Origin of the sequence: Thiosulfatihalobacter marinus (genome assembly GCF_016019955.1) — a bacterium.
Taxonomy (GTDB): domain Bacteria; phylum Pseudomonadota; class Alphaproteobacteria; order Rhodobacterales; family Rhodobacteraceae; genus Shimia; species Shimia marinus_A.
This window is the reverse complement of sequence record NZ_JAECRZ010000015.1, coordinates 1-55762: the sequence shown is the minus strand read 5'-3', so window position 1 is coordinate 55762 and position 55762 is coordinate 1. Positions and strand designations below refer to the sequence as shown.

Here is a 55762-nt window from a genome sequence, read left to right as displayed (position 1 = left end):
AACCCGTCATCGCGGAACATGCCATGCAAATAGCTCCCGGCCACCCGCCCATCCGCGCGGACAGCCCCCTCATCGCGCCCGTCAACCCGCGCAAAGGGCCGCGCCCGGTCCGCCCCGTCCGTGCGTCCAATGTGGATTTCATAACCATGAAACCCGCAGCCCGTGGCCACATGCACCGCACGCGCTTCCGTCAGCCGCTTGTCCGCTGTCATCCTCGTTTCCACGTCCAGCAAGCCCAGCCCCTCAGTGTCGCCAGCCGGCCCCTCGCTCCCGTCCGGGTCACAGACCTTGCGACCAAGCATCTGATATCCCCCACAAATCCCAAGAACATGTCCGCCCCTGCGCAAATGCGCCGCGATGTCCACGTCCCACCCCTGAGCCTTCAGGAATGCCAGATCGCCACGGGTCGATTTGCTGCCCGGAATGATCACCACGTCGGTATCGCCAGGCAAGGCCTGCCCCGCCCGCAACATGGTCAGACTGACCCCCGGCTCCTGCGCCAGAGGGTCCATATCGTCGAAATTGGCGATCCGCGACAGGCCCAGACAGACCACCTTCAATCCGCCCTCACGCTTGGCATTCGCCATGTCAAGCGCGTCCTCGGCGGGCAGCTTCCAGGCATCAGCGAAATAAGGCAGCACGCCAAAACCGCGCCAGCCGGTCCGCGCCTCGATCAGCGCATACCCGTCGTCAAACAGGCCGGGATCTCCGCGAAACTTGTTGATCAGGAACCCCTTGACCAGCGCGCCATCCGCCGCATCCATCACCGCCTGCGTCCCGATGATCTGCGCGATCACCCCGCCCCGATCGATATCTCCGGCCAGAACAACCGGCACATTCGCCGCGCGCGCAAACCCCATATTTGCGATGTCGCCTGCGCGCAGATTCACCTCGGCCGGGCTGCCCGCCCCTTCGACAATCACCAGATCGTTGCATGATTTCAAACGGTTGAAGCTCTCCTGCACGGCGCCCATCAACTGCGGTTTAAGCCTGGCATACTCCCGCGCCTTCGCCGTGGTCAGCCGTTTTCCCTGCACCACCACCTGCGCGCCCACATCGGTTTCCGGTTTGAGCAGCACCGGGTTCATGTCCACGCTCAACGCCTTGCCGCAGGCCAGTGCCTGCAAGGCCTGCGCCCGCCCGATTTCGCCGCCATCGCTGGTGACGGCCGCATTGTTGGACATGTTCTGCGGCTTGAACGGCGCCACCGAAAGCCCCCGGCGCAGGGCCGCACGGCACAGGCCCGCCACCAGCATGGACTTGCCCACATTCGAGCCCGTCCCCTGGATCATCACCGCACGTCCCATGCGCCTAGCCTTGTTTCGGAAGAAACGCTTCGACCGCCGCAGGGGCGATCATCTGCATGTTGCCGATGTGCGGCCGGGTCACGTCCAGCCCGCCAAAATCCGCCCTTATCCCGGTCCGGCCATGCGGCAGCATATGTCCCAATGCGGCACGGTTCACCGCGTGCGGCTGTTGCACACCCACCTCACCAGTGACTGGCATATCACTCTTTTTCCTGCATAAAACTTCTTGCTCAGCGATCGGGCCATCCCGCGGCGCGTCGTGACCGGCGTGGCAGGCAGCGCCGGTGTAATCCTGCCGCCGCAACGCCATTCCCGGTCCGAGTTCCGCCGGCAAGCGTTTCACAGCCATCAGAATTCCACCCCGGCCTGCGCCTTGATCCCGTCACGGAACGGATGCTTGACCAGGGTCATCTCCGTCACCAGGTCCGCCGCCTCGATCAGTTCCGGTTTGGCATTGCGCCCGGTCAGCAGAACATGGGTCATCGGTGGCTTTTCATTCAGCAGGAAATCGACCACGGCATCGATATCCAGATAGTCGTTGCGCAGCGCGATATTGATCTCGTCCAACATGACAAACCGGTTTCCGGGGTCGCGGATCAACGCCTTGGCAAGTTCCCAGCCCGCCTCGGCCTTGGCAATGTCACGCGCCCGGTCCTGCGTTTCCCAGGTAAACCCTTCGCCGGACACGTGGAATTTCACCTCATCGGCAAAATGCGTTTCCAGAAAGGCGCGTTCGCCCGTGGCCATGGCCCCCTTGATGAATTGCACCACAGCCACCGGCATCCCATGCGCGATACAGCGCATGATCATGCCGAATCCCGAACTGGACTTGCCCTTGCCGGGCCCCGTATGGACCATGACAAGGCCCTTTTCCTCGGTCTTGGTTGCCATCAGACGATCCCGCGCCGCCTTGATCTTCTTCATCTTTTCGGCATGGCGTGCGTTCTGATCACTCATGTTGGCCTCTCTGACATCAGGGAAAGTCGCGGCACGAAACCACAGCCCCGCTCCAAGCACAAGCACGGCTCAGCGATCCCGCGCGCCGCTGAAGACCGGGCGCGGCACCGGCCCGCCAAGCCGGAACAGCGACATCGCCAGATACAGCACCCATCCCGCGATCCAGACCCCGGCCGCCAGATCCAGCGCTCCGAACAGGCGCAATGGCACCGACAGCGCGATCAGCGCAAAGGCCGGGAGCATCGGACGGCGCGCGCGCAACCTGCCTGACACACGCCGCGCGAAGGCGCGCGAGGAAACGGCCATGACAAGCCCGCCCATGGCCCCCATCATCAACACATGTGACGCAACCGCCAGCGTCACCCACCCGGCCGGAACATGGCCCGCCAGCAGGAAAAGCCCGGCCGGCAGCCAGAGGAACGCCGCGCCAAGCATCGCAAGCAACCCGTCCCGGGCGACAGGCCGCCAGGGCCAGCGCAGGATCTGCGCCACCATCGCCAAGGCAGCCAGCGCGATCAAGGCGGCCGCCATCCCCCGCAATCCAGCGAACAAGGCGAACGCGCCGCCGATCAGAAAACCCGTTGCAACCCCGGTGATCCATACCGGCACGGGAGGGCTGTCCTGCCGGCCGCTTGCGGACGCAGCTGCCAGAAAGGCGGGCACCATGCGGGATCCAATGGCGCTCAGCAAAAGCGCAAACCCGAGCACCGGCCAGATCGAACCCGGCTGCGCCCCCCCGGACAGGGCAATGATCCACAAGGCCGATCCGATCCCCGCAATCCCGCAGAACAGCACAAGGAACGGGCGCACGCCCTTCCCGCCGCGGCGCATCTCATGAACCAGCAGCGCCGCGATTGTCCAAAAGAAAGCCAGCGACGCGATAGCGGCCACCCAATCAGCCATCTCCAGCGGCGTCAGCAAAGCAATCCGAACAACAACCCAAAGCCCGGCCAACCACATCAGCCGCCACCCGCCGACCGGCGCCCGCCCTGTCCAGCTGCTGCACGCGGTCAGCGCATAACCCGCAAGCGCCGCCCCGCCGAACCCAAAGCTCATCTCATGCACATGCCAGCCGACGGTCAGCTCCAGATTCGGCCAAACAAGTCCACCCCATTGCCAAAGACCCACCGCCAACGCGGCCCACAAGGCCGCCAACGGGAACATCACGCGAAAAGATGCAGCCCAAAGGCCGGTTTCAGGCCAAACCCTGTCGCTTGTGGGATCATCGGGCGCCACTGGCCACTCTCCTGCTTGACAAAGCCCCCTGCGCTGCCTCAGTTGGGCGCGCTGGTGCCTGTCTAATAAACAGGTGAATAGGGAATGCGACAGGGGCAAATTGCCCCAAGCGCAGCCGCCCCCGCGACCGTGACCGGAAAGGTCGCCCGAAGCCACTGGGTTAATCCGGGAAGGCTGGGCCACCGCAGGCGACACCGCCGAAATCCGCAAGCCGGGAGACCTGCCAGCCCAAGAGATGACGTAAACCGGACGGGGTGTTTCCGGTGTCGGGCTGATGCAATGCAACCCGTCCCTGCCCCGTCCCAGACAAGGGAAGACATGATGGCCGACGCAAACGCGCCCGTCGAACTGCTGGTGTGTACCACCTGCCGCGCCGGTGCACCGACGGATCAGGAAGGCCCGCGACCGGGCACGCAATTGTTCGAAGCCCTGCAAGCCACCGCCCTGCCCGACCACGTGACACTGCGCGGGGTCGAGTGCTTTTCCAACTGCGATCACGGCTGTTCTGTCACCCTGCGCGGCGGGGCCGGGCGTTGGACCTATGTCTACGGCAACTTCTCCGGCGCCGAAGATTCCGATCTGGTCGCTGATGGGGTGGCCAAATATGCCGCCACACCCGACGGGCTTGTTCCATGGCGCGACCGTTCCGTGCATTTCCGCAAGAATTGCATCGCCCGTATTCCCCCCCTGGAGATCCCCGAATGAGCACCCCGCCAAAGACTTCCCTGGAAAAACTCCCCGTCACCGTGATCACCGGCTTTCTTGGCTCGGGCAAGACCACTCTGATCCGCAACCTGATCCAGAACCCGCAAGGCAAACGCCTTGCCGTGGTGGTCAATGAATTTGGCGACGTGGGCGTGGATGGCGAAATCCTGAAATCCTGCGCCATTCCCGATTGCCCGGCGGAAAACATCATGGAACTGGCCAATGGCTGTATCTGCTGCACCGTGGCCGACGATTTCATCCCCACCATCGAGGCGCTGATGGCGCTCGAACCGCGTCCCGATCATATCCTGATCGAAACGTCCGGCCTTGCCCTGCCCAAACCGCTGCTGAAGGCGTTCGACTGGCCCGATATCCGCTCCAGGATCACGGTGGACGGCGTGATTGCGCTGGCCGATGCCGAGGCCGTGGCCGATGGCCGTTTCGCGCCCAACGTGGCGGCCGTCGATGCCCAGCGCGAAGCGGACGACTCGCTGGATCACGAAACGCCACTCTCCGAGGTATTCGGCGATCAGGTCTCCTGTGCCGACATCGTTCTATTGACCAAGCCCGACCTCGCCGGCCCCGAAGGTGTTGCCAGGGCCAGAAAAATCGTCCTTTCCGAAGCCCCGCGCGCCCTTCCCGTGGTGGAGGTGGCCGAAGGCCTCGTGGATGCGCGTGTGATCCTTGGCCTTGGCGCCGCCGCCGAAGACGACATCGGCAATCGCCCCTCCCATCACGACGGGGCCGACGATCACGAACATGACGATTTCGAAAGCGTGGTGATCGAGATCCCCGAACAATCCGATCCCGCCGCGCTGGCCGCCAGGATCGAAAGGCTCGCCAAGGAGCAGAATATCCTGCGCGTCAAGGGCTATGCCGCTGTTGCGGGCAAACCCATGCGCCTTCTGGTGCAGGCCGTGGGCGCCCGTGTGCGCCACCAGTTCGACCGCCCCTGGCACCCCGGCGAGGCCCGCCAGGGCCGCATGGTGGTGATCGCCGAGCATGATGACATCAACGAGGCCAATATCCGCGCCGCTCTGGTAGACTGACACCGCCATGCACGTCGTCTTTCGCGAAAGCCACGGGTTGGATGAAACCGAAACCCCGATCGACCTGGGCCAGGCCCCGGCCGATCTGGTGGTGCTGTCGTTTTCCGATTCCGACCTTGGTGCGTTCGCGGCGGGCTGGCATCGCGCCAATGGCGATCTGCCGTCCTTGCGGCTTGCCAATCTCGCGGCGCTGAAACATCCGCTATCCGTCGATACCTATATCGAACAAACCCTGCATGGCGCCAAGGCGATCCTGATCCGGCTGATCGGCGGCATCTCTTATTGGCCCTATGGCATCCGGCAGGTACAGGGGCTGGCGCAGGAAAAGGGCATCGCGCTGGCGGTGCTGCCCGCCGATGGCCGCCCCGACGAACGGCTGGACGCGGTCTCTACCCTCCCAGTCAGCACCCTGCATCGCCTGACCCACCTGTGCGATACAGGCGGCGCGATTGCGGCACAGGCGGCGCTGGCGCAACTGGCTCTGGCGGCCGGGCTTTATGCGCGCCCTGTGCCCGGCTCCAAGACTCTCCCGGATTGCGGGGCATGGACGCCCGAAACCGGGCTTTGCAAGGCAGAACACATCCGCGACACGTCCAAACCTCTGATCGCGCTCACCTTTTACCGCGCTTATGTCAGCGCCGCCGACACCGCCCCAATCGAGGCAATGTTTGCCGCGTTCCGCACCCGCGGATTTGACGTGATCGGCCTTTTCGCACCCTCGCTGAAACAACCCGACTCTGCGCGCTGGCTGGCCGGGCAACTGCGCGCACTGGGCCCCGCCGCAATCGTCAACGCCACCGCCTTTTCCGGCAAGGGCGCCGATGGCACCTCCCCGCTCGATGTCACCGACGCCCCCGTGTTTCAGGTCGCGCTCTCGACCTCGCGCCGCAAGGCCTGGGCCGAGGCCGAGCGCGGCCTTTCCCCGGCGGACCTTGCCATGCATGTCGTCCTGCCCGAGGTGGACGGACGGATTTTTGCCGGTGTCGCCTCTTTCAAGGAGCCCGGCAAAAAGGATCCCGAGCTGGAATACTCCCGCTTTGCCCACCGCACCGAGGCCGAACGCATCGACGCGCTGGCCAACAGGGTGCAGGGCTGGGTGTCGCTGGCCCAAAAGCCGAATTCCGGGAAACAACTGGCCATCGTGCTCAGCACCTATCCGGGCAGGGACTGGAACATGGCGCACGCTGTCGGGCTTGACCCGCTGGCCAGCGTCGAGGCGATGCTCGACGATCTGAGAGAAGCGGGCTACGCCATCGAAACCGGCACAGAGGGCCTGACCGCAAGCCTGCAATCGCACATACTTACATGGTCACTCGATGCCTACAAAGCTGCGTTTTCGACGCTTCCCCAACCGTTGCAAGACGCGTTGAGAGACAGTTGGGGAGCACCCGAGGACGACCCGATCACCCGCGACGGCGCCTTTCATTTCACGGCAACTTCGCGCGGTAACGCCTTGATTGCATTGCAACCTGAACGCGGCACCGACACACGACGCGATGATGAATATCATGATCTCACCCGCACCCCGCGCCATTCCTACGTGGCTTTCTATCTGTGGCTGCGGCAAGTTCAGAATATTGACGCGCTGATCCATGTGGGCGCTCATGGCACGCTGGAATGGCTGCCCGGCAAATCGGTCGCCCTGTCCGGCACGTGCTGGCCCGAAGTGCTTGTCGCTGACACGCCCGTGATCTACCCCTTCATCGTCAACGACCCCGGCGAGGCCGCACAAGCCAAGCGACGCATAGGCGCGGTGACGCTGGGCCATGTGCCGCCACCGCTCAGATCCTCTGCCACACCGAAAAAGTTCGCCCGGCTGGAATCGCTGCTGGATGAATTCTCCAATGCCGACGGGCTGGATCCCAAACGCCGCGACCGGCTCCGGAAAAACATCAGCGACGAGGCGCAATCTCTTGGTTTACAAGAAGAACTTGGCCTGAAAGATGCAACCTCCCTGGCCGAGACCATCACCCGGATCGACACTTTCGTGTGCGACATCAAGGAAAGCCAGTTCGGCGACGGTTTGCACATCTTCGGTCGCGCGCCACAAACCCAAGGCACATTCGACGCGGCCCCTTCGGCCGATGCCGAAAAACGGGGTTTGATCCGCGCCCTCAATGGTTTGCGCGTCAACGCGGGCCCCTCGGGGTCGCCCTATCGTGGCCGCCAGGATGTTCTGCCAACCGGGCGCAATCTCTACACCACCGATCCCCGCTCCGTTCCCACCCGTGCGGCCTATGCCCAGGGGGTGAAACTGGCCGAGGAACTGGTGCGAAAGCATCTTCAGGACGAAGGCGATTATCCACGCAACCTGATAGTCGATCTCTGGGGATCGGCCACCATGCGCACGGCGGGCGAAGAGTTTGCCATGGCGTTGCACCTGTTGGGCGCCAAACCTGTGTGGGACGATGGCAGCGAGAGGGTCAGCGGCGTGGAAATTCTGCCTATCGCGATGCTCGAGCGGCCCCGCATTGACGTGACATTGCGCGTGTCGGGGCTTTTCCGCGACGTGTTCCCCACGCTCTCTGCCTTGTTTGGCCAGGCCATCCGCGCGCTAAGTGAACGGGACGAGGCGGCCGACTGGAACCCGTTTGCCGGTCGTGTCACCGCGCCCCGCGTCTACGGCCCGGCGCCGGGCAGCTATGGGCTTGGCATGGGCCACGCCCTCGAAGATTATTCCGACGAAGGACGCCGCGCGGCGGGCGATGCATGGCTCAACGCCTCTGCATGGGCGCTGGACGACGGCACGCAAACCCGCGATCGCGACGGCATCGCCGAACGTGTCGCCAATGCGGACAGCTTCGTGCATCTGCAAGACCTGCCCGAAACCGATCTGCTGCTGGCGTCAGACTATGCCGCGCACGAGGCCGGGTTTGCCGCCGCGCAGAAACTCACCGGCGGCAAGGCGGCGCTGTACCACGTGGACAATACCAACCCCAACGCGCCGCGCGCGCGCGGCCTCACCGAGGAAATCGCCCGCGTCGTCCATGCCCGCGCCGCCAATTCCGACTGGCTTGCCGGCATGATGCGCCACGGCTTTCGGGGCGGGGCCGAAATGGCCGCCACGCTGGATCACATGGCGGCCTTTGCCCATCTTGCCGGCGCCGTGCCGCCGCAACTCTTTGACGCCTATCACGACGCCACGCTTGGAAATGAAGACGTTGTCGCCTTTCTCGAACGGGAAAATCCACAGGCGCTTGCCGCCATGCGGGACCGCTTTGCCTCGCTTCACGAGGCCGGTCTCTGGACGACGCGGCGCAACTCGATCCTGGCTGATCTGGAGCGCCTGACATGAGCCGACCCGACGCAAAGGGATGGTGCCCCGGCGCCTTTCGCCCGATGATGTCGGGCGACGGACTGGTGGTGCGCGTGCGCCCCGTTCTTGCCCGCCTGAGCCGCGATCAGGTGCTGGGCCTGTGCGATGCGGCACAACGCTTCGGCTCTGGCCTGATCGATCTGACCAGCCGCGCAAACCTGCAAATTCGCGGTGTTGCCGAGACCGATCACATGGACTTGCTGGATCAGCTTCATGCCCTTGGCCTTCTGCCCGACGATCCCGCGCTCGAAAGCCGCCGCAATGTCCTTGTGGCGCCGTTCTGGCGCGAGGGCGGCGAAACCCAAAGGCTCGCCACGGAACTCACCGCACGACTGGGGGAGCTTCCAGATCTTCCCGCCAAGATCGGCTATGCGATCGACACCGGAAAGGCACCGGTGTTCACCCGGAACTCCGCTGATTTTCGATTGGAACGCACCTCAAATGGCGAATTGATGCTTCGCGCGGATGGCATGTCCCGAGGACGCACCGTAAGGGCGGACGAGGCGATCGATGCCCTGATCGAGATGGCGCATTGGTTTGTGAACACCGAAGGCCCGGCGCATCGGCGCATGGCCAACCACACCGCCCTTGTCCCGCCCCCCGCCGACTGGCAAGCGGTGTTGCCGGCGGCTCCGGCCCGGGGTGTCACCGCCGGTCAAACCGTCAATGGTACGCTCTTTGGCGCGGTGTTCGGCCAACTCGACGCCACCGGCCTGCGCACCCTGATCACATCAACCGATGCACAGGCGATGCGTGTCACGCCCTGGCGGCTTTTCCTGCTTGAAGGCGCCGAACCGGTTGCCACATCCGATTTCATCACACGCCCCGATGATCCGCTCTTGCACGTGGATGCCTGCCCCGGCGCGCCGCTCTGCAACGCGGCCAGCGTCGAAACACGCACCTTGGCGCGCCAGCTTGCGGCACAGATCCGCGGGCCCCTGCACATCAGCGGCTGCGCAAAGGGCTGCGCCCGGCCGCGTGCCTGCGCCACAACCCTTGTTGGCGTCGATGGCGCTTTCAACCTTGTCCGCAATGGCCACCCGTGGGATGAGCCGTCCCTGACCGGCCTTGCGCCCGAAACCCTTGCCCGGCGCATCGGAGAGCTTTGATGCCATACGAATACGAAAAGAACGGCCAGGCCATCTATGACGAGAGCTTTGCCACTATCCGCCGCGAGGCCGATCTGGCCGCGTTTGATGTTGACGAAGAACAAGTGGTCGTGCGCATGATCCACGCCGCCGGCATGATCGGCCTTGAAAAACACGTGCGTTTCACTCCCGGCATGGTGGCCGCCGCGCGCATGGCGATGGAAGGCGGCGCGCCGATCTTCTGCGATGCGCGCATGGTCTCCGAGGGTGTCACCCGCCCGCGCCTGCCCGCGGACAACCAGGTGATCTGCACCTTGCACGCCCCGGGCATTCACGACCTGGCCGCAAGGATCGGCAACACCCGCTCTGCCGCGGCGTTGGAACACTGGCGCGATCGTCTGGGCGGCGCCATCGTCGCCATCGGCAACGCACCCACCGCGCTGTTTCATCTGCTCAACATGCTGGAAGACCCGGCCTGCCCCCGCCCGGCGGCCATCATCGGCTGTCCGGTGGGATTTGTCGGCGCGCGCGAAAGCAAGGACGCGCTTTGGGCAGACCGGCCCGTGCCCTGCATGATTGTCGAAGGGCGCCTTGGCGGCTCTGCCATGACCGTCGCCGCCATCAACGCCATCGCAAGCCGCAAGGAATGACCATGGGCACTATCTATGGGCTTGGGCTTGGGCCCGGCGATCCCGATCTGATGAGCGTGCGGTCGCATCGCTTGCTGACCAATGCCAGACATGTGGCGTTCTTCCGCAAAAAGGGGCGAAAGGGCCAGGCGCGCCAGATCGTCGAAGGCTTGCTGCCATCCGGCGCGCGGGAAATTCCGATGGAATACCCTGTCACCACAGAGATCCCGGTGCATGATCCGCGCTACAACGAATTGCTGTCAGCCTTTTACGCCGAGGTGACGCAGCACCTGACCGCGCTGGCCACCGCCGGCGAAGACGTTGTGGTTCTGTGCGAAGGCGATCCGTTCTTTTATGGCTCCTTCATGCATCTCTATGCCCGGCTGCGCGACGTTGTGCCTGTCGAGGTCATCCCGGCGATCACCGGCATGTCCGGTGCATGGACCGCAACCGAAACCCCGATCACCTGGGGTGACGATGTGCTGACCGTGTTGATGGGCACGCTGCCGCAGGACAAGCTGACAACGCATATCCGCCAGACCGACGCGCTGGTGGTCATGAAGATCGGCAGCAATTACGACAAGGTTGTCGCCGCGTTGAAAGACGGCGGCAAATACGACGATGCCTGGCTGGTGCAATTTGCCACAATGGGCGAAAAACAAACCGTCACCAAACTGTCTGACATGACGGATACCGGCACACCCTATTTCTCGATCATAATCGTGCACGGCCAGGGGCGCCGCCCATGACCGGCTCTTTGGTTATCGCCGGTCTGGGGCCGGGAAACGACGCCATGATCACCCCCCAGGTGCAGCACGCCCTCGGCCACGCCACCGATATCGTGGGCTATATCCCCTATGTCGAACGCATCTCCGCCCGTCCGGGCCTGACGCTGCATCCTTCCGACAACCGGGTCGAGATCGACCGCTCCCGCCATGCGCTGGAAATGGCTGCCCAGGGCAAACATGTCGTGGTGGTGTCTTCGGGCGATCCGGGCATGTTTGCCATGGCCGCCGCCGTGTTCGAAGCCGTGGAGCAGGGCGCGCCGCATTGGCGCGATCTCGACATTCAGGTCTTGCCCGGCATAACCGCGATGCTCGCCGCCTCTGCGGCCTGCGGCGCGCCGCTGGGGCATGATTTCTGCGCGATCAACCTGAGCGACAACCTCAAACCCTGGGCCCTGATCGACAAACGCCTGCGTCTTGCGGCAGAGGCCGATTTTGCCATGGCCTTTTACAATCCGCGCTCAAAGTCACGGCCAGAAGGCTTTGAAAAAGCCCTGAAAACACTTCAGGATACCTGTGCCGACTCCCGCCCGATCATCTTTGCCCGCAACGTGTCGCGCCCCGACCAAACGATCAATATCGTCCCGCTCCCCAAGGCAACGCCCGACATGGCCGACATGCGCACAATCGTCCTGCTTGGGTCTTCGCGCACCCGGATCATCGAACGCGCCGGCGCGCCATTCGTCTACACCCCGCGCTCGGTCGAGGACGAATGAGACCGGATCGCCTGCGCTCCGGGTCGACGCCGAGCCCGCCCCACATACCAGGCGCGACACGGGCGCAATGCCACCACTTTCCAGCACCGCGGTTTCAGATGTCCACCCGGCAGGACGTGCGCGAAGCAGCCTCAATCGGCGACCACCCACGCCAATACTTCGGCAACCGTTGCCACCTCAACGCGCGGCGGCAAGTCCGGCCTGTCGATCATGATCACCGGCAGCCCCAGTATTCGCGCCGCGTGCAACTTGGCCTCGGCACCCGCGCCCCCGGCATTCTTGCACACCACCACCTCGACCCCGTGTTCGCGGAACAAGGCCATGTCGCCCGCCGCGTCAAAAGGCCCCCGCGCCACCACCACCGTATGATGCGGCAACGTGATCGGCCTGTCCGGTTCATCAACCAGACGCAGGATATAGTGGTGCTGGGGCTGCGCCGCAAAAGCCGGCAAATTCAGCTTGCCAAGCGCAAGCATCACTCTGCGGGCAGGCCCGTTCAGCGCCGCCACGGTCTCCTCCACATCCGCCACGCGGGTCCACGCATCGCCCATTTGCGCCTGCCATTCCGGCCGCGTCAACGCCACCAGCCGCACCCCGGCGGCACCGCAGGCATGATAGGCATTCCAGCTCATCCGCGCGGCAAAAGGGTGTGTGGCGTCAATGACATGGGTGATGCTATGCTCGTGCAAATAGCGGGTCAGACCGTCCACGCCACCAAATCCGCCCACCCGCGTCGGAATCGGCTGATCGCTGGGGCTGGCCACACGGCCCGCATAAGAGAATACCGCGCGCAATCCACGCTCGGCCACGGCCTGGGCCAGGGCGCTCGCCTCGGTCGTGCCGCCCAGAACAAGGAGATTGGGAACCATGTCTGACACTCCCTGGCTGACGATCATGGGCTTGGGCGAAGATGGACCGGATGGCCTCCCCCCCGCAAGCCGCAAAGCGCTGGATCAGGCACATATCGTCATGGGCGCCGCCCGCCACCTGTCCCTGTTGCCGGACATGACGGCCCAAATCATCCAATGGCCTGTCCCTTTTGCCGATGGCATCCCGCTGCTGTTGGCCCATCGTGGCACGCCCACGGTTGTCCTCGCTTCGGGAGATCCGTTCTGGCACGGCGCGGGCGCCACACTGGCGCAGCATTTGGGCACATCGGAATACCGCACCCTGCCCGCTCCTTCGGCCATGTCCCATGCCGCCGCCGCCCTTGGCTGGCCGCTGGATCAAACCCTCACCATGGGCCTGCACGCCGCGCCCCTTGCCCGGCTGCGCCCCCATCTGCACAACGCCCAGCGCGCCCTCGTCACCCTGCGCGACGGCGCGGCGGCCATCAGCCTTGCCCAATGGCTGACGGAAATTGGTTTCGGCGCCAGCACCCTGCATGTCATGGAGGCCCTCGGTGGTCCGCGCCAGCGTATCCGGGCCACGACCGCCCGGGATTTTGCCTTTGGCGATATCCGGCACCCGGTCTGCCTAGGGCTTGACATCCGGGGCGATGGCCCGCCGATCCCCCTTGCCTCCGGTCGCCCGGATGACCTTTTTGACCATGACGGGCAGATCACCAAACGCCCGGTGCGCGCGCTGACCCTGTCGGCCCTGGCACCGAAACCCGGCGAACATCTCTGGGATATCGGTGGTGGCTCCGGCTCGATCTCCATCGAATGGCTCTGGGCGCATCCCACCACCCGCGCCAGTGCCATCGAAACCAGCCCCACCCGCGCAGACCGCATTCGCTCAAATGCCGCCGCGCTTGGCGCGGACCGGCTGACCGTGATCACCGGAACCGCCCCCGACGCTCTGAATAACCTGCCCCCGCCGGATGCGGTTTTCATCGGCGGCGGGCTTGATACCGACCTGTTGGCACACGTATGGGCTGCCTTGCCACATGGCGCGCGCCTGGTCGCCAACGCCGTCACGCTGGAGGCCGAGTCCCTGCTTGCCACGTGGCACGCCGAAAAGGGCGGCGACATGCTGCGGATAGAACTGGCCCGATCCCACCCCCTGGGGCGCAAACGCGGCTGGAAATCCGCCTATCCGATCGTTCAGTGGAGCACCGTCAAATGATCGTCGCCGGGTTCGGATATCGCGCGATCGCGACCACGGACAGCCTGCGTGACGCGCTGAAGGCAACTGGCCACGAACACCCCGCCCTGCTTGCGGCCCCGGCGGACAAGGCGTATGCCGCCTGCATCCAACAGCTTGCCCAGGAGCTTGGCCTGTCCGTGTTTCCCGTCGCCGAAACCCTGCTGCGCGCCATGCAGACCCCGACGCAATCAGCCATGGCGCTGGAGCATCGCGCAACCGGCAGCGTCGCCGAGGCCTGTGCGCTGGCCGCCGCCGGCGACACCCCCGTTCTGCTTTGCGATCGCGTCATTTCCCACGACCATCGCGCAACATGCGCCATCGCCCGGAGTTCTCTCGCATGACCGTGCATTTCATCGGCGCCGGACCGGGCGCGGCAGACCTCATAACGCTTCGCGGCCGTGATCTGATCGCCGCCTGCCCCGTCTGTCTTTACGCCGGGTCTCTGGTGCCCGACAGCATCCTCGCCCACTGCCCCGAGGGGGCAGAGATCATCAACACCGCCTCTCTGGACCTTGACGCGATCATAGCCCATTGCAAAACCGCGCAGCAAAACGGCAAGGACGTTGCCCGCCTGCATTCCGGCGATCTCTCGGTCTGGTCCGCCATGGGCGAACAAATCCGCCGCCTGCGCGCCGAAGGCATCGCAGTGACCGTCACGCCCGGCGTGCCCAGCTTCGCCGCCGCCGCCGCCGCCCTGCAAACCGAACTGACCTTGCCAGGGCTGGCCCAGTCAGTCGTGCTCACCCGAACACCCGGTCGCGCCACGTCAATGCCCGACGGCGAATCCCTGACCAATTTTGCCGCCACAGGCGCAACACTGGCCATCCACCTGTCCATTGGCAATCTCGATCGGGTCATCACCGACCTGACCCCGGCCTATGGCCCGAACTGCCCCGTCGCCGTGGTCTACCGCGCCAGCTGGCCCGACCAGCAAGTGATCCGCACCACGCTGGCCAGACTGAAATCGGACATCTGCGAAAACATCACCCGCACGGCCCTGATCCTCGTCGGTCCGGCCCTCGCGGGCGAAGGCTTTGAAAACTCCCGCCTCTACGCCACCGAATATGATCGCCGCTATCGTCCGCAAAGCGCCGACAGCCCATGGTCCGGTTGGCAACATGGCGACGATTGACTAAGACACGGCCCAATCCTTCTTTTGGCCTCAAATATCCCGGGGGTCCGGGGGCTGGCCCCCGGCCCTGCCCTCACCGCCCCTAACCTGATCGGACCCACTTCATGGCAACAGCTCCCGGCCTCCTGATCTCCGCACCCTCTTCGGGAACCGGCAAGACCACCGTCATGCTCGGCCTGCTGCGCGCTCTGGCCGAAGACGGGCTCACCGTGCAACCCTTCAAATCCGGCCCCGACTACATCGATCCGGCCTTCCACCGCGCCGCCGCCCGACGCCCGGCCTTCAATATCGACACATGGGCAATGCCCAAATCTCTGATCGGTGGGATATCCGAGCAATCCCAGGGGGCCGATATCATCGTGGCCGAAGGCTCGATGGGCCTGTATGACGGTGTCGCAACGCGTGGCGAAACAGGCTTTGGCTCCTCGGCGGAAACCGCGCTGAAAATGGGCTGGCCGGTGGTGCTGGTGATCGATGTCGGTGGTCAGGCCCAATCCGCCGCCGCCACGGCACTTGGCTTCAAAGCCTATAACCCGAACCTGCCCTTCGCTGGTGTGATCCTCAATCGCTGCGCCTCCGCACGTCACGAACGCCTGGCGCGTCTTGGCATGGATCAGGCCGGAATTTCCGTGCTCGGTGTTCTGCCCCGACGCGGAGACCTCACCCTGCCCGAGCGCCATCTTGGCCTAATCCAGGCGGTCGAACACCCCGATCTCGAACAAGCCATCCAAGGATATGCGGCATTCCTACGCGCGCATGTCGATCTCAACGCCATCAAGGCCGCCGCCAGGGCCGGACCAACAACCACCGGCGCGCTGCCGAAACCACCCGCACAACGGATCGCGCTGGCGCAGGACGCCGCCTTTTCCTTTACCTACCCGCATATCCTGACCGGCTGGCGCAACGCGGGCGCCGAAATCCTGCCCTTCTCGCCGCTGGCCGACACGCCCCCGGCGACTGACGCCGATCTCGTCTGGCTCCCCGGAGGCTATCCCGAACTGCACGCCGGCAGACTTGCGGCCAATACCGCCTACCTGAACGGCCTGCGCCGGCACGCGCGCTCCAAACCGGTACATGGCGAATGCGGTGGATACATGGCGCTTGGCGAAGCCCTGATCGACAAGGAGGGCACACGCCACCAAATGGCCGGCCTGCTTGGCCTTGTGACCTCCTACGAAAAACGAAAATTTCACCTTGGCTACAGGCAGGCGACATTGCAGGCCCCGATGCCCGGCTTCGGACAAGGCGCCCGCCTGCGCGGCCATGAATTTCACTATTCCACCATCCTGGAAGAACCCGATGCCCCCCTTGCACTGGTCGGCGACGCTGACGGCAACCCGGTCCCCGAAACCGGCTCGATCCGGGGCCACACCACCGGCACGTTCTTCCACCTGATTGCGGAGGCAAGCGCATGAGCGGATTTGTCAGCTTCGTAGGCTCCGGCCCCGGCGACCCCGAACTCCTGACTCTCAAAGCCGTCGATCGCCTGAAAGCGGCCGATGCCATCCTGTTTGATGATCTTTCCTCCGGCCCGATCCTGGAACACGCCTCTGCCAAGGCCGATCTGGTCGGTGTCGGCAAACGCGCCGGCCGCCCGTCGCCCAAACAGCACCATGTCAGCCAATTGCTTGTCGACTATGCCAAGGCCGGCGGGCACGTGGTCCGGCTGAAATCCGGCGACAGCGGCATTTTCGGACGCCTGGAAGAAGAGATCGACGCCCTGCGGGCCGCCGGGATCGAATTCGAGATCATCCCCGGTGTCACCTCGGCCTGCGCCGCCGCAGCCGCCGCGCAAATTCCGCTGACCCGCCGTCTGCTGGCACGGCGCGTGCAATTCGTAACCGGCCATGATGTTGCCGGCGCATTGCCGGGCGACCTGCACCTGCAATCCCTGGCCGATCCCGGCGCCACCACTGTATTGTTCATGCCCAAGCGCACATTTCCCGCCCTTGCCGAGAAACTGTTTGCCACGGGGCTGCGCCCGGACTGCCCTGCGCTGCTGGCGGAAAATGTCAGCCATCCGGATCAAACGCTTCAACGCACGACCATGGCGGCGCTGGCGGACCAGCTGAGTAACGAAATCTCAAGCGCACCCGGCCTGATCCTTTTCGGCGAACTGGCAGAGACCCCCTGACCAGGAAATCCAATCAGACACCCCCCCGCAGAGGCCCGAAAATGCGTACGCTCTCTCTTGTCGGAATCGGATCAGGCAATCCTGATCACCTGACTCTTCAAGCCATCCGCACCCTGGAAAGCGCCGACGTGATCCTGCTTCCGCGCAAGGGGGCCGAAAAATCGGAGTTGGCCGATCTGCGCCGCCTGATCACCCGCGACATTCTGAAAACTTCTCCCAAAGTGGTTGAGTTCGACTATCCGGTCCGCGATGCCGGAACCCCGAAATACCTTGACGGCGTCAATACCTGGCATGACGCGCTGGCAGGCATATGGACCGATCTGATCACCACCCACGCCCCGCAAGGCGCGCATGTTGCGTTGATGGTGTGGGGGGATCCCTCTCTTTATGACAGCACATTGCGCATTGCAGACAGGCTTGCCACACGCGGGCTGGCCATGGATGTACGGGTCATCCCCGGCATCACCTCGCTCCAGATGCTCACCGCCGCACATGCCATTCCGCTCAACACGCTGGCCGGCGTGGTTCAGATCACCACCGGGCGCAACCTGCGCGATCAAGGCTGGCCCCAGGGTGCTGAAACCGTGGCCGTGATGCTGGATGGCGCCTGCGCCTTCCGGCACCTGGCCCGAACCGATCTGCATATCTGGTGGGGGGCTTATCTTGGAATGCCGCAGCAAATCCTGCTGTCCGGGACGCTGGCCGACATGACACCAAAAATCCTGACCGCACGCGCCGCGGCGCGGGACAGAAACGGCTGGATCATGGATATCTATCTGATGCGACGCACCTGACGGGGTGTCCTGGTGATGATTCGCAGAAGACTCCAAGGGCAATTGCGCCTTCTACCCTGTTGAAACTTGGCATTTGCCTCCGTTTTTGATGCCAAGTGGCGTCACCTTGTGGAGAATCTCGGGCAATTTCGTGTCAATTGCCCTTCACCAACATTTCGCCCATTTCTCGACGCAATCGTTAAGCAGTTTTTACTTTGCCCGGCCCAGAGTCCCATTTGTGCCAGGTGTGTACATGTACGGTTTCAATGCTGGTTTCCGGAGTGAACAGCCAACAGAAAGGGCTGAGACAATGAAGATACTGGCCGTCGACGACGACGAAAGCATCCGCGACCTGCTGACCGAGGCAGTGGCCGCCAAGACGTCGCATACGCTTGTGACCGCTCCTTCGGGGCCCGAAGCGATCCGCGTCATCGCCCGCGAAACCGACCCGTTCGATTGCTTCCTTCTGGATATCCAGATGCCGGTGATGGATGGAATCGCTCTGTGCACCAAGATACGCAAGACCAAGGGATACGGACGCAAGCCGATCCTGATGCTGACGGCAATGTCGCAAAAGAAATACATCGACGCCGCCTTTGCCGCCGGCGCAACCGACTACGTGACCAAGCCTTTCGACTTTCTTGAATTGTTCAGCCGCATCAGCGTGGCCGACAAACTGGCCAGCGAACAAGCCCGCGTCACCGAAGGTGTGTCCGAGATGTCGGCCCTGAAAAAGGAACTGTTGGTCAATACCGCACACAGCCTGAACGAACCGGTTGAAATCGTCGGCGTCACGCAAATGGTCGGGTATGTCGCCTTTGAAAACTACATCATGCAGTTGTCGCGGGCTTCGCTGTTGCGGGCCTCGGTGTTTGCAATCAAGATCTCCGGTGTCGAACGCCTGTTCGAATCTGTCAGCCATATTTCATTCCGTCAGATACTGACCGATATCGGAAGCGAAGCGGTTTCGGTCCTGGCAGATAACGGCGCCATGGCAACCTATCGCGGCAATGGCGTCTTCCTGTGCATCGTCCCGCGCCTGAACGGGTTTTCACACCCCAAGTTCGAAGTCGATCTGAACAGCCGCCTGGAATTCGCCCCGTCGCTGCATGTGGACGGCCAGCATGTCAAGGTTTGCGTGGGAGAGCCGGTCTCGATGCGCTCGCTGACGCGGGCCGGAGCATTATTCTCCCTGCAAAAGGCATCCGCAAATGCCGAACAGCGCGTCAAGAACCAGCGCGAAGTGCTTGCCATGTTGCGCAAATCCATGCGTGTGCATCGCCGGTCCGGATTTCAGAACGAAATGGAACGCCGCGCCTACGAAGTTCTGCTGCAAGACGCCCTGCGCGATGACGATTCCGGCGCCAAGGCCTATGGCTAAGCCGATACCGAACTGAACAACTTGCCTGTGGCGGCGCTTCCGGGCGCCGCTCGGCATGTCTCAGTGATGCGTATGTGTCAGATCCATCAGCGCCACCTGCACCTTGGCACCGTCCATCTCCATAACCGGTCCGGCCGGTTCGGCAACCAGCCCCAATCTCCCGATCCAGCGCGACCAGACCGCCGGAACAAGCCCCAGCACCTTCTTGGCGCCCAATTCGCGGGCCGTTTCGATCAGTTGGTTCATCAACTGCGCCTGAACCCGGGTCCGTCTTGATGCCGGCACCTTGTGCGAGATGAAAACCCGGCTGGATTCCCAAATATCCGGATCCACCGGCGCTTGAAAATCCAGCAGGTTTGACGGAATTGACTCGAGCATTCCCTTTTGCGCGTCACGGATCATGTAGGAATACATGCCGCATTTCGCCGTGGTGGGCGTCAGGCGGATGCCCGCCAGAATTTCGCCTTCTTCGTGTACTGCAATCCACCGGCTGGCAGGGGTGTCGTACTGATCGTACTCCATTCCCTCCGCTTCGGGCAGGTTCCAATTGTTTTGCACAATGAAACACTGTCGGCGCGCCTTCAGCAGCTTGACCAGAAGGTCGCCGTGAATATGCAGGTTTTCAAAGGACAGGGTCGTTGTCAGCATGTCCTCAATTCCCCTCGGGTGTCAGAAACTCTCGATCACCGAATGCCACCTTCACAACCGTCGCCACGACATCGCGGCGGCGGGAACCACAAAACACGTAAGGCGGTAGGGAAATAGCTTTCGCCCCGATGGGGCAACGCGCCATGCGCCGCTCCAACATATCCCGGAGGCTTCCGCCCCCAAAACAACCGGGCACGCAGCACAAAAACCTGCGCCCCAATTCTACTGCCTCAACGTTTTTCTTTTTATAGAGCCACATAAGAGCCGTTCTTTCTACAAAAAAAAGACATCATTGACTTCACGTTGCTATCACTGTGGCAGAAAAGCCGCCCCGACGCACACGTTAAGCGATAGTAAGCTGGCAGCCTGGTCAGAATGTCGCAGCTCTGCCGCAGGCGCTCGCGGGCCTGCCACATGGACGGCTTTCAAGTTTCGCGGAATTACCCACCCAGCACCACGAATTCGCCACCTTGCCGGGCCAGATTTACGACATGGCGCCACGTTGACGCCACCAAAATTCCAGCTGCCAAGAGGCCCCGATGAGACCCTATTTCATGACATTCCACGTCCGCGGTGAAATCGCCGGGACGTTGTTGCTGCAAGAGCCCGAACGCCGCCTCTTGATAGACCTCTCGCCAAATCCGTCCACCGGCGCGGCGGCCCCTGGCTATGCATATCCGGAACGCGTTGCGTTTACCTTGCGCAACGATGACATGATTGCGCGGTTTCGTGACGAACTGTCTCCCGGTGATGTGATCGAAGCGACCGGCACATTCTCGCAGGCCGGCTACATCCCTCACAAGACCAGCCACATCGACACGACCTTTCTCATGCTCGAGTTCTCCCGCTGCGGACGTGCGCTGCCAGAGCTTTGCCACGCAGGACACCAGTACCGCTTGCCCGAAACCTTGTGGATGAACTAGACAACTGAATTCCGCCCCGGGTTGCCCATGCTACGGCCACATTTTTTCGGGACACTAAGCACCTACAGGGCGCAAGAACGCGCCCGAAATTACCGAAAGACGCAGAATGCAAACTGAAATTCCAGACGGCCGGGGAGAGGCGATCGCAGGCAGCAGCGCGCTGCAACGCTTCCTTTCGGGGCGCTTCCTGACGGGGCGGCCTTCGGTGGAAAACGCCCGCCGACTGGAAAAACAGATCCATGATTTTGCCAGCGGCGGGCTTGCCCTGTTCTGGCAAAGGCAGGGCATCTATTTCGGCGCCGCGCTGCTGACCGGGTTTTACTACAGCGTTGTCGTCGCCATTTTCAGCTACCTGTTCTGCCAGGCGGCCGAGTTGCTTGACAGTTTTGTGTCGCTCAAGGTCGTGCGCCGTCGCGACCGCTCTTTGCGCCAGACACGCCGCCTGCTGTCGATGCTGTTCCTGTCCAACCTCTTCAGTTCAATCGCCGTGGCCACTTTCACCCTGCTGGTCGCTCGGATGGAGGGGCCGGAAGAGCATTTTACATCGCTGTTCTTCCTTTTCGCGGCGGGTCTGTTCGCAGCGGTGAACAATCACCAGCTGCCCCAGGTTCTTGCCGTGCGCCTGCTGATCTATGGCGGGCTGTTCGTATTTATCCCGGCTTACGATATCTGGACGGAAGGCCCCTATTATGGTTCCAAGATGTGGCTGCACTTCGCCACGTCGATTTTCGTGCTCTACTTCGTTCTGGAATGTTCGATGATCTTCCTGCGCCTCTACCAGAGCGGGCTTGATCAGCTTGAAGAACTGCGCACCGAACGTGACAAGGCACGCGAGGCCTTCGAGGTCAAATCCCAGTTCGTATCAGTGGTCAGCCACGAATTGCGCACGCCTCTGACCTCTATCAATGGTGCGCTGGGGCTATTGCGTGACAGCGACCTGTCCAAGAACCCCGAAAGCGTGGCCCGCATGCTGGATATCGCACACAAGAACAGCCAGCGGCTCAGCACGCTGATCAATGATCTGCTGGACATCCAGAAGATGGAATCCAACAAGATGTCCTATAATCTTGCCCCTTTGGACATGGCCGAACTGGTCAACGATGCCGCGCTGTCGATAACTCCCTATGCCGACAAATATGACGTGCGGATGAATGTCACCCGGATCGATTCAGGCCTGAATATCCTTGCCGATGGCGAACGCATGATGCAGGTGCTGGACAACCTGTTGTCAAACGCGGTGAAATTCTCGCACCCGGGCGGCGAAGTACAATTGGCGGCCTATCAGGACGATGACTACGCAGTGCTCGAAGTCCGCGATTTCGGGATCGGTATTCCTGACAACTCCAGGCATCTGGTTTTCGGCAAATTCACCCAGGTTGATGGCTCGGACAAACGATCCCACGACGGCACCGGTCTTGGCCTGTCGATCACGCAACAGATCGTTTCCGATCACGGCGCGCATATCGACTACGAAAGCGAGCCGGGCAAAGGCACCCGCTTCTTCGTGGAATTTCCGCTCCACTCTGTTTCAAAGGAAAAGGGGTAGGCCCATGTTTCCCCAACAACACCAGGACAAATTCGCCAGGCTGCGCGCCCATTTCCTGTCCGGCTTGCCCGCGCGAGAGGCCGAACTGGAAGATCTGACCGCAACACTTCTGGCGCGGGGCAACTGCCCCGAAACGCTCGAAAAGCTGTTCATCGTCACGCACAAGCTGGCGGGCATCTGCGCGACCTACGGATTAACGGCTGCCGGCCAACAGGCCGCTCTGGCCGAATCCATGATCGATCGCGCCCGCGGCGCGCGCCTGACAGAGGCAGTGCTTTACGAAATCCTTTTGGCAACCGATGTGCTGTCGGACGAATTGCGCAGCATCGCGGGGCTCGAATAACGGCTTCATCCTCTGGAGGATGCGACGATCTCGCGGATCTGACCTGGCAAGGCCACAGGATCGAATGGTTTCTGGATCGCCCCGACCGCCTCGGTCTGGATCACGTCCTGATGCTCGGTCGCGACGTTTTTCGATGTCATGAAAATCGCCGGCGTCTCTGCCAGCGTTTCGATTTCACGCAATCCGGCCAAGGTTTCGATGCCGGTCATCCCAGGCATCATCATGTCCAGAACGATCACGTCTGGCGCAAACGCCTCGGCCTCTGCCAGCGCGCGCTCGCCGCTTTCGCACTGCAACAATTCGAACCCACCCAGATCGACTAGCGCAAGTTTCGCGATTTCCCGAATGTCCGGGTCGTCCTCGACATGGAGGATTTTCTGTATCTCGGGCATACCCCCCCCGCTAACCTGATCAAAGATGATTTCTGGCAGGTTTGCGGCATCGTGAAAAGGGGGGCGATTGTGTCAAACTGACTCGGCTTCGCGCCAGCCCCCCGGATTGTGATGACGGCGCACCGGACATGCCCAACCGTGCGCGCCGTGATCCTGTCTCGGTGCACGCCCGGTTGCAGACCTCCGGCGGGCCGGATTGGCAAGCCCCATTCCCAACCGCCCTTGTCGTCTTACGCCCCTGATGCGACTCAGGCCCGATCCGCAATATCCTCAACCCGCCTGTCCCCGACCAGCATCCAAATCGTTAGCGCCACCGGGCGTCAGGTCGCCACGTTTATCGCTAACACTTTATTTTTCTGGCCTTTTTGCCTTCCCACCCCAAGGCCCGTTCACTATAGGAAACCTCAAATTGAACTCAGACATTTGCGCGAGTCAGGAGAACATCATGACTGTCACAGTCGGCATCAACGGATTTGGTCGTATCGGCCGCTGCACCCTCATGCACATCGCCGAGGAGGCCCGCGACGACGTTCGCGTCGTCAAGGTCAACGCCACCGGCCCGCTGGATACGGCTGCCCATCTGATCCGCTACGACAGCGTGCACGGCCGCTTTCGCAACGAGGTGATCGCAGGCAACGGAACACTGGATGTCGGCCAGGGCCCGATGCGCATGTTCTCGACCTACGACATGGACGAACTGGACTGGGACGGTGTTGATGTCGTGCTTGAATGCACCGGAAACTTCAACGATGGAGAAAAGGCGCGAAAGCACCTGGAACGCGGCGCGAAAAAGGTGCTGATCTCGGCCCCGGCCAAAAACGTTCAGAAAACAATCGTGTTCGGCGTGAATGATGACCGTCTTGAAGCCAATGACAACATGATCTCCAACGGATCCTGCACCACCAACTGTCTGGCCCCGATGGCCAAGGTTCTGCACAATGCCTTCGGCATCGAAAGCGGTATCATGACGACGATCCACGCCTATACCGGCGACCAGCCTACGCTGGACCGGCGGCACAAGGATCTCTACCGCGCCCGTGCCGCGGCCATGTCGATGATCCCCACCTCGACCGGCGCCGCCAAGGCCCTGGGCGAGGTCCTGCCGGAACTCAAGGGCAGGCTCGACGGCTCCGCCATCCGTGTCCCGACACCGAACGTATCGGCCGTGGACCTCACCTTCACCGCCGGAAAGGACGTGACCGAGGCCGACGTGAACGCGGCCATGGTCGAAGCCGCCGCCGGTTCGATGAAGGGGGTGCTGGGCTACAGCGATGCGCCGCTGGTATCGGTTGATTTCAACCACACCACCGAAAGCTCGACTTTCGCCGCCGACCAGACCAAGGTCATCGGCAACCGTCTGGTGCGCGTCCTGGCGTGGTATGACAACGAATGGGGCTTTTCCGCCCGCATGGCCGACATGGCCGCCCTGATGGGGCGCATCTGAACCGCCAACACAGCACACTTGCGCCCCCGGGGATGGTCGGGCATATCTGAACCCGCCATCAAGTAACCCCGGGGGCGCAGTACGTCATGACCAACCCGATCGCCGTGTTTCTTGCCGTACTGATCCTTGCCGGGCTGGGCGCGGATTTGCTGTTCAATGACGGCGATGCCACGATGCTGCTGGCGCGCAAGTTCTTTGACCTGATCGAATGGGTCGCCTTCTGGCGTTGAACGAACACAGGCCGTAATCCCCCCTGCCCACGCCATCTTCTTTTGGCAACAAATATCCCGGGGGTGAATTGGCCCAACGGGCCAAGAGGGGGCAGCGCCCCCGGGAACACGCCTCAACTCTTGAGCCGGTAGCCCTTGTGGATCATCGCCCACCCCAGCACCAGCACCACAAGGCTAACGCTGGCCACGACAATCGCACTCGTCACGGGCGGGCCGTCCGAAACGCCGATCATTCCGTAACGCGCACCGTCGATCAGATAGAATACCGGGTTCGCACGGGTCAGCACCTGCAAGCTCTCCGGCAGCGCATTCACCGAATAGAATGTGCCGGACAGAAAGGCCAATGGAGTGACAATGAAATTCGTGATCGCCGCCATCTGATCAAACTTGTCGGCGACGATCCCGGCCAAAAGCCCCAGCCCGCCCATCAGCGCCCCGCCAAGCACGACAAATCCGAACATCCAGACCGGATGCACCACGCCGATCCCCAGCACAAACCACAGGCCGGCGGAAATTCCCATCGCAACCAGCACCCCCCGCACGACGGCGCCCGCCAAATACCCGACCACGATCTCCAGCGGTGACAATGGCGGCATCAGCGTGTCCACGATATTGCCCTGCACCTTGGAAATCACAACCGACGAGGACGCATTGGCAAAGGCATTCTGGATCACGGTCATCGTCATGATCCCCGGTGCCAGGAATACGATGAACGGCACGCCCATGACCGCCCCGCGCCCCGGTCCGATTGCAATGGAAAAGATCATCAGGAAAAGACCGGCCGTCACCAGGGGCGCCAGCAATGTCTGCGTCCAGACCACAAGAAACCGCAACACTTCGCGCAAGATCAGCGTCCAAAGGCCCAGCCAGTTCACCCGCCCGAAGCGGCGCACCCCCATATCCAGTTCCTGCATCGCCATCCTCTTAGCCCTGCGTTGATTCTCTGCCTTGTAACTCGGACCGGGGTGACTAGAATAGGCCCCTGACCAAGAAATGCAGGGGCGGCCTCAAGGGGGGTCGCTTTTTAGCTGAGGAAGCATCCATGTCCTGGACCGACGAGCGCGTAGACCTTTTGAAGAAACTTTGGGGCGAGGGCCAATCGGCCAGCCAGATCGCCAAAGAACTGGGCGGGGTGACGCGCAACGCCGTCATCGGCAAAGTCCATCGCCTGGGTTTGTCCAACCGCTCCGCGGGCACCGCCAAGCCTGATACCAAACCCAAGGCCGACACCAAACCGAAACCGGCCACCAAAGCCAAACCCGCGCCCAAACCCAAGGCCGAAGAGTCCAAACCCGACCTGAAAACCGAACCGGCCGTGGCCGCCAAGCCGGCGCAAAACCTGCGCAAGGCGATCATTCCGGCCGGCCAGCCGCTGCCGCCTCAGCCCTCGGCCAACGAAATCAGCCCCGAGGCGCTGGCCAAGGTCAACGAGATCGAAAAGACCGCCAAGAAACTGTCGCTGATGGAACTGACCGAACGTACCTGCAAATGGCCGGTCGGCGATCCCGCGACCGAGGATTTCTGGTTCTGCGGCCTGCCGGTACAGGCGGGCAAACCTTATTGCGAGGCACATGTCGGCGTGGCCTTTCAGCCGATGAGCGCCCGGCGCGACCGCAAACGCTGACACGATCCCAACGCCACGATTCAGGCCCGGGGCATCGCTCCGGGCCTTTCGCGGCGCGCTTTTCTACCCCTCCCGCTCAAACTGTTTCCGCACCCGCTCGGCGCGCTCGAAAAACGCGCCGCGCACCTCGGCGGCAAACGGGTTTGCGGTCTCGATGGCGTGTAACACCGTGGGCGGATCGTCCTTGACCATGCCCACCGCCTCGCGCAGCAAGTCAAAGCTCGCGGTGGTCATGCGCTCGGGCAGCGGCCCCATCTCAACCAGCACCTTGGCAATCAGATGCGTCAGCCCCTGCACCATCGCCGCCTCACGATCATGATCTTCGGCACTTGTGACGATCACCTCCAGCCCCAACCGGCGCAGGAAACGCGCCACGCGGCGCCACCGATTTCCACGCAGAGGACAAAGCGCGATCTTTCGTCCCGCGATCCCACTCGCCGCGCTTTGTGGCCCGAACAGGGGATGCGTACCGACGATTTCCACATGCTCGGGCAAATGGGTCGCCATCGCCCGCATCGGCGCCAACTTGACCGACCCGACATCCACAACCAGCGTGCCGGGCCTCAAATGCGGTGCCATACACGCGCACAGATGCGCCATCCGTGCCACCGGCACGGCCAACACCACAATATTGCACCCTGCAACGTCTTCGATGTCGCCCATGGCAAAGGCGCGGCCATCCTCCAGTACCGCGCCAATATAGGTCGGATCGCACACGGTGATGTCAAAATGCGCACCCATCTCGCGCGCCACCAGCTTGCCAAACGCGCCAAAGCCAAACAGGCCCAGCGAGCGTAATTTTCGGCCTTCCATGACCGGTCCCTTCCATTGGGGCCGCCCGCGAGCCGACAAACTTGAAAGTGCCTCTTTTCGTCAACCCCCGGCAATGCGGCGGTTGAACACGTGAAATCCGTCCCGCCCTATATGGACAGGGGATAATAGACGACAGAGATGAGGCATGTCCCGTTCATGTCGACACAGGTGCCACACCCCATGACCCCGGTCAAGCCCGCTGCGGTTCCCTCATGTCCAGCCAGCGCACATACAGCGCCGCCGCGCCCGAAACCGCCACACTTGCCAACATGATCGCCAAAAGCATCAACGCACCGTTTTCCGGGGTCAACACCGCCCCGGTCAACGTGGTCAGACCAGCGCCCCCCGCCACGCTCATCGCGCCTGACAATCCCGCGGCACTCCCGGCGAGTTGCGGGCGCACGGACATCACGCCACTTCCGGCCGCAGGCATGGTCAATCCATTGCCCAGCCCCACAAACATCACGCACCCAACATAACTCACCGGATGCACCACCCCGGCCCACACCAGCACAATCCCGATACTCAGCCCGGCAAATGCCGAGATCCGCCCCGCCAGAACCATCACACCCAACGGATATCGCCCCGCCAGACGCCCCGAGATGAAGCTGCCCAGGATGAAGCCCAGCGTGATCCCCCCCACCGCCACGCCAATCATCGCCGTCGACAGGCCGAACACCACCGCCCCCACAAGCGCGGCCCCGGTGACATAGACGTAAAACGCACCCAGCGAGAAGGTGATGCACACCGAATAGCCCCAGAACCGACGCGATCCCAGAAGTTCAGGATAGGTTCGGAATTGCTTCCCAAGTGTCTCAGAGCGGCTATGGTTTGTCTCTCCCAGGTCAAACCAGGCCAACAGGAACAGGCCCGTCCCGGCAAGCGCAAAAAAGCCGAAATTTGCGCGCCAGCCAAGCCACTGATCCACGATCCCCCCAAACAAGGGCCCGGTCATTGGCGCCACGGCCATGGCCATCGACACGTATCCCAACAGGCTGGCCGCCTCGCGCTCCTCATATTGGTCCCGCACGGCGGCCCGGCTCAGCGCCATTGCCCCGATCACGCCGCCCTGCATCACGCGAAATGTCAGAAATACAAAGATGTCGCGCGCGAAAAAGCAACCGATGGAGGCCAGCACGAAAACGGCCAACCCGATCAACATCACCGGGCGCCGCCCATAACGATCAGACAGCGGCCCCATGACAATCTGCAAAACCGCCGTCACGGCCAGATATCCGGCAATCGACAGGTTCGCCACGCCATAAGACACGCCAAACTCGCTGGCGATGTTGCCCAGCGATGGCAGGAACATATTCAGAGACAAGACCGACATGGCCGTCAAAAGGATCAAAGTTGTCAGCGAAGGGGGCGTTCGGGCGGCAAGCAACATCCCGCCTTGTGCCACGAACAGGCCGGGTTGCCCAGCGCCCCGGATCCGGGGCAGCCCAGATCAGTTATTGCCCAGCAGGTTCAATAACCCCTTCCTGGCCTCATCCTCCAACTTCTTGCGAACCGCATCTTCGGTCGACTGTCCCTCCTGCTTTTCGATGCCAAGCTCCTGTTCCAGACGTTTCCTGGCGTCCTCTTCCAGGGCCTTGCGTTCCTGAGCAAGATTTTGCTTCAGAACGGCGTCCATGTCGGGTGCGATACGCGGCTTGTCCCAGCTGCCCTCTATCTTGACCGGCACCGCCAGCCCATTGCCGTCCTCGCGCCGCAGCTGCGGCGTCAGCCTGTAGTTGATTTGCCGCTGCCCCAGCCCAACCGTACCGGCCCCCTTGGCGATCACCCTGGGCAGTTCCATCAACAGATCGTCATTTCGCAAAACGCCATTCTCGATGACCCAGCTGGCCGCCATCCGGTCGAACACGGTGGTTCCTCCGGTCGGGTCTCCGCGAAACAGCCGGTCAAGATCGATCCCCTCGATCGTACCGCGCCCGACAGCAACCTGCCCCTTGCCACCCAACGATTGCATGATGTCATGAACCGACGCCCCCGTGCCCAGAAAGTCCATGTCCAGATCGGCCTTGCCGGTGAACCGGTCAAGCCCCGCCGCGGCGCCAAGCGCCTTCTTGAGCGCGATCTGAAGGATCTTCAGATCCCCCCGCACCGACAGCCCGCTTCGATTATTGGCGACAAGCGACCCCGTCACAGCGCCTTCATACGCGGTCAATTGCGTCAGCGTGAAAACCGCGCGGGCATTCTCGATCGTCACGTTTCCGCGCGCCTGCTGCGCGACCAGCCCGCCAAAGTCGACGGTCTCGGCGGCAAAGTCGATCCGGCCATTCATCAGACCCAGGGCCGAGACATCGATCGGCGTTTTCGACCAGCCCGAGGATGCCGGTTCCGTCGCACCACCATCTGACCCGCCCGACAATGCTCCAAGATCCAGGCGCCCGGCCACGATGTTGGCCGTCACCATCGGTCGCGCGCTGCCAGGGGTCACGTCGACCTCGGCTTTCAACATGTTGCCCAGTGCCGTCACAGAACCGTCGCGCAGGCTGATCCTGCCATCCCCTGTCACTGTCACGTCGCCCTTGAACCGGGCCGGCCCCTTCGGCGCACCCGGGAAACCGATTGCAGCCGCAAAGTCCGCCATATCCGACAGATCGGCCTCCACCCGCCCGGCCGCTTCCGGCCTGATCCCGATGCGCCCGTCAAATTCCACTGTGCCACCAGGCGCCGAAACCTTCGCCATCACGCTCGATACCTCGCCCGCCAACAAGGCCCGCAACTGTCCAACCGTTGCAGCCGCCGTTACGGCCTTGCCCGCCGGACGCAGCGTCACGCCAACTTCGGCCGGCTGATCCAGATCGGGCCAGCGCAGTTCCAAATCCACATCGCGCAACGCAAAGCTGTCGCCACCGTGATCCACATATCGCAACCCCGCGCCCTCGATGCTCAGTACCTCCAAGGACAGGCTCTTGACGCGGCCGCCGGAACTGCCGCCTCGTGCCGGCGCATCCGTTGGCGGAAACAGTTCCCAGTTCGCCTTCCCGTCTGCCGATCTTTCCAGCAAAATCTGCGGCGCCACCGCCTCGACCTTGGTGATCCGGATGTTTCCGCGCAACGCACTCAACACATCCACACCTATGGCCGCGCTTTCCGCCGTGAACATCGGCCCAGCATCCGACCATTGCGCATTCGACAACCGAACCGGCCCGGTCGACACTCCGAACACAGGATACCAGCTGATCCCGACATCCCCTTCGAACGTCAACGCGCGTCCGGTCTGCGCCCTTACCTGGTCGGCGGCCAGACGCGCGATTTTCTCACCCGGCAGTGCCAGCACAAGTCCGATCGCGCCAAGCACCACGACAACCAAAACCATCAACAAAATACGGATCAGGCGCATCGGCCGGCCCCTCCCTCTCTACCTGCCGCCACCCTAAGCTCCACTCCGCAACCGACGCAATGCAAACTCACGTGACAGGCGCGCGCAGCCACCCTCGGGCAACTTCATTTTGCCCAAAATACTCCGGGGGAGTCACAGCCCCGCTGTGACGGGGGCAGCGCCCCCTCTCCCTTTGCCAAACCGGCTTGCGTAGCCTATATGCGCCCACATGAGCCAGAACCCGCCCGATCTCCGCCCCGACCTCGCCCGCGCCACCGTCGCCGCGGAAAACCGCCCCGGCCAGCCCACCATCGGCATGGTCTCGCTCGGCTGTCCCAAGGCGCTGGTCGACAGCGAACGCATCCTCACCCGACTGCGCGCCGAAGGCTACGGCATCTCGCCCGACTATTCCGGCGCCGACGCGGTGATCGTGAACACATGCGGCTTTCTGGACTCCGCCAAGGCCGAATCCCTCCAGGCCATCGGCGAAGCACTCGCTGAAAACGGCAAAGTCATCGTCACCGGCTGCCTTGGCGCCGAACCTGAATTCATCACCGGCACCCACCCCAGGGTGCTCGCCGTGACCGGCCCGCACCAATATGAACAGGTGCTCGACGCGGTGCACAAGACCGTGCCGCCCGATCCGCACCCCTTTGTCGATCTGCTCCCGGCCTCGGGTGTGAAACTCACACCGCGCCACTACAGCTATCTCAAGATTTCCGAGGGCTGCAATCACGCCTGCAAATTCTGCATCATCCCCGACATGCGCGGGCGCCTCTCCTCGCGCCCCGTCCACGCCATCCTGCGCGAGGCTGAAAAACACGTTGAAACCGGCGTACGCGAACTGCTCGTGATTTCTCAGGACACCTCTGCCTACGGGCTTGACCGCAAATATTCCACCCATCCGTGGAAAGACCGCGAGGCGCGCTCCCACATCACCGATCTTGCCCGCGAACTCGGTCGGCTTGGCGCGCCCCGCGACCTCTGGGTCCGCCTGCATTATGTCTACCCCTACCCCCATGTGCGCGACCTGATCCCGCTCATGGCCGATCCCGACACCGCGCTGCTGCCCTATCTCGACATCCCGTTCCAGCACAGCCACCCGGACACGCTCAAACGCATGGCCCGCCCCGCCGCGGGCGCCAGAACACTCGACGAAATTGCCCGCTGGCGCGCCATCTGCCCGGACATCACCCTGCGCTCCACTTTCATCGTCGGCTACCCTGGCGAAACCGAGGCCGAGTTCCAGCACCTGCTGGACTGGATGGACGAAGCCCGGCTCGACCGTGTCGGCTGCTTCCAATATGAAAACGTCAATGGCGCCCGCTCCAACGCTCTGCCCGACCACGTGCCGGACGAAGTCAAACAGGACCGCTGGAACCGCTTCATGACAAAGGCCCAGGCCATCTCCGAGGCCAAACTCGCCGCCAGGGTGGGTCAGACCCTGGAGGTCATCGTTGACGACATCGACACAGACGGCATCGCCACCTGCCGCACCAAGGCCGACGCCCCCGAAATCGACGGCAACCTGTTCATTGATGAAAACACCGGCGGGTTGTCTGTCGGGGATATCGTGACAGTAGACGTGGATGAAGCGGGCGAGTACGATTTGTGGGGCGTTGTCAACGAGGTGAATTAACGAATGTCGCAAAGGCGCCTGATCTTGCATATCGGAACACACAAAACCGGGTCAACGTCGTTTCAAAACAGCCTGATCAGCAATGTCGACAAGCTCGCCGATCAAGATGTCCACGTTGTTCGCGAGTTCCGATACCGAGAAGGCAAAAAAGGCAAAGCCAGAACCGCCAACGCCGCGATCTGTGCGCATCTGTTTGTCAGACCGGAACTACAAACCGGCGCGCGCCAAAGGCGGACCGTGCCGGATATAACCCCCCGGGCAAAGGCACGGCGCCGCAAAAAGCTGGCCTACCGCCTGCGCGACAACGCCGCGAAAACCGTCCTGATCTCGGCAGAGGCCTTTTGTTTCCTGCGGACAAAGGAAGAGTGGCAAAATATCCGCGAGTTCGCAGAAATGACCAACCGTCGCCTGGAAGCGATCATCGTCTTTCGCAATAATTCGGATTGGCGGGTGTCCTGGGAAAATCAGTTGCGCTACGGCCTGAACCTGCTGGATACGTCGCATGACCTTCCATCGGAACTGCGCCTTGATGGTTCCTGGTACTTCGACAAGGAAGCCATTCGATCTTTCTGGTCGCCGATCAAACTTTCTGAACTGATCTACGAGGATCATCCAAACATCGTCGAGGCTATATATCAGAGCTTCGGAGTTCAGACCGACAATCTGAAAACCGATCAACGCTTGAACCTGCGCAAGTCATCACCGACGGCCACCGCATAGAACTCATCTGACAAATATTCGCTGCAATCATGTCCTTGCCCTCCCGCCGCCACATGAAACGCGGCTGCCAGGGTGCCACTCAATGACCGTCTCACCACTTGTCGCCCCCCAAAGCGCCCAACCCCAAGTAGATCGAAAATTCTGAATTCAGTATCTCGAGCGCCAGTGGCCATTCGAAGAACCACACCTGCCGTGGCGCGCCCCTCAAGGACACCGGCCTCACGCCGGTCAAATTCACCACCGGCACCTCGAAATCCCTTTTGTTGTTGCAGATGCAAACACACGCACAACTGCCCGCAACGTGACGGACCCCACACCAGACTGCCGTGACACGCCCTACACTTCTTTTGGCCCAAAATATCCTGGGGGAGTCGCGGCGCGCCGCGACGGGGGCAAGCCCCCTACCCCGCCTTGAGCACCTCGAACAGGTCAGCGTTCTCGCAATACCCCGGCGCATGTGCTGCGCGCTCGTGGCCACTCAACCACCCCTGGCACGCCCCTACGTCCCGGCACTGTGTGCATTTCAACACCGCGGCCCGGTATTGCACGGCCAGCTCCGGGCGCTCGCCCAGAACCACCTCCCAATCCACGCCCACCCGGTTGGACATCTCACCCACCAGGCCAGCATGTTTGTCCAGCTTGTCAAACAACCCCATTCTTCCCTCCTCCCGGCCTAATGCCGTGCCGCCAATGCCTCCAGCAACGCCTTGTGCATGCAACAATCTGGCGCGTCCCCCTGAGGACCCCTCGCCTGCCCCAGCCAGGCCTCACACTCCGTCACACGCAAACAGGTGCGGCAGCGCGTTACCAGGTCGGCATAGCCTGCCGCACTCAAACGCCCTTCGGACATGGCTTCGCTCAAGGACAGCCCCATGGCCCGCGCCACACTGCGCGTCAGCCAGAAATGCTTCGCGGGATCCCCCAGCGGCTCTACGATTCCCATCACTCCAGCGCCTCCAACGCCTTTTTCAATTTCTGGAAACGGGCCCGATTGACACAATGCTCCGGTGCTTCATCCACCAGGCTATCCGTGTGCCGGTCCAACCACCGTTTGCATCCTCCGGTCCAGTCGCACCCACGGCATTCCAGCACCATCTCGGCCCAGTCTTCCTGGCTTAGCTCAGCCTGCTCCATCGCCGCCACCAGGTCTGTATCGGTCGCCTGCGCCATGCGCTGTGCCAGCCAGAAATGCGCCTTGCTATCGCCCAACGGCTTCATGACGCCTGCCCCCGGAGCTCGGAAACAATTTCTCTGTTGACGCAGAACTCGGGGGCAATATCCGCACCAGCCGGCTCTTCCAGCCAGACCTGACAGGCTTCGGGCAGGGGACAATCCATGCACCGCAATACCGCATCCGCAATGCCATCATAAGGCAGCGCCCCGGCAATAGCCGCATCTTGCAAATCCACACCGGCACGGCCCGCGACCCGATCAAACAGCGCGGCATGATGACGAATTTTCCCGATGTCGCTCATGCGTGTCTCCGTGAAAAACACACCCGCACGTTATCACCTGGCGAGAATCGTGCCCTTGACCTGCATCAATCGCATTCCGCAAGGTAAGCACGCACACAATCCTGCACCCGGCGAAACCGATCACCGCCAAGTTTTGTGCCACCGTACCAGCGTGTTACAACGATCACGTGGTCCTTCAGGTCTTCCCGCTCCAGCATGCGAAGGATCACCAGACCGGCACCGCTTTCCCCGTCATCGCCCTTCAGCGGCGTGCCGTCCGCCATCAGAACGGCCCAGCTGTTATGGGTCGCCCTGGCGAATTTTCGGGTGCGTTTCAGCTCTTTCAGAAAGGCATCTACCCCTTCACGCCCCTGAACCGGCCCGCCCGATACCGCGTATTTCGATCCACGGTCGCTGACCACGTTGATCAGTTGCAACATGCGCGCTACAGCCCCGCCGCCGTGCGCCGCACGATCTCCATCCGCGCGGCGTTGGGCGGGTGCGTTCCAAGAAACTGATCGCCGGGGTCGGGAATGCGATTGAAAAATTCCGCGCCACGCACCGGCTGATACCCCGCCCGATGGGCGATCACCGTGCCCAGCGCGTCCGCCTCCAGCTCATATTCCTTGGAAAACGAGCGCGCGCCCACATCCGCCCCCAAATTCATCGCCAGGTCGATCATCTGTGAGTTGGCCCCGGCCAACCCGGCCAGGATACCGCCCACGACCGCCCCGGCCAACGCATCCTGTTGCGCGCGCGTCAGGTGCCCGGCAATGTGGTGCGCCGCCTCATGGCCCATGACAAAGGCCAGCTCGTCCGCGTTGCGCGTCTGCGCGATCAGCGCCGCGGTGAACACGATCAGCGGCCGCCCGCCGCGATCCACGGTCTGATAGGCATTCGCAGGCAGGTTTGTCCGCTTGTCGACGCCGATGGCATAGTCACAATCCGTGCCCGGCCTGGTGCGCTGTCGGCACTCCCGCTCGGCCACCGGCTCCAGCCGCGCCCTGACAGGCGCCAGCCGCCGTTCCGCTTCGCTCAGGCCAATTCCCGGCGCTGTTTGCCGGACCGGTTGCGCGGGGGAAGGCGCAGGTGTGGTCGATGCACATCCCGCCAGCCCCAACCCAAGCAACAACACGACAACCAGACCCCGACCCATAAAGCTTTCTCCCCTGACCTGCGGCAAATCTAATTTGCCCCCGCCCCGGTTTCCAGCGCGAAGTGCTTGCACCCGGGTCCAAGCGCGCTACTGTTGGTCCATGTTCAGTATCGAGCACGAATTTGACGCCACCGTGGTGACACTCGTCGACGAAGGGCATAGCCCCCTGGGCGAAGATGTCATCATCCACCTGTTCGAAGACTGCATCACCATCGAACAATACGATCCGCGCAGCGACAGTGTTCAGAAAATCACCCTTTCAACACACCAGGCCGAGGATCTCGCCGCCGCGCTGGACCTGCCCGAAGGGGTCTATACGCTCAAACGCGAGAAACCCTAGGGTCAGGACCCGTTAATCCTGCACCACTGGCGCCAAATCCACGAAATATCGGTGGTTTGGCGCGCGCCGGACATAGTGGCTCTATTTCCAAGCGTGCCAAGCCGCTGGGATGAAGTGGATTTGGCGTCCTGCGGATTTGACGGATTTGCCGCCTGACGTCCTTTCAATGCCTTGAAATAGAACCACTATTCCTGCGGCATTGTACGTAGTCAGACAGCAAATCTGTTAAACCAGTGGCGCAGGATTAATGGGTCCTGATCCTAGGCCCGCTCCAGCACGAATTGCTTGTCCCGCCCCGCATGGCCACGCACCAGCCTCAGCCGTGTGGGCGCCACCCCCAGCGCCCTGGCCAACAACCTGACCACAGCCGAGTTGGCCTTGCCGCCTTCCGGCGCCGTCGTCACGCTGACCTGAATAATCCCGTCTTTCACGGCAACCGCATTGCGCCCGGCACGCGGTGTCACACGTACCGAAAACACGGTGCCCGGTAACACGGTTCCACTCAGATCAGGCACAGGGGCTTTGGACATGGCCGAACGATTTACATTGCAGGATGGCCCTGATTATCTAGCGCCGACACCGGCAAAGGGAAAGCAGGCATGACCACGGGGTTTTTCTGGGACGAACGCTGTTTCTGGCATTCGGGCGGCAATTACGCGCTGACCTTGCCGGTCGGCGGGCTGGTTCAGCCGCTTGCGGCAGGCGGATTGCCCGAAAGCCCCGAAACCAAGCGCCGCCTGAAGAACCTGATGGATGTCACCGGCCTGAGCGACGATCTTGATATGCGCGGCGCCGACCCGGCCACATATGAAGAACTGACCCGCGTGCATCCGCCGCATTACCTGCGCGAATTCAAGGAGATGTCCGATCAGGGCGGCGGCGAACTGGGCTTGCGCACCCCTTTTGGCCAGGGCGGGTACGAGATTGCCGCGCTCTCTGCCGGGCTTGCGACCGCCGCGACACGGGCCGTGCTCACCGGCGAGATGAAGAACGCCTATGCGCTCTCCCGCCCGCCGGGGCATCACTGCCTGCCCGATTGGCCCAACGGGTTTTGCCTGCTGGCCAATATCGCCATCGCCATCGAGGCGGCCCGCGCCGAGAGCCTGTGCGACCGCGTCGCCGTGATCGACTGGGACGTGCACCACGGCAACGGCACCGAGGCGATTTTCTATGATCGCGACGACGTGCTGACCATCTCGCTGCACCAGGAACACAATTACCCGCTCGACACCGGCGCCATGACCGACCGTGGGCAGGATGCGGGCTTGGGGTACAACATCAACATCCCCCTGCCCCCGGGCTGTGGACACGTTGCCTATCTTGATGCCATGACACGCATCGTATTGCCGGCGCTGGACGGGTTTGCCCCCGACCTGATCGTGATCGCCTGCGGGTATGACGCCGGTGCCTTTGATCCTCTGGGCCGAATGCTCGCTACCGCCGACACGTTCCGCCAGATGACGCGACAGGTGATGGGCGCGGCGACGCGCCTTTGCGGCGGCAAACTGGTGATGGTTCACGAAGGTGGCTACGCCGAGTCCTACGTTCCCTTCTGTGGTCATGCCGTGCTCGAAGAAATGTCAGGCTCGGCACGTTCAGCCCCCGATCCCATGGCCGACACCTTGCCTATCCGTCAGCCAAACGCCCGCTTTGATGCCTTCACCGCTGATCTGATTGCCGAAATGGCCAACCATTTCGCCACTCGTCCGGGTACCGGTTGAAATCGCCCCCCATCTGCCCGACATGACAAGAACCCAGACCAACAGGACCACGCCATGCCCACGCCAAACCCGCAAGCACTCGACTTTTTGCTGACGCGCCGCTCGCGCCCCGCCAAAACGCTTGTCGCGCCCGTGCCCGACCGTGACCAGCTCGAACCGATCCTGCGCGCCGCCCTGCGCGCGCCCGACCATGGCAAGCTGGAGCCCTGGCGGCTGATCGTTCTGGAACGCCCGGCACTTGAGCGCCTCGCCGCACTGGTCAACGAACGTGGCGCCGCCCTGGGGATCGATCCTGACAAGATCACCAAGAACCACGATCAGTTTTCACAGGCCAATCTGGCCGTGGCCGTGATCGAGGCGCCGGTGATCGCCGAAAAAATCCCGGCCATAGAACAGACCTATTCGGCCGGCGCTGTTTGCCTGCAACTCCTGAACGCCGCGCTGGCCGCCGGATGGGGCGCCAACTGGCTTTCGGGCTGGGCCAGTCATGATCGCAGCTTCGTGGAAAGGGGACTTGGCCTTGCGCCACACGAACGCATTGCCGGGTTTATCCATATCGGCACCGAACGCGCCGCGCCGCCCGAACGTCCGCGCCCGAACATGCAGGAAAAGGTCACATGGGTCTCGCGATAACGATAACGTCGTTTTTCAAGGCGCTGGGTCAAATCGGCGACCCGCGCTTCCGCAAGGTGCTTGTAACGGGCGTTGGCCTCACTTTCGTGCTGTTGATCGCGGCCTATGCCGCTTTTCTCGCCTTTCTGAACTGGATCGGTGCGGCCCAGACCGTGCAGGAACTGATCGGCGAAGTCAGCTGGCTGCCCGACCTGATCACCTGGACATCGTTTTTCGTGATGCTGGCGCTGTCGGTGTTTCTGATGGTGCCGGTGGCCTCGGCCATTACATCGATGTTTCTGGACGAGGTTGCTCAGGCGGTCGAGGATCGCCACTACCCGGACCTGCCGCCGGTGCCGTCCGTGCCCTTTGGCGACGCGCTGCGCGACACGGTGAATTTTCTGGGGGTCTTGATCGCCGCCAACCTGCTGGCGCTGGTGATTTATGCCTTCTTTCCTCCGATGGCGCTGTTCATCTTCTGGGGGTTGAACGGCTTTCTGCTGGGGCGCGAGTATTTTCAGCTCGCCGCCATGCGCCGTGTGGGACGGGACGGCGCCAAGGCGCTGCGCCGCAAGCATATCGGCACCATCTGGCTGGCGGGCACGTTGATGGCCATGCCGCTTTCCATTCCTCTGATCAACTTGCTGATCCCGATCCTGGGCGCGGCCACGTTCACCCACCTGTTCCACAAACTGGAAGGCCGGTAAGCCCGCGCGCCGCACCGGGCGCGGGACCGGGGCGGACAGCTTAGCCGCCGGTCTCGGTCGGCGCCGGTCCCATCCGGTTGAACCAGTCGAAATCACGCACCGTGATCGCGCCGGTCGTGATGATCCAGAAAAGAATCAACCACATCACAGCAGCGGCCAGTGTCGTGATCTTGGCCTTGAGCTTCAGATTGTGATGCTCTGGCGCTCCGGCATGTGTGCCGGGCACCACTTCGCCCACATCGCCCTGCGTTTGCAGGCGGATCGGGATAACGATCAGATAGGTCAGGAACCACAGAACCGCGTATAGAACTATCGCCGAAGTGATCGACATGGAGCCTCCAATGACAAGCGGGCGAAGAAACGGCCACCCGGGTCCGATATGCTATACCTGCTCCAGCTCTACAAGGCAGCCATTGAAATCCTTTGGATGCAGGAACAGCACCGGCTTGCCATGCGCCCCGATCTTGGGATCACCATTGCCCAGAACCCGCGCGCCGGTTTCCTTCAGGTGATCGCGCGCCGCTATGATATCCTCGACCTCATAACAGACATGGTGAATGCCCCCCGACGGGTTCTTGTCCAGAAAGCCCTGGATCGGGCTGTTTTCTCCCAAAGGATACAGGAGTTCGATCTTGGTGTTGGGCAGTTCGATGAATACCACCGTGACTCCATGATCCGGCTCGTCCTGCGGCGCGCCCACCTTGGCGCCCAGCGCGCTGCGATACTGTTCCGAAGCGGCTTCAAGATCAGGCACGGCAATGGCCACATGGTTCAAACGTCCAATCATGTCGGGTTCCTTTCGCTGGTGTCTCGAGTCCGCCCCGTTATGGGCGCGCGCGCCACCCCGCGCAAGCGCCAGAGCGTCGCGGCAGGTTTAACGTTTCGTTAGGCAAGGACACGTTAGGCTCAACCGATCGCGCCCCGGATGCGAAACGGAAAGGAGCCTGCCATGGATGACCGCTCGCCATTCACCCCCCTCAACGCGCCCACCCAACAACGCCCCCTGTTGGGCATGACCATACTTGTGGTCGAAGACAGCCGCTTCGCCTGCGATGCGCTGCGCCTGCTGTGCCTGCGCTCGGGCGCGCGCATCCGGCGCGCGGATTGCCTTGCCTCCGCTCGGCGCCATTTGCAGATATACCGCCCAACCGTGGCGATCATCGACCTTGGCCTGCCTGACGGTTCCGGGACCGATCTCATCGCCGAACTGTCCCACGCCAATCCACGGGTCGAGGTTGTTCTGGGCATGTCCGGCGATGACATGGCGGATGCGCTGGCGATCGCTGCTGGCGCCGACGGCTTTCTTGCAAAACCTATCCAAAGCCTTGCGATGTTTCAGGAAACCATCCTGTCGCACTTGCCTTCCGAAAAATGCCCTGCCGGCCCGCGCATCGTCACAGAGGAAAGGATCACCCCCGATCCCGTGGCCTATCGCGACGATCTGCTTCATGCCGCCGATACGCTCCAGGATGCCGACGGCGAAGAAACCACCATCGACTATGTGGCACAGTTCCTCGGCGGGCTGGCCCGCAGCGCCGAAGACCGCCCGCTGCTGGACGTGATCGACGCGATCCGCAATGCCCGCAAGGCGGGGCGGATGCCGGTGGGTGATGTCGCCCGGCTCAACGGACTTGTGCGCGAAAGACTGGCGCGCGCAGCAACATTCTAGCGAAATCCAAGCGGTTCTACGACACTTTCCGACACCCGCACCGCCCCTCGATCCAGCGTCAAAGGGTTGGGTCATCCGCAACCCGGACCAATCCGGTCAGATCGCTCAACCTTTCCGCCTGCCGCCCGGCATCGTCGAAGTTCCGGGGCGACAGCCACACACCATATGCTTGCTTCAATGCCGGCCATTCCTTGTCAATGGCGGCAAACCAGGCCGTATCGCGGTTGCGCCCCTTGTAGACAAGCGCCTGACGGAATACGCCCTCATAACTGAGGCCAAGCCTTTGCGCCGCCCGGCGCGACCCGACATTCAACGCATCGCATTTCCATTCGTAGCGGCGATACCCGGCCTCGAAGGCCCATTGCATCATAAGATACATGGCTTCGGTCGCAGCCCGGCTGCCCTGTATCACCGGTGCAAAATTGATATGACCCACCTCGATGGAACCGGCTTCGGGGGTAATGCGCAGGTAAGACGCCACCCCCGCAAAGCTGCGCGCCTCTTTCGAATAAATCGCATAAAACAGATGCGCCGGGTTGGCCACGATGTCCTTCACCCAACGGTGATACTGCGCCGCCGAATGAAACGGCCCGTAAGGCAGGTAATCCCATACCCGGTCGTCGGCCTGATAGGCCCGGTACAGCAACGCCGCATGTTTCCCGGCCTCCAAAGGCTCTAGTCGGCAATACGCCCCTTCAAGACTATCCCCGCGCGGCGAGGGCGGCGGCGTCCAGCCCGGTACCGGCGCGCCCAGCGGCCTTTTGTCATCCATTCGATCCGTTCCCCCAGCCTGCATCAGGATGAGTGACACAATCACGTCGCCAGGGAAAGCCCGACCGACCGCCGATCAGAGCAGAAGGCCCGGATCGCCACCCAACGTCATACCCGGAAATACCACCCGCTCCAGATATCCCTTGTCGATGCCAAAGCTCGACCGGATCGCCCACCCGGCCCAGCGGCGCACATCATCCATCGGCATCAGATCGCGGCGTTGGTACAAATCCGCCTCGTCCAGCCCCGGCCATTGGCCATGAACCGTGCCGCCACGCAATGCGCCGCCCGCCAACAGCATCATTCCGCCGGTTCCGTGATCCGTCCCCTGGGTTCCGTTCTCGCGCACCGTGCGCCCGAACTCCGTCACGGCAACGACCGTTGTTCGGCCCCAGTTCACGGCGCCCAGGCCATCCCGCAACGCTGTCAGCGTATCCGCCAGGCTTCGCATGGGTCCGTTCAATGTATTTCTCTGTTTGCGATGCGAATCCCATCCTCCGATCGAGAAACAGGCAATGCGCGCATCGGCGGCAAGCTGCCGGGCTGCGAACTCGGCAACCTGCACATGGCGTTTTCCCGCCCTTGCCCCGGCAGGCTGCGTGTCATCGGCCAACGCCTGCATCATTTCGCCGTCTGCCGCTTCAAAAATTGCCGCGTCGCCGTCGCTCTCGGCCAGAACGACCGCCTCACGCAACGCCGCAGCCATGTCCGGGTCGCCCTCGTACATTCCCTGCATCAACGCCAGCCCGGGGGCGCTCAGCACCATGTCGACCTCGGGTGTCCAACTGGAAACCGGCGCCGCACCGCGACTTAGCAACATGGGGTCGATCCCGATCGCATAGGCCGTCCGCGCGTCCACGCCATCCATCCCCTGCAACAACCGGTTCAACCACCCGTCTCGGGCACCGCCCTGCCCAAGCCCCGGTGTCCCGGCCTCCAGAATGTCCTGGCCGTCGAAATGGCTGCGCTTGTCACGATAGGGTGTCGAAACCGCCTGTACAAAGCCCAATTCCCCGGCCCGCCACATCGGCACCAACGGTGACAGAGCCGGATGCAGGCCATGCATGTCATTCAGCATCAGGTCATCCGGCCTGTCCGCCGCAAGATTTGGCCGCAGCGCGGCAAAACCGGCATCCCCCCAAGGGCGCAACAAATCCAGCCCGTCCAGACCGCCGCGCAATACGATTACCACAAGCCGGTTTTCACCGGCTGTCGCCGCCAGGCTCACCGGCGTTACCAGGGGGCTGGCCGCCAGCGAACACCCCAAAGCCATGCCACGCGTCAGAAATCTCCGCCTCGACAATCCGTTGTCCATCCGGTTTCCTCCAGTCAATGGCGCTGAAAAGCGGGAGACATCAGCACTAGCGCGATCCCTTCCACCCTGTTCTCGGCAGCGCGCGCCGCAAATGTCACGCTCGAAGGCACCTCACCACCCAGCGCATCCGTCACGAATGCCCGCGGATCCGGCAGTGGATCAGACAACACCGCCGGCGCGCTCAGCGCCCATTGCAGGCGCGCGGCCAGCCCCTGTGGCGAAAGCCACTGCGAGTCCTCTTCCGGCCAGCCCTGTGGCCCCGGCGGTCGTTCCCACGGTTGCCCCATCAAGGTCAGGGGAGCCAGCAGATAACGGCGAAAGTCGCGCGGTCGCCAAGAGTCGCCCAATTCCGGCGCTATCGCCAGCGCCCTGAACCCCGAAGCGACGAAATCAACCGGACGCTTGACGTTCCCCAGATCGCTGCGCCAGGCATCATCGTGGGACAGCATCGCACCATAGACCGCCGCAAGATCCCCGTTTGTGTCCAGGTAAACAGATGTCATTGCCGCCACCAGTGGCTCGGGCGGGGTGTCCGCCACGAAATGGCGCGCCAGCTTGGTACTCAGGTGGCGCGCCGTCACCGGATGACGTGCCAAATCCCGCAGCACGGCATGAATATCCTCAAGCGAGCCATCCGCGCCGCCATAGCGCTTGCCCAGAACCGTTTCCGCCCCCGGTTCCGACCGGCTTTCCAAATAGCGAAATCCCTTTCGATAATTCCACGACAGGCCTGTAAAAAGTTCCGCCAACTGGCGAACGTCATCCTGGGAATACGGGCCGCCCACACCCAAAGTGTGCAACTCCAGCACTTCCCGTGCCAGATTCTCGTTCAGGCCGGTCGTCCCGCCCTTTTTTTGCGCAAACGCGCTGTTGGGACCGACGGACCTGTGCTGATCTAGAAACAGAAGCATGAAAGGATGCGTCGCGGCGGCGATCAGCAGATCCTCGAACTTGCGCGCCAAATTTGGCCGGATCGCCTCTTCGACATAGGTTGACCCAAGCAACTTGTACAACCGCCCTTTGCCGTAGGCCGCGAAATGATCAAACCAGAAAAATGCGAGCCGTTCACGAAACCCGTCTCTTGTCCAGGTACACCGCATCATAGCCTGCCACGCCCATTCCAGATTGCGCCGTCGCATGGATTGCATCAATTGCTTGGCTTCTTCGCGCACACCCGCCGACTCGCCCCCGGCGTCGTCCAGCCGCCGCCGCTCGCGGTTCAGCGCGGTGTAGGTTTCAAAAGTGTCACGGAACGTGTCGAACCGCGCGACAGGAAACTCCAGCGCCGCCGCGTCAGGCTCTTTCAACCGCGCAATCATGGCATCGACGGCTTGCGGCCGGGGCACCTTGGGCGACAACCCGCACCCAAACCGGGTTTCAGCCATTACCGGATCAAAACTCACGCACCACACTCCCCGTTCACATCAGGCAATTCCCTGTCTGCAAATATAGGACAGTCAACGGCGAACTTCGCAAAAAAAACGAGCGGCGCGGCACTGTTCGGTCAAATCTTGCCGACTCCGAACCAAAAAGGGCCGCCTCTGCGCGGGCGGCCCTTGATCCTGGCATCTGGCGAAAGTCACTCTTGCGGGATCACCCGCAGCCCCAGCTCCATCAGCTGATCACTTGTGGGATCGCTGGGCGCGTTCATCATCAGGTCTTCGGCACGCTGGTTCATCGGGAACATCATTACTTCGCGGATGTTCTGCTGGTCGGCCAGCAACATGACGATCCGGTCGACGCCGGCGGCACAGCCACCATGCGGAGGCGCGCCGTATTTGAATGCGTTGACCATGCCGCCGAACCGCTTGCGCACTTCGTCCTCGCCGTATCCGGCCAGATCGAACGCCTTGAACATGATCTCGGGCTTGTGGTTCCGGATTGCCCCCGACACCAGCTCATAGCCGTTGCACGCCAGATCATACTGATAGCCGCGCACCGCCAGCGGATCGCCTTCCAGCGCCGCCATGCCCCCCTGGGGCATCGAGAACGGGTTGTGGTCGAAATCCAGCTCGCCGGTTTCCTCGTCCTGCTGGTAGATCGGGAAATCCACGATCCAGGCAAAGGCGAAACGGTTTTCGTCCAGCAGCCCCAGTTCCTTGCCGATCACATCGCGCGCCCGGCCTGCAACGCCTTCGAATGCCTTGGGCTTGCCAACTAGGAAGAAGGCTGCATCACCGACATCCAGCCCGAGCTCCTTCCGAATCTCCTCACATTTTTCCTGACCAAGTTTGTTGGCAATTGGACCAGCGGCCTCGTAGGCATTGGGATTTGCCGCCAACCAAGCTTCGCGGCGTTCAATAGCTTGTTTGAACGTATGCATTTCCATAGCATCGCCCATTTCGTGGAATTGCACGTAACCGAGTTCTTCCAATGACGGTACAGTCGACCGCCACCAAATGTACCCCATGCCAGGCAGACCTTCCGACCTTGCAAATTTGTCCATTCGGTCGCAGAACTTGCGCCCGACCGGTTCTCCGCGCGGCCCCTTGGGCGCAGGAATCGCACGCACCTCAGTGCCTTCCTGCTCCAGAATCTTAGCAAAGAGAGAAAACTCGCCACCCCGGAAATGCTCCGATACATCCTGCATCCTGATCGGGTTGCGCAGGTCGGGCTTGTCGGTGCCATACCACTTCGCGGCGTCGGCATAGGAAATCTGCGGCCACGCTTGATCCACCTTGCGCCCGCCGCCAAACTCTTCGAAAACGCCTTTCAGCACGGGCTGGATCGTGTCGAACACATCCTGCTGGGTGACAAAGCTCATTTCCATGTCAAGCTGATAGAAATCCGTGGGCGACCGGTCGGCGCGCGGGTCTTCGTCGCGAAAACACGGCGCGATCTGGAAATACTTGTCAAAACCCGCAACCATCATCAACTGCTTGAACTGCTGCGGCGCCTGCGGAAGCGCATAAAACTTGCCCGGATGCAGGCGGCTCGGCACCAGAAAATCCCGCGCGCCTTCGGGGGAAGAAGCGGTAATGATCGGCGTCTGATACTCGCGGAACCCCTGGTCCCACATGCGTTTGCGCATCGAGGCAACAACATCCGAGCGCAGCTTCATGTTCTCCTGCATCTGTTCGCGGCGCAGATCCAGAAAGCGGTATTTCAGGCGGGTTTCTTCCGGGTATTCCTGATCCCCGAACACCATCAGCGGCAATTCGTCGGCGGCCCCCAGAACCTCAAGATCCCGGACATAGACCTCGATCTCGCCGGTGGGCAGCTTGGTATTGATCAGGCTTTCGTCGCGCGCCTTCACATTGCCGTCAATGCGGATACACCATTCGCTGCGCACCTTTTCCATCGCGGCGAAAACCGGGCTGTCGGGATCGCACAGAACCTGCGTGATGCCGTAATGGTCGCGCAGATCGACGAACAGAACCCCGCCATGGTCGCGGATGCGGTGCACCCAGCCGGACAGGCGGACAGTGTCACCCACATGGGATTTGTTCAGTTCGGCGCAGGTATGGCTGCGATAGGCGTGCATGGTAGCTCCCTCGCGAAGGGTCAGAGTGATGAAGTCGCGCCGATACACCCCTTACAGCCAGCAATGTCAAGCAAAGTCGCCGCGACGACGCCCCGATCGGCAAATTCTTTACAGACGCACAATCCGCGCTAAACTCCCGCGCGAAAACTCATGCACAGGCCACGCTTGTGGGGCCTGCGGGCCGCAATACGCGCACATGGCGGGCCCGGCACAAACCGGAGGCACACGGATGTGGAACTCATCCGTATGGGAGAACTGGCTCGACCGCATTCTGCGCGATCTGGTGCGATTGGGCACCCTGCGAACAACCTACCCGTCCGGCCGTACGGAAAGCTATGGAACGGGTGCGCCGGTGGTCCCGATCACACTGGACGATCCGGCGCTGCCGCGTCGGCTGATCCTGAACCCGGACCTGGCATTGGGCGAGGCTTACATGGACGGGACCCTGCGGATCGGCCAGGACGACCTGTATGGCTTGCTAAGCCTGATCCTGACCAATCTCGGCCCGCACCGGACCCTGCGACAACACCGTCCCATCGATTTCCTGCGCCGCCTGGCTCGTGGCGTTCTCCAGTTCAACCCGATCCCCCGCGCCCAACGCAACGTCGCCCATCACTATGATCTTTCCGGAGATCTGTATGACCTGTTCCTGGACGACGACCGCCAATATTCCTGTGCCTATTTCAAGACACCACAAGACAGCCTCGAACATGCGCAGACGCAGAAAAAGGCACATATCGCGCGCAAGCTGCTTCTGAAACCGGGGATGAGTGTGCTGGATATCGGGTGCGGTTGGGGCGGGCTGGCGCTGACACTGGCGCGCGATCACGGGGTAAATGTCGTCGGTGTTACCCTGTCGCGCGAACAATACGCCGTGGCATCGCGCCGCGCACAGGAACAGGGCCTCGCCAACCAGGTTGAATTCCGCCTTCAGGATTACCGCCATGTCCCCGAACAGTATGACAGGATCGTCTCCGTCGGCATGTTCGAACATGTCGGCGCCCCTCATTTCCGCACCTTCTTTCGTGGCCTGAACAAAAGGCTGCGCCGCGATGGCATAGCGCTGCTGCACACCATCGGCCGGTCCGGCCCACCCAGCGTCACCAGCCCCTGGATCAACAAGTACATCTTTCCCGGCGGCTATGTTCCGGCCCTGTCCGAAACCGCCAGCGCGATCGAACAGGAACGGCTGCGGATAACCGATGTCGAGGTCCTGCGCCTGCACTACGCCCAAACCCTCAAACACTGGCACGATCGTTTCATGACCAATATCGATGCAGCCAGCGCGCTTTATGACGCCCGGTTCTGCCGAATGTGGCGGTTTTACCTCGTGGCGTCTGAATTGACATTCCGCCTGCGCGATCAAGTGGTGTTCCAGATCCAGCTCAGCCACGATCAGACCGCCGTCCCCCTGACGCGGGATTACCTCTACCCACACGGCACCTGAGCGGTCACCGCGTCCCGCGTGATCCTGCGGCACCTTGCTCCTGCCGCGCCTGAAGGATGTTTTTTCCGACAACCGATCCTGCCCCTGACCCCCCTTGCACCTTGGGCCGCGATGTCTATAACCCACGACAATTTGCGCATCCGGGCGACTCCCCTTCCGATCGCCCGCCCAAGCCGAGGTCCGCCATGCCCAAAAGAACCGACATTTCCTCGATCATGATCATTGGCGCCGGCCCCATCGTGATCGGACAGGCCTGCGAATTCGATTACTCTGGCGCCCAGGCCTGCAAGGCGCTGCGCGAAGAAGGGTACCGCGTGATCCTCGTCAATTCGAACCCGGCCACGATCATGACCGACCCGGGCCTGGCGGACGCCACCTATATCGAGCCCATCACCCCCGAGGTTGTGGCCAAGATCATCGAGAAAGAGCGCCCCGACGCGCTGCTTCCGACGATGGGCGGGCAGACCGGGCTGAACACCTCGCTTGCGCTCGAAGAGATGGGTGTGCTGGAAAAGTACGGCGTCGAAATGATCGGCGCCAAGCGTGACGCGATCGAAATGGCCGAAGACCGCAAGCTGTTCCGCGAAGCCATGGACCGCCTTGGCATCGAGAACCCGCGCGCCGCGATCGTCACCGCCCCAAAAAAAGCCGACGGCTCTGCCGATCTCGAAGAAGGGGTGCGACTTGCGCTGGAAGAACTGGAAGGCATCGGCCTGCCCGCCATCATCCGCCCCGCTTTCACCCTTGGCGGCACCGGCGGCGGCGTGGCCTATAACCGCGAGGACTATATCCATTTCTGCCGTTCGGGCATGGATGCGTCCCCGGTCAACCAGATCCTCGTTGATGAAAGCCTGCTGGGCTGGAAAGAATACGAGATGGAGGTTGTGCGCGACAAGGCCGACAACGCGATCATCGTCTGCTCCATCGAAAACGTCGATCCGATGGGTGTGCATACCGGGGATTCGATCACCGTGGCCCCGGCGCTCACGCTGACCGACAAGGAATACCAGATCATGCGCAACCACTCGATCTCGGTCCTGCGCGAGATCGGCGTCGAAACCGGCGGCTCCAACGTGCAATGGGCGGTAAACCCCGCCGACGGGCGCATGGTGGTGATCGAAATGAACCCGCGTGTCAGCCGCTCGTCGGCGCTTGCTTCCAAGGCGACGGGCTTTCCCATTGCCAAGATCGCCGCGAAACTGGCGGTGGGTTTCACGCTGGACGAGCTGGACAACGACATCACCAAGGTCACGCCCGCGAGCTTCGAGCCGACCATCGATTATGTCGTGACCAAGATCCCGAAATTCGCCTTCGAGAAATTCCCCGGCTCCGAACCTTACCTGACCACGGCCATGAAATCCGTGGGCGAGGCCATGGCCATCGGCCGTACCATCCACGAATCCCTGCAAAAGGCGCTGGCGTCCATGGAATCCGGCCTCACCGGCTTTGACGAGGTCGAGATCGAAGGCGCCCCCGACAAGGCCGCCGTGATCAAGGCGATCAGCCAGCAGACCCCGGACCGGATGCGCACCATCGCCCAGGCGATGCGCCACGGTCTGAGCGACGACGAAATCAATGCCGTGACCCATTTCGACCCGTGGTTCCTGGCCCGGATCCGCGAGATTGTCGCGGCCGAGGAAGACATCCGCGCCAACGGCCTGCCCGCCGATGCCGAAGGTCTGCGCCAGCTCAAGATGCTGGGCTTCACCGATGCCCGCCTTGCCAGGCTGACCGGCTACAAGGAACGCGACGTGCGCAACCGCCGTATCCATGCAGGCGTCACCGCCGTGTTCAAGCGCATCGACACCTGTGCCGCCGAATTCGAGGCCCAGACACCCTATATGTACTCCACCTACGAAGCCCCGATGATGGGCGACGTGGAATGCGAAGCCCGCCCTTCGGACAAGAAAAAGGTCGTCATCCTGGGCGGTGGGCCCAACCGGATCGGGCAAGGGATCGAGTTTGATTATTGCTGCTGTCACGCCTGTTTCGCGCTGTCGGATGTCGGTTACGAAACCATCATGATCAACTGCAACCCGGAAACCGTGTCCACCGACTATGACACGTCGGACCGCCTGTATTTCGAGCCGCTGACCTTTGAACACGTCATGGAAATCCTGCGCGTGGAACTTGAAAACGGCACCCTTCACGGCGTCATCGTTCAGTTTGGTGGTCAGACCCCGCTGAAACTCGCCAACGCGCTGCATGACGAAGGCATCCCGATTCTGGGCACCACCCCCGACGCGATCGATCTGGCCGAAGACCGGGAACGCTTTCAGGCGCTGGTCAACGAGCTGAACCTAAAACAACCCCTGAACGGTATCGCCTCCACCGATGCCGCCGCGCTCAGGATCGCCGAGGATATCGGCTTTCCGCTGGTGATCCGTCCCTCCTATGTGCTGGGCGGGCGCGCCATGGAAATCGTGCGCGACATGGCGCAGCTGGAACGCTACATCAAAGAAGCCGTGGTGGTTTCGGGCGACAGCCCCGTGCTGCTTGACAGCTACCTCTCGGGCGCGACGGAACTGGATGTCGATGCACTTTGTGACGGTGAAAACGTGCATATCGCGGGCATCATGCAGCATATCGAAGAGGCCGGCGTCCATTCCGGCGACAGCGCCTGCTCGCTGCCGCCCTACTCGCTTGCCGCCGACACGATCGAAAAGATCAAACTTCAAACCGTGGCGCTGGCCAGGGCATTGAACGTCGTGGGCCTGATGAACGTGCAATTCGCCGTCAAGGCAAACGCACAGGGCGAGGACGAAATCTTTCTGATCGAGGTCAACCCGCGCGCCTCGCGCACCGTGCCATTCGTGGCCAAGGCCACCGACAGCGCCATCGCCTCCATCGCCGCGCGCCTGATGGCGGGCGAACCGCTCTCGAACTTCCCCGAACGTCCGCCCTATGCCGAAGGCACCGACATCTCGACACCGCAACCCATCGCCGATCAGATGACGCTGGCCGATCCCAACATGCCGTGGTTCTCGGTCAAGGAAGCGGTCATGCCCTTCAACCGCTTTCCCGGTGTCGATACCATTCTGGGCCCGGAAATGCGCTCCACGGGCGAAGTCATGGGCTGGGACCGCTCTTTCGCGCGCGCCTTCCTCAAGGCCCAGATGGGGGCCGGCATGGTCCTGCCCAATTCGGGCAAGGTGTTCGTCTCGATCAAGGACGAAGACAAGACACCCGAGATGCTGGAAGCCGCGCAGATCCTTCTGGGCCTCGGATTCACCCTGGTCGCCACGCGCGGCACACAAGGCTGGCTAAGCGAAAACGGCGCAGCCTGCGACCTGGTCAACAAGGTTTACGAAGGCCGCCCCAACGTGGTCGACCTGTTGAAAAACGGCGATGTCGTGCTTGTCATGAACACCACCGAAGGCTCTCAGGCCGTGTCGGACAGCCGCGAAATCCGCGCAGTGGCCCTGTTTGACAGGATCCCCTATTTCACCACCGCCGCCGCCGCCCACGCCGCCGCGCGGGCCATGAAGGCACGCGAAGAAGGTGAAATCGAGGTGCGCTCGCTGCAAGGCTGAGCGCACACCATCGCCACCCCAAGACGCGAAGGCCCGGACAACATCCGGGCCTTCCGTCGTTTGCGGCCTCAAACCAGTTCGCTTTCCGGCTCGACATGCACCGTGGTACGGGCCGCCGGCAGCGCGTGCTCCACGGCCGCCTCGATCCGGTCACAGATGTCATGGGCCGCGCCAACACTCATGGCTTTTGGCACCACCAGATGCAACTCGACAAACACCACCGGCCCCGACCGGCGCGCGCGCAGATCATGCACCTGCAACGCGTCCTTCGACGCCTGGGAAACAGCCGCTTCAATAGCCTGCAACTCAGCGTCATTGACCGATCCGTCCATCAGCCCGTCCACCGATTCCTTCAGCAACCCCCACCCTTCACGCAGGATATTGAGCGCCACCAGAATCGCCAGGATCGGATCAAGGATCAGCCAGCCGGTCGCCAGCGCCAGAAACAGCCCCACCACAACCCCTACCGAGGTCAGGACATCCGTCAGAATGTGGCGCGCGCTGGCCACCAGCGCCGGAGACCGGTTCGCCCGCCCGACCCGTATCAGCACCATGGCCCATGCGCCATTCATCGCCGCGGCCACCATGTTGATCACGATGCCGGCCATGGGCGCTTCGCTCAGGGACGGATCCGGCAAGGCCGCAATCGCCTCGCGCAACACCAGCGCCGCCGCCAGCAGGATCATCGCCCCTTCGGCAACCGCCGAGAGATATTCGGCCTTGCTATGGCCGAACGGGTGGCCGTCATCCGCAGGTTTGGCGGACAACCGCACCGCATAGAATGCAATCATCGCCGCCACGACATTGACGATGGATTCGAGCGCATCCGAAAGCAATGCCACCGATCCGGTCCATTGCCAGGCGAGCAGCTTCAGCAGGAACACAACAATCGCCACCGGGATCGACCAAAGGGCAAATTTGTGGGGCATCGGGCCTCCTGCGGCGGTGCATCACCCGGGCGGGTTCAGAAATTGCCTGTCTTGTCACATGCCCGCGACACGGGTTGGACGCGAAGTACACATGTCTTTGCAACAACTCAAGGGGCGCGGCGCGATGTCTGCCGGGCCATCGCGGTGGGCATCAAAATGCGGCCATGTGTCCTGGGCGCACGCGCCAACCATGTCATCTCGGCATTCGTCGCTATCGCGAAACGCCCCGAAATGACCCGCCAAACGAACCGCTCATGCAAATCCTCTGTCATTCTTGACCAAAGTCGCGTTTTCCTGCCCGGATATCTGCTACCGTTCTGGCAAATCACCTGCTGGAGTCTTCCTATGAAATCCCTTGGCCTCGCCATTCTGTTCATGTTTGCCGCCACGGCCTCTTTCGCCAGACCGGCAACCTGCCGGTCCTGGCAGGGCATGGAGGTGCCCTATCTGGGCGACATAACGCTTGAAACCGTGGGTGGCGCCACACAAACCCCGAGCGGGCGCAGCCTGATCGTAATCAACCCCGAACGCCTGATGACCTTTCCACCATTGGCACGCGATTTCTTTCTTGCCCATGAATGTGGTCACACCGCGCTGATTCCCGAGTACAACACCGAGGCCGAAGCCAACTGTTTTGCCATGCGTCGCCTGCGCAAGAAACTGGTTCGCACACCCGCGGAAATGCAGCAGTTGCAGGACGATCTGCGCGCGCTGCCCGCCAATGCCTGGCCGGATCACGCCCCCGACGCCGACAGCATTGACGCCCTGGCAAACTGCGCCGACGAGTAATCGCCTTGACGCGCCCGCCCCACCCGCGCGACTGTGACCCGGAAGACCAGCAAAAAAGCACGAGCCGACCGGGACATACAAACATGCGCAACGCGATTCTCTTGGGCACACTCCTGACACTCGCCGCCTGCGGCGGAATACCTCTGATTCCCATCATATGAAACCGGGGGCCGCACCCGCTGCCCCCGCCATTTCATACCGACGCGATACCGACGTAAAACCGACGCAATACCGATGCCGGTTTTTATACCTTTTGCTGGGTGTATTTCTTCAGCTCCTTACGCGCCACCTGCCGGCGATGCACGGCGTCCGGCCCGTCCGCAAGACGCAACGTACGCACCTGCGTCCAGGCGATTGCCAAAGGCGTGTCCTGGGATATCCCTGTGCCCCCGTGCATCTGCACCGCCTCGTCGATCACCTTCAGCGCCACGTTCGGCGCCACCACCTTGATCTGACTGATCCACGGCGCCGCAGCCCGTGCATCGCCCTGGTCCATGATCCACGCCGTCTTGAGACATAACAGCCGCGCCTGCTCGATCTCCATACGACAATTTGCGATAATATCGTAATTGGCCCCAAGATGTGCCAACGGCTTGCCAAATGCCTCGCGATCCAGCGCCCGTCGGCACATGCGCTCCAGCGCTGCTTCGGCCTGCCCGATGGCCCTCATGCAATGGTGAATCCGCCCTGGTCCCAACCGGCCCTGAGCGATCTCGAATCCGCGCCCTTCGCCCAGAAGGATGTTCTCCCTTGGCACGCGCACATTGGTGAATTTGACGTGCATATGGCCATGGGGTGCATCGTCGTGGCCATACACCATCATCGGCCGAAGGATCTCTATTCCCGGCGTGTCTGCGGGCACCACGATCATCGATTGCCGATTGTGCACCGGCAGATCCTCGCCACCGGTCTTGACCATCACGATATAGACCTTGCAGCGCGGATCCCCCGCGCCCGACGACCAGTACTTTTCACCGTTGAGCACGAAATCGCCGCCGTCCGCCACGCAACTCATTGAAATATTTGTCGCATCCGAACTGGCAACATCCGGTTCGGTCATCAGATATGCCGACCGAATATCTCCATTCAACAGCGGTTTCAGCCACTGCTCCTTCATGGCCTCGCTACCATAGCGTTCGAACACTTCCATGTTCCCGGTGTCGGGCGCCGAACAGTTGAAAACCTCCGCGCCCAGCGGCGTTTTTCCCATTTCCTCCGCAAAATAGGCATATTCAACTGTCGTCAGCCCCTTGCCGCGTGTGCTGTCGGTCAGCCAGAAGTTCCACAACCCGCGCGCGCGGGCCTTGGCCTTCAATCCCTCCAGAATATCCGCCTGACGCCCGGTGTAAGCCCACCGATCGCCCTTGGCGATCTCGGCATGGTATTCTTCCTCGACGGGCATCACCTCGCTGCGGATCATATCCTTGACCTGCTCCAGAAGCGTTTCGACCTCGGGCCTCATTCCCAGAAACATGTGCAGTCCTCCCAAACAAAGTGTCTTGCCCCAGCATGCCCATGGGCCGTTCACGATGTCTATCGCGATGCCTGTAAGTGACGCGGGGTCCTGTAGATATTATGTCCCTAATTTTTGCCCAAAAGTGCAATCTTGGTCTTGCACACGCCCCCACGAGCCTTTATCCAGCCGCTCACTGTTGGGGTGTAGCCAAGTGGTAAGGCAGCGGTTTTTGGTACCGTGTATCGTAGGTTCGAATCCTACCACCCCAGCCATCTCTCTCTAGAGCAGCAGAACAAGCAGTCAGGCACCCCGAGGGTCCTGAGAATGCCCCTGTTTATGCCCCACCTAGGGGAACTCCTTTCCTAGGACATTCACCCCCATTAATAGGTATAAGTAATGGAGAAGATGACTTAGAGAGAGAAGAGAAGAACCTGAGTAGGGAACCTTGGAAGGGGGATACCCCCGCCAGAGAACCCTAAGCAGAACTCCCCGATAAGAGGCCCGAGAATGACTGACAATAACATGAACCCTTGGCACTCCAGGCCCATAGACGTGCATCGGTGGTCAGACCATCCAGAGGTTAAGGAGCTGGTGGATAAGATCTGGGATGGGTTCTTGGGGGAGAAGATTGCTGAGAAGACCAGAGGGCCGAAGCCAAGGATGGGGTTTAGGAAGCAGCTGAGGGTGGTGATCCTGGACTTGTATGTGGCTTGGTTGGATGATCCTCGACTGAGTATCGGTGTCTCGATGTCAGTCAATTCATGGGACACCAACTCCAGATACAATGCTCTGCACATCTCCAAGAAGATCATTCCCATTATAAAGGAATTGCACGAGGCTGGTCTGATCGACCTGAAGAAAGGCAGCTATGGCGGTCCCGGCGTGAAGTGGAACCGAACCACCCGCATTAGGGCCTCTGAGAAGCTCCAGGATTGGTTCGCCAAGGCCAAGTTCGACAGGGATGACATTGGTCGGGCGGAAGGCGAAGAGATCGTTGTCCTGAAGAACGATAACAGAAAGCAGATCGAGTACGAGGACACGCCTGAGACCCACCGCTGGCGGGAGGAACTTCAGGCATACAATGACCTGATTGCCAATTCCTTCATCGACCTACCGTCACTCCAGGAACCCATACTGGGGATCAGCAAGGACCTCCCACCGGGGGCCACTGGTGACATCGATGAGTCCCGGATTATCCGTGTTGGGGACCACAACAAGCGAACCCGCCGTATCTTCAGCCGGAACAGTTGGGACAAGCATGGCCGGTTCTATGGCGGCTGGTGGCAGCAGATTGACAGTGAGTGGCGGTCAAGGATCACGATCGACAACGAACCAGTTATCGAAGCTGACTACTGAAGTGGTCCCGGTTTTTCGGACAGCTCAGCGGCTGATCTAAGGTGTATCCGGGTTGGTTTTCATGCCGCCAATTT

The 55762-nt window shown here is 62.1% G+C and carries 57 protein-coding genes, 1 tRNA gene and 1 riboswitch (1 of these 59 cut by a window edge); of the genes, 32 read left to right on the top strand and 26 right to left on the bottom strand.

Translation table 11 applies throughout. The features are described from left to right. The 4 genes from I3253_RS17150 to I3253_RS17135 form a co-directional block, all read right to left on the bottom strand. On the bottom strand, positions 1-1307 hold the 5' portion of the coding sequence (locus tag I3253_RS17150; RefSeq protein ID WP_197919044.1) for a cobyric acid synthase. It extends 142 nt beyond the left edge of the window; 1307 of the gene's 1449 nt are visible here — the first part of the coding sequence; it begins with the start codon at positions 1305-1307; its stop codon lies beyond the left edge, outside the window. A gap of 4 nt (positions 1308-1311) precedes the next feature. After that, positions 1312-1656 (bottom strand): Lin0512 family protein, encoded by a 345-nt coding sequence (locus I3253_RS17145; RefSeq protein WP_269649224.1) that lies wholly within the window; start codon positions 1654-1656, stop codon positions 1312-1314. Next, entirely contained in the window at positions 1656-2264 is a 609-nt protein-coding gene (gene cobO / locus I3253_RS17140) for a cob(I)yrinic acid a,c-diamide adenosyltransferase (RefSeq protein ID WP_197919042.1), read from the bottom strand. Before cobO ends, I3253_RS17145 begins: the two co-directional genes overlap by 1 nt. A 69-nt stretch (positions 2265-2333) precedes the next feature. Next, positions 2334-3500: an NnrS family protein gene (locus I3253_RS17135; protein ID WP_197919041.1), complete on the bottom strand. Its 1167-nt coding sequence runs from the start codon at positions 3498-3500 to the stop codon at positions 2334-2336. A 35-nt stretch (positions 3501-3535) separates the two neighbouring features. Further along, positions 3536-3742, top strand: a riboswitch (cobalamin riboswitch). 79 nt (positions 3743-3821) lie between these two features. On the opposite strand from I3253_RS17135, the gene I3253_RS17130 reads away from it, so the two are divergent. From I3253_RS17130 to cobJ, 7 genes are read left to right on the top strand one after another with little or no spacing between them, the layout of a single operon-like run. Next, a complete protein-coding gene (locus I3253_RS17130) occupies positions 3822-4205 on the top strand; it encodes a DUF1636 family protein (protein WP_197919040.1) in 384 nt (127 codons plus the stop codon). Next, entirely contained in the window at positions 4202-5254 is a 1053-nt protein-coding gene (gene cobW / locus I3253_RS17125) for a cobalamin biosynthesis protein CobW (protein ID WP_197919039.1), read from the top strand. Before I3253_RS17130 ends, cobW begins: the two co-directional genes overlap by 4 nt. 7 nt (positions 5255-5261) lie before the next feature. After that, entirely contained in the window at positions 5262-8549 is a 3288-nt protein-coding gene (gene cobN, locus I3253_RS17120; RefSeq protein ID WP_197919038.1) for a cobaltochelatase subunit CobN, read from the top strand. Beyond that, entirely contained in the window at positions 8546-9679 is a 1134-nt protein-coding gene (gene cobG, locus I3253_RS17115; protein WP_197919037.1) for a precorrin-3B synthase, read from the top strand. The genes cobN and cobG overlap by 4 nt, the downstream gene beginning before the upstream one ends. Continuing rightward, positions 9679-10308, top strand: a complete 630-nt coding sequence (locus I3253_RS17110) for a precorrin-8X methylmutase (protein ID WP_197919036.1) — start codon at positions 9679-9681, stop codon at positions 10306-10308. The genes cobG and I3253_RS17110 overlap by 1 nt, the downstream gene beginning before the upstream one ends. Then, entirely contained in the window at positions 10305-11036 is a 732-nt protein-coding gene (gene cobI / locus I3253_RS17105; protein ID WP_197919035.1) for a precorrin-2 C(20)-methyltransferase, read from the top strand. The genes I3253_RS17110 and cobI overlap by 4 nt, the downstream gene beginning before the upstream one ends. Then, a complete protein-coding gene (cobJ, locus tag I3253_RS17100; RefSeq protein ID WP_197919034.1) occupies positions 11033-11788 on the top strand; it encodes a precorrin-3B C(17)-methyltransferase in 756 nt (251 codons plus the stop codon). The genes cobI and cobJ overlap by 4 nt, the downstream gene beginning before the upstream one ends. A 131-nt stretch (positions 11789-11919) precedes the next feature. Here cobJ and I3253_RS17095 read toward each other — a convergent pair whose 3' ends face one another. Next, complete coding sequence (locus tag I3253_RS17095; protein WP_197919033.1) at positions 11920-12657, bottom strand: cobalt-precorrin-6A reductase; 738 nt, start codon at positions 12655-12657, stop codon at positions 11920-11922. On the opposite strand from I3253_RS17095, the gene cbiE reads away from it, so the two are divergent. The 7 genes from cbiE to I3253_RS17060 all read left to right on the top strand — a co-directional run bounded on the left by cbiE (position 12656) and on the right by I3253_RS17060 (position 19296). Beyond that, positions 12656-13855, top strand: a complete 1200-nt coding sequence (gene cbiE, locus I3253_RS17090) for a precorrin-6y C5,15-methyltransferase (decarboxylating) subunit CbiE (protein WP_197919032.1) — start codon at positions 12656-12658, stop codon at positions 13853-13855. The two genes, I3253_RS17095 and cbiE, sit on opposite strands and share 2 nt — an antisense overlap. Beyond that, a complete protein-coding gene (locus tag I3253_RS17085; protein WP_197919031.1) occupies positions 13852-14217 on the top strand; it encodes a cobalamin biosynthesis protein in 366 nt (121 codons plus the stop codon). Before cbiE ends, I3253_RS17085 begins: the two co-directional genes overlap by 4 nt. Next, positions 14214-15008, top strand: coding sequence for a precorrin-4 C(11)-methyltransferase (gene cobM / locus I3253_RS17080; protein WP_197919030.1), 795 nt, complete (start codon positions 14214-14216; stop codon positions 15006-15008). Before I3253_RS17085 ends, cobM begins: the two co-directional genes overlap by 4 nt. Positions 15009-15112: 104 nt before the next feature. Next, a complete protein-coding gene (locus I3253_RS17075) occupies positions 15113-16423 on the top strand; it encodes a cobyrinate a,c-diamide synthase (protein ID WP_197919029.1) in 1311 nt (436 codons plus the stop codon). Beyond that, complete coding sequence (gene cobA, locus I3253_RS17070; RefSeq protein WP_197919028.1) at positions 16420-17142, top strand: uroporphyrinogen-III C-methyltransferase; 723 nt, start codon at positions 16420-16422, stop codon at positions 17140-17142. The genes I3253_RS17075 and cobA overlap by 4 nt, the downstream gene beginning before the upstream one ends. A 41-nt stretch (positions 17143-17183) precedes the next feature. Next, complete coding sequence (cobF, locus tag I3253_RS17065) at positions 17184-17936, top strand: precorrin-6A synthase (deacetylating) (protein ID WP_197919027.1); 753 nt, start codon at positions 17184-17186, stop codon at positions 17934-17936. A 289-nt stretch (positions 17937-18225) separates the two neighbouring features. Next, entirely contained in the window at positions 18226-19296 is a 1071-nt protein-coding gene (locus I3253_RS17060; protein WP_197919026.1) for a response regulator, read from the top strand. A 60-nt stretch (positions 19297-19356) separates the two neighbouring features. Here the strand turns inward: I3253_RS17060 and I3253_RS17055 are convergent, their stop codons facing one another. Further along, positions 19357-19944, bottom strand: a complete 588-nt coding sequence (locus I3253_RS17055; protein ID WP_197919025.1) for an acyl-homoserine-lactone synthase — start codon at positions 19942-19944, stop codon at positions 19357-19359. 554 nt (positions 19945-20498) lie between these two features. Here I3253_RS17055 and I3253_RS17050 point away from each other — a divergent pair. From I3253_RS17050 to I3253_RS17040, 3 genes are all read left to right on the top strand, one after another. Next, entirely contained in the window at positions 20499-20867 is a 369-nt protein-coding gene (locus I3253_RS17050; protein WP_197919024.1) for a hypothetical protein, read from the top strand. A gap of 106 nt (positions 20868-20973) precedes the next feature. Beyond that, positions 20974-22413: a sensor histidine kinase gene (locus I3253_RS17045; RefSeq protein ID WP_197919023.1), complete on the top strand. Its 1440-nt coding sequence runs from the start codon at positions 20974-20976 to the stop codon at positions 22411-22413. A 4-nt stretch (positions 22414-22417) separates the two neighbouring features. Further along, positions 22418-22756 carry an Hpt domain-containing protein gene (locus I3253_RS17040; protein WP_197919022.1) on the top strand — a complete coding sequence of 113 codons (339 nt, stop codon included), beginning with the start codon at positions 22418-22420 and terminating at the stop codon, positions 22754-22756. Positions 22757-22761: 5 nt separating this feature from the next. Here the strand turns inward: I3253_RS17040 and I3253_RS17035 are convergent, their stop codons facing one another. Then, positions 22762-23148 carry a response regulator gene (locus I3253_RS17035; RefSeq protein ID WP_232237173.1) on the bottom strand — a complete coding sequence of 129 codons (387 nt, stop codon included), beginning with the start codon at positions 23146-23148 and terminating at the stop codon, positions 22762-22764. 445 nt (positions 23149-23593) lie between these two features. Here I3253_RS17035 and gap point away from each other — a divergent pair, with 445 nt between their 5' ends. Both gap and I3253_RS17025 read left to right on the top strand, forming a co-directional pair. After that, on the top strand, positions 23594-24592 hold the full coding sequence (gene gap, locus I3253_RS17030) for a type I glyceraldehyde-3-phosphate dehydrogenase (RefSeq protein ID WP_197919021.1): 999 nt from the start codon (positions 23594-23596) through the stop codon (positions 24590-24592). Positions 24593-24678: 86 nt separating this feature from the next. Beyond that, entirely contained in the window at positions 24679-24822 is a 144-nt protein-coding gene (locus tag I3253_RS17025; protein WP_197919020.1) for a hypothetical protein, read from the top strand. Between the two features lie 113 nt (positions 24823-24935). Here I3253_RS17025 and I3253_RS17020 read toward each other — a convergent pair whose 3' ends face one another. Next, positions 24936-25736, bottom strand: coding sequence for an ABC transporter permease (locus I3253_RS17020; protein WP_408647849.1), 801 nt, complete (start codon positions 25734-25736; stop codon positions 24936-24938). A gap of 128 nt (positions 25737-25864) precedes the next feature. Here I3253_RS17020 and I3253_RS17015 point away from each other — a divergent pair, with 128 nt between their 5' ends. After that, the gene (locus I3253_RS17015) at positions 25865-26446 is read left to right on the top strand and encodes a GcrA family cell cycle regulator (protein WP_197919018.1); all 582 of its coding nucleotides are present in this window, start codon (positions 25865-25867) and stop codon (positions 26444-26446) included. Between the two features lie 63 nt (positions 26447-26509). Here I3253_RS17015 and I3253_RS17010 read toward each other — a convergent pair whose 3' ends face one another. The 3 genes from I3253_RS17010 to I3253_RS17000 form a co-directional block, all read right to left on the bottom strand. Next, positions 26510-27259, bottom strand: coding sequence for a prephenate dehydrogenase (locus I3253_RS17010; protein WP_197919017.1), 750 nt, complete (start codon positions 27257-27259; stop codon positions 26510-26512). A gap of 190 nt (positions 27260-27449) precedes the next feature. Continuing rightward, the gene (locus I3253_RS17005; protein ID WP_332262143.1) at positions 27450-28610 is read right to left on the bottom strand and encodes a multidrug effflux MFS transporter; all 1161 of its coding nucleotides are present in this window, start codon (positions 28608-28610) and stop codon (positions 27450-27452) included. Positions 28611-28709: 99 nt separating this feature from the next. After that, positions 28710-30611, bottom strand: coding sequence for an AsmA family protein (locus I3253_RS17000; RefSeq protein WP_197919015.1), 1902 nt, complete (start codon positions 30609-30611; stop codon positions 28710-28712). Between the two features lie 208 nt (positions 30612-30819). Between I3253_RS17000 and rimO the strand changes: the two genes are divergently transcribed. Further along, the gene (gene rimO, locus I3253_RS16995; RefSeq protein WP_197919014.1) at positions 30820-32229 is read left to right on the top strand and encodes a 30S ribosomal protein S12 methylthiotransferase RimO; all 1410 of its coding nucleotides are present in this window, start codon (positions 30820-30822) and stop codon (positions 32227-32229) included. Positions 32230-32232: 3 nt separating this feature from the next. Further along, the gene (locus tag I3253_RS16990; RefSeq protein ID WP_197922704.1) at positions 32233-32949 is read left to right on the top strand and encodes a hypothetical protein; all 717 of its coding nucleotides are present in this window, start codon (positions 32233-32235) and stop codon (positions 32947-32949) included. 401 nt (positions 32950-33350) lie between these two features. Here the strand turns inward: I3253_RS16990 and I3253_RS16985 are convergent, their stop codons facing one another. The 6 genes from I3253_RS16985 to I3253_RS16960 all read right to left on the bottom strand — a co-directional run bounded on the left by I3253_RS16985 (position 33351) and on the right by I3253_RS16960 (position 35559). After that, the gene (locus tag I3253_RS16985) at positions 33351-33605 is read right to left on the bottom strand and encodes a DUF6455 family protein (RefSeq protein ID WP_197919012.1); all 255 of its coding nucleotides are present in this window, start codon (positions 33603-33605) and stop codon (positions 33351-33353) included. Between the two features lie 17 nt (positions 33606-33622). Then, positions 33623-33892, bottom strand: a complete 270-nt coding sequence (locus I3253_RS16980) for a DUF6455 family protein (RefSeq protein WP_197919011.1) — start codon at positions 33890-33892, stop codon at positions 33623-33625. After that, positions 33892-34167 (bottom strand): DUF6455 family protein, encoded by a 276-nt coding sequence (locus I3253_RS16975; RefSeq protein WP_197919010.1) that lies wholly within the window; start codon positions 34165-34167, stop codon positions 33892-33894. Before I3253_RS16975 ends, I3253_RS16980 begins: the two co-directional genes overlap by 1 nt. After that, positions 34164-34424: a DUF6455 family protein gene (locus I3253_RS16970; protein ID WP_197919009.1), complete on the bottom strand. Its 261-nt coding sequence runs from the start codon at positions 34422-34424 to the stop codon at positions 34164-34166. The genes I3253_RS16975 and I3253_RS16970 overlap by 4 nt, the downstream gene beginning before the upstream one ends. A gap of 65 nt (positions 34425-34489) precedes the next feature. Next, positions 34490-34843 carry a YigZ family protein gene (locus I3253_RS16965; RefSeq protein ID WP_197919008.1) on the bottom strand — a complete coding sequence of 118 codons (354 nt, stop codon included), beginning with the start codon at positions 34841-34843 and terminating at the stop codon, positions 34490-34492. A 5-nt stretch (positions 34844-34848) separates the two neighbouring features. Continuing rightward, positions 34849-35559 (bottom strand): M48 family metalloprotease, encoded by a 711-nt coding sequence (locus tag I3253_RS16960; RefSeq protein WP_197919007.1) that lies wholly within the window; start codon positions 35557-35559, stop codon positions 34849-34851. A 100-nt stretch (positions 35560-35659) separates the two neighbouring features. Here I3253_RS16960 and I3253_RS16955 point away from each other — a divergent pair, with 100 nt between their 5' ends. After that, positions 35660-35899 carry a hypothetical protein gene (locus I3253_RS16955; protein ID WP_197919006.1) on the top strand — a complete coding sequence of 80 codons (240 nt, stop codon included), beginning with the start codon at positions 35660-35662 and terminating at the stop codon, positions 35897-35899. A gap of 260 nt (positions 35900-36159) precedes the next feature. Here the strand turns inward: I3253_RS16955 and I3253_RS16950 are convergent, their stop codons facing one another. Further along, positions 36160-36429 (bottom strand): DUF167 domain-containing protein, encoded by a 270-nt coding sequence (locus I3253_RS16950; protein WP_197919005.1) that lies wholly within the window; start codon positions 36427-36429, stop codon positions 36160-36162. Positions 36430-36498: 69 nt separating this feature from the next. Here I3253_RS16950 and I3253_RS16945 point away from each other — a divergent pair, with 69 nt between their 5' ends. The 3 genes from I3253_RS16945 to I3253_RS16935 are packed head-to-tail and all read left to right on the top strand — an operon-like array spanning position 36499 to position 38939. Then, positions 36499-37620, top strand: a complete 1122-nt coding sequence (locus I3253_RS16945) for a class II histone deacetylase (RefSeq protein WP_197919004.1) — start codon at positions 36499-36501, stop codon at positions 37618-37620. Between the two features lie 54 nt (positions 37621-37674). Further along, complete coding sequence (locus I3253_RS16940) at positions 37675-38253, top strand: nitroreductase family protein (RefSeq protein WP_197919003.1); 579 nt, start codon at positions 37675-37677, stop codon at positions 38251-38253. Beyond that, a complete protein-coding gene (locus I3253_RS16935; protein WP_232237171.1) occupies positions 38238-38939 on the top strand; it encodes an EI24 domain-containing protein in 702 nt (233 codons plus the stop codon). Before I3253_RS16940 ends, I3253_RS16935 begins: the two co-directional genes overlap by 16 nt. Before the next feature lie 40 nt (positions 38940-38979). Here the strand turns inward: I3253_RS16935 and I3253_RS16930 are convergent, their stop codons facing one another. Beyond that, complete coding sequence (locus I3253_RS16930) at positions 38980-39270, bottom strand: DUF1467 family protein (RefSeq protein ID WP_197919002.1); 291 nt, start codon at positions 39268-39270, stop codon at positions 38980-38982. Between the two features lie 51 nt (positions 39271-39321). Then, positions 39322-39726, bottom strand: a complete 405-nt coding sequence (gene mce / locus I3253_RS16925; RefSeq protein ID WP_197919001.1) for a methylmalonyl-CoA epimerase — start codon at positions 39724-39726, stop codon at positions 39322-39324. A 162-nt stretch (positions 39727-39888) separates the two neighbouring features. Between mce and I3253_RS16920 the strand changes: the two genes are divergently transcribed. Next, a complete protein-coding gene (locus tag I3253_RS16920; RefSeq protein ID WP_197919000.1) occupies positions 39889-40608 on the top strand; it encodes a response regulator in 720 nt (239 codons plus the stop codon). Between the two features lie 58 nt (positions 40609-40666). On the opposite strand, the gene I3253_RS16915 is transcribed toward I3253_RS16920, so the two are convergent. From I3253_RS16915 to aspS, 4 genes are all read right to left on the bottom strand, one after another. Next, positions 40667-41380, bottom strand: coding sequence for a GNAT family N-acetyltransferase (locus I3253_RS16915; RefSeq protein WP_197918999.1), 714 nt, complete (start codon positions 41378-41380; stop codon positions 40667-40669). Positions 41381-41455: 75 nt separating this feature from the next. Continuing rightward, positions 41456-42694 (bottom strand): DUF1501 domain-containing protein, encoded by a 1239-nt coding sequence (locus I3253_RS16910; protein ID WP_197918998.1) that lies wholly within the window; start codon positions 42692-42694, stop codon positions 41456-41458. 14 nt (positions 42695-42708) lie between these two features. After that, positions 42709-44097, bottom strand: coding sequence for a DUF1800 domain-containing protein (locus I3253_RS16905; RefSeq protein WP_197918997.1), 1389 nt, complete (start codon positions 44095-44097; stop codon positions 42709-42711). Positions 44098-44273: 176 nt separating this feature from the next. Next, positions 44274-46178, bottom strand: a complete 1905-nt coding sequence (gene aspS / locus I3253_RS16900; protein WP_197918996.1) for an aspartate--tRNA ligase — start codon at positions 46176-46178, stop codon at positions 44274-44276. Between the two features lie 229 nt (positions 46179-46407). Between aspS and I3253_RS16895 the strand changes: the two genes are divergently transcribed. Further along, the gene (locus I3253_RS16895) at positions 46408-47625 is read left to right on the top strand and encodes an SAM-dependent methyltransferase (RefSeq protein ID WP_197918995.1); all 1218 of its coding nucleotides are present in this window, start codon (positions 46408-46410) and stop codon (positions 47623-47625) included. Between the two features lie 185 nt (positions 47626-47810). Next, positions 47811-51158: a carbamoyl-phosphate synthase large subunit gene (gene carB / locus I3253_RS16890; protein ID WP_197918994.1), complete on the top strand. Its 3348-nt coding sequence runs from the start codon at positions 47811-47813 to the stop codon at positions 51156-51158. A 68-nt stretch (positions 51159-51226) separates the two neighbouring features. On the opposite strand, the gene I3253_RS16885 is transcribed toward carB, so the two are convergent. After that, positions 51227-52087 (bottom strand): cation diffusion facilitator family transporter, encoded by an 861-nt coding sequence (locus I3253_RS16885; RefSeq protein WP_197918993.1) that lies wholly within the window; start codon positions 52085-52087, stop codon positions 51227-51229. 345 nt (positions 52088-52432) lie between these two features. Between I3253_RS16885 and I3253_RS16880 the strand changes: the two genes are divergently transcribed. Beyond that, positions 52433-52876, top strand: coding sequence for a hypothetical protein (locus I3253_RS16880; protein ID WP_197918992.1), 444 nt, complete (start codon positions 52433-52435; stop codon positions 52874-52876). Positions 52877-53120: 244 nt separating this feature from the next. On the opposite strand, the gene I3253_RS16875 is transcribed toward I3253_RS16880, so the two are convergent. Next, a complete protein-coding gene (locus I3253_RS16875; RefSeq protein WP_197919067.1) occupies positions 53121-54356 on the bottom strand; it encodes an acyl-CoA dehydrogenase family protein in 1236 nt (411 codons plus the stop codon). 173 nt (positions 54357-54529) lie between these two features. On the opposite strand from I3253_RS16875, the gene I3253_RS16870 reads away from it, so the two are divergent. Both I3253_RS16870 and I3253_RS16865 read left to right on the top strand, forming a co-directional pair. Beyond that, a tRNA-Gln gene (locus I3253_RS16870) sits at positions 54530-54604 on the top strand. Positions 54605-54839: 235 nt separating this feature from the next. Continuing rightward, complete coding sequence (locus I3253_RS16865) at positions 54840-55688, top strand: hypothetical protein (protein WP_197918991.1); 849 nt, start codon at positions 54840-54842, stop codon at positions 55686-55688. Positions 55689-55762: the final 74 nt, after the last annotated feature.

What these genes read in the sequence shown, in the direction of transcription:
- cobF (WP_197919027.1), top strand. Translation starts at nt 17,184, where the DNA reads ATGCGTACGCTCTCTCTTGTCGGAATCGGATCAGGCAATCCTGATCAC.
- I3253_RS16940 (WP_197919003.1), top strand. Translation starts at nt 37,675, where the DNA reads ATGCCCACGCCAAACCCGCAAGCACTCGACTTTTTGCTGACGCGCCGC.
- I3253_RS16920 (WP_197919000.1), top strand. Translation starts at nt 39,889, where the DNA reads ATGGATGACCGCTCGCCATTCACCCCCCTCAACGCGCCCACCCAACAA.
- cbiE (WP_197919032.1), top strand. Translation starts at nt 12,656, where the DNA reads ATGTCTGACACTCCCTGGCTGACGATCATGGGCTTGGGCGAAGATGGA.
- carB (WP_197918994.1), top strand. Translation starts at nt 47,811, where the DNA reads ATGCCCAAAAGAACCGACATTTCCTCGATCATGATCATTGGCGCCGGC.
- I3253_RS16945 (WP_197919004.1), top strand. Translation starts at nt 36,499, where the DNA reads ATGACCACGGGGTTTTTCTGGGACGAACGCTGTTTCTGGCATTCGGGC.
- I3253_RS17110 (WP_197919036.1), top strand. Translation starts at nt 9,679, where the DNA reads ATGCCATACGAATACGAAAAGAACGGCCAGGCCATCTATGACGAGAGC.
- I3253_RS16990 (WP_197922704.1), top strand. Translation starts at nt 32,233, where the DNA reads ATGTCGCAAAGGCGCCTGATCTTGCATATCGGAACACACAAAACCGGG.
- cobI (WP_197919035.1), top strand. Translation starts at nt 10,305, where the DNA reads ATGACCATGGGCACTATCTATGGGCTTGGGCTTGGGCCCGGCGATCCC.
- I3253_RS17145 (WP_269649224.1), bottom strand. Translation starts at nt 1,656, where the DNA reads ATGGCTGTGAAACGCTTGCCGGCGGAACTCGGACCGGGAATGGCGTTG.
- I3253_RS17040 (WP_197919022.1), top strand. Translation starts at nt 22,418, where the DNA reads ATGTTTCCCCAACAACACCAGGACAAATTCGCCAGGCTGCGCGCCCAT.
- I3253_RS16965 (WP_197919008.1), bottom strand. Translation starts at nt 34,843, where the DNA reads ATGTTGCAACTGATCAACGTGGTCAGCGACCGTGGATCGAAATACGCG.
- I3253_RS16980 (WP_197919011.1), bottom strand. Translation starts at nt 33,892, where the DNA reads ATGGGAATCGTAGAGCCGCTGGGGGATCCCGCGAAGCATTTCTGGCTG.
- cobM (WP_197919030.1), top strand. Translation starts at nt 14,214, where the DNA reads ATGACCGTGCATTTCATCGGCGCCGGACCGGGCGCGGCAGACCTCATA.
- I3253_RS17095 (WP_197919033.1), bottom strand. Translation starts at nt 12,657, where the DNA reads ATGGTTCCCAATCTCCTTGTTCTGGGCGGCACGACCGAGGCGAGCGCC.
- I3253_RS16950 (WP_197919005.1), bottom strand. Translation starts at nt 36,429, where the DNA reads ATGTCCAAAGCCCCTGTGCCTGATCTGAGTGGAACCGTGTTACCGGGC.
- I3253_RS17020 (WP_408647849.1), bottom strand. Translation starts at nt 25,736, where the DNA reads ATGCAGGAACTGGATATGGGGGTGCGCCGCTTCGGGCGGGTGAACTGG.
- rimO (WP_197919014.1), top strand. Translation starts at nt 30,820, where the DNA reads ATGAGCCAGAACCCGCCCGATCTCCGCCCCGACCTCGCCCGCGCCACC.
- I3253_RS16880 (WP_197918992.1), top strand. Translation starts at nt 52,433, where the DNA reads ATGAAATCCCTTGGCCTCGCCATTCTGTTCATGTTTGCCGCCACGGCC.
- I3253_RS17055 (WP_197919025.1), bottom strand. Translation starts at nt 19,944, where the DNA reads ATGCTGACAACGACCCTGTCCTTTGAAAACCTGCATATTCACGGCGAC.
- I3253_RS16895 (WP_197918995.1), top strand. Translation starts at nt 46,408, where the DNA reads ATGTGGAACTCATCCGTATGGGAGAACTGGCTCGACCGCATTCTGCGC.
- aspS (WP_197918996.1), bottom strand. Translation starts at nt 46,178, where the DNA reads ATGCACGCCTATCGCAGCCATACCTGCGCCGAACTGAACAAATCCCAT.
- I3253_RS17025 (WP_197919020.1), top strand. Translation starts at nt 24,679, where the DNA reads ATGACCAACCCGATCGCCGTGTTTCTTGCCGTACTGATCCTTGCCGGG.
- cobJ (WP_197919034.1), top strand. Translation starts at nt 11,033, where the DNA reads ATGACCGGCTCTTTGGTTATCGCCGGTCTGGGGCCGGGAAACGACGCC.
- I3253_RS17010 (WP_197919017.1), bottom strand. Translation starts at nt 27,259, where the DNA reads ATGGAAGGCCGAAAATTACGCTCGCTGGGCCTGTTTGGCTTTGGCGCG.
- I3253_RS16910 (WP_197918998.1), bottom strand. Translation starts at nt 42,694, where the DNA reads ATGGACAACGGATTGTCGAGGCGGAGATTTCTGACGCGTGGCATGGCT.
- I3253_RS16970 (WP_197919009.1), bottom strand. Translation starts at nt 34,424, where the DNA reads ATGAGCGACATCGGGAAAATTCGTCATCATGCCGCGCTGTTTGATCGG.
- I3253_RS16865 (WP_197918991.1), top strand. Translation starts at nt 54,840, where the DNA reads ATGACTGACAATAACATGAACCCTTGGCACTCCAGGCCCATAGACGTG.
- I3253_RS17130 (WP_197919040.1), top strand. Translation starts at nt 3,822, where the DNA reads ATGGCCGACGCAAACGCGCCCGTCGAACTGCTGGTGTGTACCACCTGC.
- I3253_RS16930 (WP_197919002.1), bottom strand. Translation starts at nt 39,270, where the DNA reads ATGTCGATCACTTCGGCGATAGTTCTATACGCGGTTCTGTGGTTCCTG.
- cobO (WP_197919042.1), bottom strand. Translation starts at nt 2,264, where the DNA reads ATGAGTGATCAGAACGCACGCCATGCCGAAAAGATGAAGAAGATCAAG.
- cobA (WP_197919028.1), top strand. Translation starts at nt 16,420, where the DNA reads ATGAGCGGATTTGTCAGCTTCGTAGGCTCCGGCCCCGGCGACCCCGAA.
- cobG (WP_197919037.1), top strand. Translation starts at nt 8,546, where the DNA reads ATGAGCCGACCCGACGCAAAGGGATGGTGCCCCGGCGCCTTTCGCCCG.
- I3253_RS17085 (WP_197919031.1), top strand. Translation starts at nt 13,852, where the DNA reads ATGATCGTCGCCGGGTTCGGATATCGCGCGATCGCGACCACGGACAGC.
- I3253_RS17015 (WP_197919018.1), top strand. Translation starts at nt 25,865, where the DNA reads ATGTCCTGGACCGACGAGCGCGTAGACCTTTTGAAGAAACTTTGGGGC.
- mce (WP_197919001.1), bottom strand. Translation starts at nt 39,726, where the DNA reads ATGATTGGACGTTTGAACCATGTGGCCATTGCCGTGCCTGATCTTGAA.
- I3253_RS16955 (WP_197919006.1), top strand. Translation starts at nt 35,660, where the DNA reads ATGTTCAGTATCGAGCACGAATTTGACGCCACCGTGGTGACACTCGTC.
- gap (WP_197919021.1), top strand. Translation starts at nt 23,594, where the DNA reads ATGACTGTCACAGTCGGCATCAACGGATTTGGTCGTATCGGCCGCTGC.
- I3253_RS16985 (WP_197919012.1), bottom strand. Translation starts at nt 33,605, where the DNA reads ATGGGGTTGTTTGACAAGCTGGACAAACATGCTGGCCTGGTGGGTGAG.
- I3253_RS16915 (WP_197918999.1), bottom strand. Translation starts at nt 41,380, where the DNA reads ATGGATGACAAAAGGCCGCTGGGCGCGCCGGTACCGGGCTGGACGCCG.
- I3253_RS16885 (WP_197918993.1), bottom strand. Translation starts at nt 52,087, where the DNA reads ATGCCCCACAAATTTGCCCTTTGGTCGATCCCGGTGGCGATTGTTGTG.
- I3253_RS16960 (WP_197919007.1), bottom strand. Translation starts at nt 35,559, where the DNA reads ATGGGTCGGGGTCTGGTTGTCGTGTTGTTGCTTGGGTTGGGGCTGGCG.
- cobN (WP_197919038.1), top strand. Translation starts at nt 5,262, where the DNA reads ATGCACGTCGTCTTTCGCGAAAGCCACGGGTTGGATGAAACCGAAACC.
- I3253_RS17050 (WP_197919024.1), top strand. Translation starts at nt 20,499, where the DNA reads ATGACATTCCACGTCCGCGGTGAAATCGCCGGGACGTTGTTGCTGCAA.
- I3253_RS16975 (WP_197919010.1), bottom strand. Translation starts at nt 34,167, where the DNA reads ATGAAGCCGTTGGGCGATAGCAAGGCGCATTTCTGGCTGGCACAGCGC.
- I3253_RS16935 (WP_232237171.1), top strand. Translation starts at nt 38,238, where the DNA reads ATGGGTCTCGCGATAACGATAACGTCGTTTTTCAAGGCGCTGGGTCAA.
- I3253_RS17000 (WP_197919015.1), bottom strand. Translation starts at nt 30,611, where the DNA reads ATGCGCCTGATCCGTATTTTGTTGATGGTTTTGGTTGTCGTGGTGCTT.
- I3253_RS17075 (WP_197919029.1), top strand. Translation starts at nt 15,113, where the DNA reads ATGGCAACAGCTCCCGGCCTCCTGATCTCCGCACCCTCTTCGGGAACC.
- I3253_RS17045 (WP_197919023.1), top strand. Translation starts at nt 20,974, where the DNA reads ATGCAAACTGAAATTCCAGACGGCCGGGGAGAGGCGATCGCAGGCAGC.
- cobW (WP_197919039.1), top strand. Translation starts at nt 4,202, where the DNA reads ATGAGCACCCCGCCAAAGACTTCCCTGGAAAAACTCCCCGTCACCGTG.
- I3253_RS17060 (WP_197919026.1), top strand. Translation starts at nt 18,226, where the DNA reads ATGAAGATACTGGCCGTCGACGACGACGAAAGCATCCGCGACCTGCTG.
- I3253_RS17035 (WP_232237173.1), bottom strand. Translation starts at nt 23,148, where the DNA reads ATGCCCGAGATACAGAAAATCCTCCATGTCGAGGACGACCCGGACATT.